Source organism: Enterococcus larvae (assembly GCF_017830045.1).
GTDB lineage: Bacteria > Bacillota > Bacilli > Lactobacillales > Enterococcaceae > Enterococcus_L > Enterococcus_L larvae.
This window is the reverse complement of the sequence record NZ_JAEDXU010000006.1, coordinates 1-57,671: the sequence shown is the minus strand read 5'-3', so window position 1 is coordinate 57,671 and position 57,671 is coordinate 1. Positions and strand designations below refer to the sequence as shown.

Genomic DNA, 57,671 nt, shown 5'->3' with positions numbered 1-57,671 from the left:
TATGAGCAAAAGATTTTGACTTACTAAAAGTAAGTGATATAGTAAAGATAGTTATTCAACTAAGGAGGAATTGACATGAAAACAAAGGTATTTTCCATAAATCCTTCAGCACACACTGGAGCGGTTGGTTTAAAAACAGCAAATTTGGATAAACAAATTGAATTTTATACAGAAGTAATCGGTTTGGAGGTTCTTGCTTCAGACGATGGCCAGGCCGTGTTGGGGATCAAGGAAACGGAGACAGAGCTGTTGATTTTGAGAAAAATCACAGCACCAAGTATCAGACAGCGGAAGGCGGGGTTGTATCATACCGCGTTTTTATTACCAACACGCAAGGATTTAGGGAACACGCTCTTTGCGTTACTCAGCAAGAAGGCACCAATCATAGGCGCCTCTGACCATGGCTACAGTGAGGCGGTTTATCTGGAAGATCCAGAGGGCAATGGCATTGAAATCTATCGAGACAAGCCTCAAAGTGAATGGGATATTCAATCAGATGGAAGAATTGCCGGTATTACAATAGAAATGGATGCAGAAGGCGTTCTTGCCAGTCGAGATGAAGCAACGGATAAGTTTCCTGTAGGAACGACGGTGGGGCATGTTCATTTATCAGTAGCAGATCTAACGAAAACAGAGGACTTCTATAGAGAAGTATTAGGTATGGGCTTAAAGGATCGCTTTGGCAGTCAGGCACGCTTTTTTGCCGCTGGCAACTACCACCATCACATCGGTACGAACGTTTGGGGTGGTAAAGACCTGTCTGCGCCAACTGAAAAGGACTTGGGCTTGGATTTCTTTACGATCCTCGTTCCTGATACAGAATCATTAACAGCGCTGAAAGAAAATCTTGAACGTCAAGGAGTGAATGACATGAAAGTAAAAGACAAATCAATTGTTTTGTTGGACCCCAACGGACTTACAGTAAAAATTGAAATAGAAAAATGAACGCTGTAGCTGGAAGAAAGCTGAGCCAATCATTGTAGTATGGAAAGCCTTTGTGTATTGTCTATTCGATTTAAAGAGAGGCTGAGCCAGAAGTGTTTAGCTACAAGCAATAAGCCGGAATTCACGAAAATTGTTTCACAAATTTTTGTTGAATTCCGGCTTATTGTCGTAGGAGCTACTTCTGACTCGCCGTTTATTCGGATTTAGGGTATGGAAAAGAGTGGCAACAGATTATTGTCCCACTCTCCTTTTTTGTTGGAATAGTGGTGAATGAAAAGTCCTCTGTTTCTTGTTATAATTGATAAGAAACAGGTGCACCAACAAATGCTTTTTTGCTGAGTGCTTAGTGTTGAACTTTGACAGAAACTGCGTTGATCGATAGACAAAAACAAGTGTGAAGGAGAGAGGATCAAATGAAGATGATAAAGCTGCATTTTTCGGACAGCTATGATTTTTTACCCTATATTCAAAAATGTCGGCTGGCGTTTCCTTTCTATAGGGCGCATTCTGAAGCACAGACGGCTCTTTTCGAACACTTGAAGGAGAAATCGGCTGCGGTGTACGTGGCAATAAAGAAAGAACAGCCATTGTTTTTTGTGAGCATACAAGAGGGACAGGTTGTAAATTTGCTGGCAGTGGCTTCATCGGGTGTGACATGGGCACAGATTTTTTCAGGGATCGATATGCTTTACAAGAAGACGTTCAAATCGGAAGTCGTCCTGCGTTTTAGGCACTCCCTTAATGAGACGGAGCACAGCCGATTGATTCAACAGGGCTATCGACTATCTGGAAATGAAGCATACAAAAAGCTTCAATACAACACAGCCTTGGTTTTAGGAGGCGGTGGTGCAAGAGGTGCGTATCAGATTGGTGTATGGCAGGCATTGAAGGAGCTGGACATCCCGATTCAGATCATTACCGGTACATCCGTCGGTGCACTGAATGGTGCATTGATCGTACAGGATGATTTTGAACAGGCGAAGGAAATGTGGGAACAGATCGACACAAAGAAGATCCTCTCTTTTCCTATGAAGGAGACAACAGGAAATACATTGCCGGACATGCTAAGCAAAATGGCTTCCTTTACTGTTGCGGCGATTCAATCAAAGGGTGTCTCAACAAGACCGTTGCAGCAGCTGATTGACGCTACTTTTTCGCCGGAAAAGCTGGAACAAGCAAAACAGCAGTTCTATCTGGTGACAACAGAATTACCAGGGGTCGTTGAAACCGTCATTCATTTCAACATGTGTAAGAATGACCAGTGGAAGCAATGGCTGCTGGCCTCATCCTCCTTTTTCCCTGCAATGGCTGCGGCGCAAATCGATGGAAAATATTATATCGACGGCGGCTATCGAAATAATATCCCGGTCGATACAGCGATAGCGAACGGTGCGACAGAATGCATCATCGTGGATGTCAAAGGTCCTGGTATGACTAAGCATGTCGTTCTTCCAGAGGGGCAGAGTGCCATTTTACTGAAAACCCCTTGGTCATTGGGAACAGTACTATTGTTTGATGGTGCGCGATCAATCGTCAACATCAAGCTGGGGTATCTGGAAATGATGAAAGCACTGGAAAAATACATCGGCTACTGGTACACTTTTGATGAATCCTTCGTTGGGCTGCAAGTACTGCAGCAGCAGTTTTTCCGTTATCTGAAAAAGAACTACCAGCTGTCTTTATGGAAGAATAGAGAGGAACGAAAAAAATTCTACCAAAAACTGCGTAAGTATTATAAAGACAGGGTGTATGAAGAGAATATCAGTTTGGTTTTACTAGAACTGTTGGGTAAGTTTGCAGATGTCCCGGCAGATCAGCTCTATACAGTAGTTGAATTTGTGCAGGCACTGAAAATAGTCTGGACAAACAAAGAAGAAGAAAACACATTTGATGGAATGATTTCGGCTCAGGAATGGCTGGGCAAGTATTATGATGACTTTTTCCTTTTATCCGAGAAAAGACAGCTTCAGCTGGTCACAGACTTATTGGCAGTTGAGGTGAAGGAAAAGAAGAAGCGTTTGTCATGGCTGTTGGATCAGCTGCCGGTGATTACATTACAGGTGTTGATGAAAGAATTTATAAATGAAGGAGTAGATGATGAGTGGCTCAAGAATTTTCATATGAAATCGTAGAAGAAATTGCTGTCCTTTCAGAAAATGCAAAAGGATGGCGTAAAGAATTGAACTTGGTAAGCTGGAATGACCGTCCGCCAAAATTTGATTTACGGGATTGGGCGCCGGAGCATGAAAAAATGGGTAAAGGAATCACTTTAACAAACGAAGAATTTGAAATACTACGTGAAACCCTGAAATCTATGTAGAAAGGACACCCTGTCAATGAGAAGTATGACTGGATTTGGGAAAGAAACACTGCAACAGGACGCCTATCAGATCGATGTAGAAATCAAGACTGTCAATCATCGTTTTTTGGATATGCAGCTGAGAATGCCGAAGGAAGCCAACCCGCATGAGCTGGCGATTCGCCAACTCATCAAGGAGAAGCTGCAGCGAGGGCGAGTAGAGGTATATGTCAATTTACAGAAAAACAGTGACAGCAGCAAAACTGTCCATGTTCATTGGCCATTGATCCACCAACTGCTTCAAAACATGGAAACAGAATTGGTGGATCGTTATGCTGTCGAGCAGTTTGATCCGGCAGCCAGCCTAAATTATTTGCTGAATAACTCGGAATATGTGGAGATCGTCGAAGAAAAAACAGACGATACACAGCTGGAGGAGTTATTGTTGAAGGCTGTAACGTCAGCTGTGGAAAAGGTCGATAACAGCCGCCGCCAAGAAGGCGGGAAAATCAGAGAAGTACTGGTTGAGTACTGTCAAGATTTCTCTGAAAAGACGGCAAAGCTGTCTTCCTTTACCGAGCTGTATGAAGCGGACTACAAGGATAGATTCGAAGCCAAGCTGAGAGATTGGCTAGGGACGCATGTGGACGAAACACGCTTGCTGACAGAGCTGGCGATCCTTCTGGAAAAAGGCGATATTCATGAAGAACTGGATCGTCTGGCAATCCACATCGATCAGCTGGATCAGCTGTTGAAGCGAACGGAGCCAGTTGGGAGAGAACTGGATTTTCTAATACAGGAGATGAATCGTGAAGTAAATACGATCGGCTCGAAGTCCAGCCCAATCGAGATTAAGAATTATGTCGTACAGCTAAAAACGATTTTAGAAAAAATTCGTGAACAGGTTCAGAATGTAGAATAAGGGTTATGCTTTCAAGATTTTCTTTTTTAGGACTATAATGAATCTGTAGACTTATGAAGAGGTGAGAAGGATGGTCAATTATTACGACGTAACATTTCATGAATTAAGTGGAAAATCTGTAGTTAAAAGAGAGATTCCATCTGAAAAAGCACCGTTTGATGTTTGGCAGGATGCCTGCGACTCTTACACAGACGACTATTTGAACATACGGATCAATGAAGACAAGTTCGTGCAGATGAATCGAGCATTCGTTGTTCGTATTGATGTAGAAGAGGTAGAGGGACCAGCGGAAAAACAGATCAAGCGACATGATGAGCTGATGGGCATTGTTAATACCCTATCGAATATGGGAATCTAGATACAAAATAAGAAAGGGACGGCTTCTCTCGAAGTCATTCCTTTCTTATTTTATCAAGTTCAATTGCTTTCACTGTGGCTATTCAACCACAAAGGATACAAGGCTGACAGCCATTCCGATGGCTTGCGCCGTGTTTCGAAGCTGGTATAGCCTGTATAAGAATAAATATGCTCCAGCTTCCATTGATTTTCTTTTACTTGCTTTGACTTCAACAACTCCAATAGCGGCTGGGTATTCTCTGCTTGCAGTCTATGCCCTTTTCCGGCAATGTAAATCAGATCTGTCAAGCTCAAAAAGTAGCTTTGAGGAAAGGCCGATGAGGTAATGTATTTGCTGATGGGTGTATCAGAAGACAAGCGTAAAAAGAAGCGATGCTTCAACATATAAGCAAGTCCTTCTTCAATCAGCTGATCCACTTCGGGGTCAGCTGATTTTTGGTATTCTCGCCAAGTAAGCAAAGCTCGTACTGTTTTTCCAATTCCGATGTAGCAGGGCACTGCATTCAGGCAGCCGCCGTGTTTTCGGATGCCGGACCCTGTCCAAGTGGTTTGCTGATTTCTTTCAAAGAGCTGATAATGCTTGATCCAGTTCAATGCCTGCTGTGCCGAAGAGGAGTGGCTCAATCCTAAGCGAGCATATGCTTCTAGCAGCATGGCATTGTAGCAAGGAACGATTTGATCGCTTTTTCCGGTATACGAAAATCCCTCCGATGTGGCTAATACAGCTTCTGCATAATCGATCAATTTCTTTGTATGGTCTAGTTGTTCAATGTGAGGAATCTCTGCCAGTCCGACCAGGTTGAACAAATTAGCCAACCCGTTTGTTGATAAGGGCTGTGTTGTCAGCTTCTTCACTAAAAGAGACTCCTGCAGGCATTGATCGATTCTCTGGGGAGACAAGGGTTCATTTTTTTCGTGAGCCAGCCGAAGCTTCAATGCTGTATCCAATAGATGCACCTCTTTTCTCAATAATGAATGAGTATTGTTGCCTTAACTATAGCTTGAAGAGGCTGGGATGACAAGCTCTGATCACAGTGTTGAGGAGGAAACGATTTCTTTTAACAAACCTCGGAGCATATCGTTTCTTGAGCATTTTTTTTGATAAATAGTTCATTTGGTTCTAATCTGAATCTAAGGAAAGGGGAGATCATCGATGTCAATAGAAAAAATACCCGTTGTAAGTGCTTCTGATGAACATTATGCACCGTTTTTATGTGTGATGATCACTTCTTTATTGGAGAATACATCTCCAGACACAGAGATTGATTTTTACATACTGGATGATCAGATTTCAAGAAAAAGTAAAGCGTACCTGCGGCAAACCGTGAAAATCCACTCAAATCAAGCGACAATCGATTTCATTCCTGTTGATAGTCACACGTATGAACATTTTTTAGTGAGTGATCACATTACTACCACAGCCTATTTTAGGATTTCTCTACCAACGCTGCTGGAAGCTTATAACTATCGCAAGATTCTCTACATAGATGCGGATACCTTGATCCTTGATGACATTAAGGGGTTGTATGACAGCTCTTTGCAAGGGAAGGTGATCGGCGCAGTGATCGATCCTGGTCAGACCAAAGCGTTGGAACGTTTAGGTATCCAGTCAAAGGACTATTACTTCAATTCGGGGGTAATGGTTGTTGATTTGCAAAAATGGAAGGAACAGAATATAACGGAGAAAACACTGAAGTTTTTAACAGACCATGGCGACCGTATTCTTTATCATGATCAGGATGCCTTGAACGCAGTGCTGTATGAACAGTGGGCGCCGCTTCATCCGAAATGGAATATGCAGACCTCTCTGATCTTTGAGCGACACCCTGCACCAAATAAGGAATACGAACGACTTTATAAGGAAGGGAATGCAGCGCCCTCCATCATTCATTTTACCGGGCATGATAAACCGTGGAATACACTGGAAAATCATCCTTACCAACAGCTTTATATGGAGAAACTAGCTGAGACAGTGTTTAAAAACTCTAAGAAGGAAGTGGTCTCTAATGACTGAAGAAAGAATCACGATTGTTTCCTGCTGTAATGATGCGTTTGTGCCTCATTTGACGACGCTGTTCGTTTCTATATTGGAGAACACCCATACGCCGACCAGCCGATATTCCTTCTATATTATTGAAGACAATATCGGGATAAAGAATAGACAGCTGCTGCTTCAAAGCATGAACAGCTACAATGCGAAGGTAACGTTTTTGACCATCGATAACAGTAATTTTGCTCATGTCGTGGAAAGTGACCGCATTCCTCGTACGGCTTATTTTCGAATCGTTGCACCTGAGCTGTTTCGAGAAATGGGTGTGAAGAAGCTTTTATATCTGGATTGTGACATGGTAGCAGTGACAGATATCGCCCAGTTATGGGCGCTTGATCTATCAGACTATCTATTGGCAGCAGTTGAGGATGCCGGGTTTCATCATCGGCTGGAAAAAATGTCACTGCCTGTGCACTCAGCACTTTACTTCAATTCAGGATTCATGCTTATTAATGTGGAAGCTTGGTTAAGGAAGGAAATCACCTTCAGAGTGCTGAACTTCATTGAGAACCATCCTGAAAAGCTCCGCTTCCATGATCAGGATGCCTTGAATGCCGTGTTAAGCGGTCAATGGCTGCAGCTTCACCCTAGCTGGAATGCACAGAGCTATATTATGGAGGGGGTAAAGGAGCACCCCCTCCCAGAAGGAGAAAAAGAGTACGAAGAAACACGTAAGCAGCCCAAAATCATTCATTATTCTGGGCACGTTAAGCCTTGGCATGGGGAATTTGATTCACCAACATTGAAGGACTACGAAAAGTATTATAACTTGACTGCGTTTCCTCCGTATAAACAATTTCTGGTGAAGGCATATGATTGTCCGGAAATGGTTCGAAAGAAAATAGAATAGTCTATAGAAATCAGCGGTTAGAATGCTTGACCGCTGATTTTCACGTCAGTAAACGTTAAATAAATTACCGTTTATCACTTAAGTGTCGAAGCGATAGACAGACGTATACAGTGGAGTTTAATGAGTCTTCGATTATTTCTATAGAAAAATTTGGTTTTTTGAAAGCAAGCATTGAAAATTTGAGAGTAATCGGTTTGTGGCAGTTCCTCCTGATTTATCTTTTTCTAAGTGGAGGAAACGTTCTATTGGTCTGAGGAAATATATTTTTTAACATAAAAAGTATATTTAATCCGTATAGCAGGCGGTATTTCCAGTATAATAATAGATGAATAGTTAGGGGTTATTAGCTAGGAGGGATTCCAATCGACACAATTTCTGATATTGCTTTCCAGTTGGCTGATTCTGTTAAGAAGCTTTCCTTTCCGAATCGTTTATTTTTGTTGCTGGCTACTTTATTTGGATTCTTGATCATTCAAATAGTACCACCGCTGCAAGCACCGGATGAAGGCGGGCATTTTGTAAAGGCGTATGCATTTTCTGAACTTCAAATCCAACCCCAGCCGCAATCTGAAGATGTTGGGGAAAAGGACCAGTCTACGTGGGGGAAATATGGCTTTAAGGTTCCTTATGCAATCCTAAGCATGAGATCCTACGCAGTTGATAAAAATGGAAAAAAGGAAGAGTATCCTTACAACAATAAGGAAGATGATGAGAAAATCAAAAATGGGGAAAGAGTTTTTTTCGGAACAGGTGGAATTACAAATTATTACTTTGTAAATTACCTGCCTCAAATCATGGGTATTTCCATTGGTAGAGTATTAGGGAAACCGATGGTCAGCCAGTATTATCTTGCTAGATACTGTAACCTGATTGCTTATATCTTGATTGTCTTTTTTGCAATCTTACGCTTTCCGTTTTCAAAATTGGGTGCAGCGGTCTTGGCGTTAAATCCCATGTCATTGTTTTTAGCTGCCTCTGTTTCTGGGGATGCGATGATCATTGCTGTCAGCTTTTTTTTCATTTCTTGGATTTTTGGGCTAACGAAGCAAGAGCACGTATCAGACGCAACATTGTTGATCAGCGGACTGCTCATGGTGAATTTGGTATTAATCAAGCCCAACTTAATTGTTCTTGGTCTGCTCTTTTTCACGATTCCCAACAAAGCTTTCAGTATTCAAAGGAAAGCAATTTGGGGCTTCGCCATTCTGGCAGCCTGTATGTTGTTCTATATGTTGTGGAATCAATTGATGATCGATCAGCAAATCCTTTACCATGATTATGGTAATCCAAGCAAGCAGCTCGCTGCTTTTTTTAAGGACCCATCAATATTTTTTGACAATCTTCGAAAGAATTACTTGTTTGGAGCCGAAGGGGACCATATTCTTTATTCTTCTGTTGGTAAATTCGGAAAGCTGGATACATCGTTAGGCTTGCATTGGATCATCTTATACTTTACAAGTGTGGTCGTTGCCTGCATGGTTCAAGACAAAGGCAATCACTTTCTCATAGCCCGTCAAAAGCTCATTGTGGTACTGACGATGGCTGCATATGTTGTACTTACATTCTTTGCTTTATACCAAATATGGAATGAAGTTGGGCGTACATCTACAATAGAAGGATTACAAGGAAGATACTTTCTACCTGTCGGTTTGTTGATTGCTGCTCCATTCTCCAGTAAGAAAAAGATCTTGAATATCCAAAAAGGGAAAATGAATATGATCCTTTCGGCGTGTATCCTACTCGTCTTGATTGCTTCGATGGTTGTGCTTGCGACTCGTTATCCTAGTGCTGCCTAATTTGTTTCTCGCGATTCCGGCGAAGCTTGATGATTACAACTATTGCTTCGTTGGTGGCGTCTGATGTGACCGGCTGTGAGTGAGTTATCCACTTTCTTCGGTATTTTCCAAAGAATTATCAGCTAGTAGATTGTTTTGTGCTAGAATGGATAGGATGCTGTTTATAGGAGAAGTGATAAATGTTTGGATTTAAAATTGGTCTTAGAACAATAAAAACCGGGATCAGTGTCTTCCTTTGTATTTTGATAAGCTTGCTGTTTCATAGAGAAATGTATGTCGTTTCAGCGATCACAGCAGTTTTTACACTTAGAGAAGATATGATAAATACACTGACCTTTGGGAAGCATCGCGTGGCAGGGAACACGATTGGTGCGTTGACCTCGGTGGTCGTTATTTTCATCTTTGAATTGTTTGGTGATTCAGATATGGTTCAGCTGCTTGCAATTCCTTTAACGATTGTTGTCATGATCGCTGTGCTGGTAAGATTCAATTTTCAAGAAGGTGTTGTCGGCGCTACAGCAACGCTTTTAACGATCGTTTTCATGATTCCGGAGGATTCATCCTATGTTTACGCACTCAATCGAGTGGTGGACAGCTTTATCGGTATGGGCGTTGCCATAGGTGTGAACTACTTGCTTCCTTCGAAAATGGAGACAGTCCTTTCCGCAGTACAGCAACGGTTCAATAAAGAAGATCAACAGGAATTAGATTAGCCGTTGCTTTTTTTCGATCAGGGTGAAGAAGGACAGCTAGTTGCAGTTGCTGGGGAGGGTGCATGGTGTCTGGAAAACTTCTTTCTACGGGAAATTCTTTACTTTCAGTTGGAATGAAAGTAGAATGAGCTAAAAGTACGTTGATTATCTCTATTTTTTGAAACAAGAGATTTTCTTAGGAAAGCTTAATGATAAAGTCTTGAAAATTGCTGAAAAAAAGTGCATTATAGAAATAATGATAAAGAAATAAGGATGCAGCTTGTGTATTTTGCAAGATTTATATAATTGAAAGGAAGTCATCATGGCAGAGCGCGGATTATTAATAGTATTGTCAGGTCCTTCGGGCGTGGGTAAAGGCACCGTTCGAAAAGCGATTTTTGAAAGTGAAGAACACGATTTTCAATATTCTGTTTCTATGACAACCCGGAGCAAGCGTGAAGGGGAAATAGAAGGCGTAGATTATTATTTCCGTACAAGGGAAGAATTTGAAGCGATGATCGAAGCAGGAGAAATGTTGGAGTATGCGGAATATGTCGGCAATTACTATGGCACACCGCTGTCTTATGTGAACCAGACATTAGATGAAGGGAAGGATGTCTTTCTGGAAATCGAAGTACAGGGGGCACAGCAGGTAAAGGAAAAAGTGCCGGATGGGGTATTCATTTTTCTGACACCGCCGGATCTTTCAGAATTAAAATCCCGTATTGTCAATCGGGGAACCGATGACATGTCTGTGATCGATAAACGAATGCAGGTGGCAAGAGAAGAAATCGAAATGATGGCATTATACGATTACGCTGTGGTGAATGACAAGGTTCCTCTAGCAGTAGAGCGAATCAAAAAAATCATAGCTAGTGAGCACTTCCGTGTAGATCGAGTGATCGGAAAATATATTAAAATGTTGAAGGAGATGTAGCCTTATGATGCTGAAACCATCTATTGACTCATTATTGAAAGAAGTTCCGTCAAAATACTCTTTAGTTATTCTGGCGAGTAAACGCGCCCATGAACTGGAAGCCGGCGCACAGCCAATGCTTGAAGGTTTTGAATCTGTAAAAAGCGTAGGACAAGCCTTGGAAGAAATCGATGCGGCATTAGTCATCAACGATCCAAATCCTGAGGACAAGCGCGAACGTCTTCGTATGGCGAAAGAAGAGCAACGAATGATCAAGGATCAGGAAAAGAAAGAACTGGAAGATCGCATTCGTGAAGAAAGTAAGCTTTAATATATAAAAGAGAGTGGGGCAGAAGTCGGTTCGATGGCTGCTCCATTCTCTTTTTGTCTGACTGATTCCTCAGAATCAACAGGGGAACAAGACAAACGAGGGATTCTTTAGTACAATAAGCAAAGAGATTTTCAGTACTCAGTACATAGTAAAGAAAGGATGAAGGATCGATATGAAGAAAGTTGCACAAGTGATTGTAGATGTTCCGGCAATGCAGACTGATCAGCCATTTACATATTTGATTCCTTCTCTATTAACGGATCAGATCGCTGTTGGTATGCGGGTAGAGGTGCCTTTTGGTAATCGCCGTGTCCAAGGCTTTATCACAGCGCTCGATCAATTGGAACAGCAGGACTTCGAAGCTGCTGAATATGAATGGAAAGAAATTATATCAGTGCTGGATTTGAAGCCTGTGCTGAATGAAGAAATGCTGGCATTAGCTGATTATATGAAGGAAAAGACATTTGCCTTTAAAATCACCTGCCTGCAAACAATGCTGCCAAGTGTGATGCGGGCAGCATACCATAAATATATTTTTTTGACAGATGAAATCGAAGAGGAACTTCTAGATGATTTATTTTATGGCTTGGATGAAATCGCTTGGGAGGATGCTGAGGCACGGAATATCCTTCCGCAGCTGATGAAACTGCGAGCACAGCATAAAGTAGACATTCGTTACGAAGTCCAAACGAAAAATAAAGTGAAAATAACACGTTATATCCAGTCTGCATTGGGCTTTGAACGCTTGGAGGAAGAGAAGGACGCATTACGCAAAGGCTCCAAAAAGAAAGAAGAGCTGCTGCAATACCTTCAGACACTAGAGAACGCCCAACAAATTTCTGTGAAGGAAATGAAGGAAAAAGGCTTCAGCACCGCCGTGTTGAATGATGCGGAGAAAAAAGGCTGGCTGCGCTATATAGAAAAAGAAACGTACAGAGATCCGTTTGCAGATCATCATTTTGAAAAGACGGTTCCTTTTGCTCTGAATGAGGAGCAGCAGACAGCCGTTGACCGTATTCTTCATTCTATGGAGACGAAAACGCCAGACACATATTTACTTGAAGGAATTACCGGCAGCGGGAAAACAGAGGTTTATCTACAGACGATTGCAGAAGGTCTGAGACAGAACAAGACAGCGATCATGCTGGTGCCGGAGATCTCGTTGACGCCTCAAATGGTTCAGCGTTTTAAGAGTCGTTTTGGGGATCAGGTTGCTGTTTTGCATAGTGGTTTATCTCATGGAGAGAAGTACGATGAGTGGCGTAAAATCGAGCGTGGTGAGGCACAGGTGGTGGTTGGTGCTCGTTCGGCTATCTTTGCCCCTTTGAACAACCTAGGTGTGATCATCATTGATGAAGAGCATGAAGCCAGCTACAAGCAAGAGGAAACACCACGTTACCATTCCAGAGATTTGGCGATTTGGCGAGGAAACTACCATGGCTGTCCGGTTGTTTTAGGCAGTGCTACCCCATCACTGGAATCCAGAGCGCGAGCACAAAAGAATGTCTATCAGCATTTACTGCTGACACAGCGGGCAAACAGTGCGGCTTCTCTTCCTCAAATCGATGTTGTTGATATGCGTGAGGAAGTCCAGCGGAAAAATGTATCGACCTTCTCTGCTATTCTTCAGGAAAAACTGCGGGAGCGTATGGCACGCAAAGAGCAGAGTGTACTACTGCTGAATCGCAGGGGGTATTCCTCCTTTGTAATGTGTCGGGATTGCGGTTACGTGCTGCCCTGTCCCAACTGTGACATCTCGCTGACTCTCCATATGGATACGAAGACAATGAAGTGTCATTATTGCGGTCATGAGGAAGGAATCCCTCATCGCTGTCCTAATTGCAACAGTGACAAAATCCGTTACTATGGAACAGGCACACAAAAGGTGGAAGAAGAGCTAAAGGCACTATTTCCAGATAGTAAAGTTCTGCGAATGGATGTGGATACGACACGTCGAAAAGGTGCGCATGAACGAATTTTATCCGCTTTTGAAAATCAGGAGGCAGATATTCTTCTAGGCACCCAGATGATTGCGAAAGGCTTGGACTTCCCTAATGTAACCTTAGTGGGAGTGTTGAATGCGGATACGGCGTTGAACTTACCGGACTTCCGATCAAGTGAACGAACCTTCCAGCTGTTGACTCAGGTCAGCGGAAGAGCAGGTAGGGCGGAAAAACCGGGGGAAGTAGTGATCCAGTCCTTCAATCCGGAGCACTATGCCATCCAATTGGCAAAAGGGCAGCATTATGAAGCCTTTTATCAAAAGGAGATGCAGATTCGACATAGAGGAGATTATCCGCCGTTTTATTTTACAGTCCAGATAACCGCGAGCCATCCGGAAGAAAGTGTTGCCGCTAAACAGATGTTTTCAATCATGAAAGAACTACAGCAGGGCTTGTCAGATCAGAGTATTTTACTTGGGCCGACACCGAATGCCATTATGCGGATCAAAAATCGTTACTATTACCAAATGATCATCAAATACAAGAATGAGCCGCAGCTGCAGAGTATGCTGAAGAAAATCCTGTCTGACACACAGGCGGCAACAGCCAAAGGTCTGAAAGTATCGATCGATGCTGAACCAATGAATTTCATTTAGCTGCAGTAGAAAAGCAGATATATTAAGAATAATAGGGAAATAGATATCGAACCATCAAAATAGAGAAACTGTAAAGTTACCTGAGCTGTTTCTTCAAAAAATCAAAGGAGTTCTACATGCGTTATCCAATTGTGCTTTACCCTGATGACAAGTTGACTATCAAAGCGAAAGAGGTCACATTGATCACAGATGAGATTGTCCATTTATTGGACGATATGTATGAAACTATGACTGCCCATGACGGCATCGGTATTGCTGCACCCCAGATTGGGAAGAATCTGCAGCTTGCGGTTGTGGAAATCGATGATGAGACGGGTCTTTTCGAGTTGATCAATCCGGAAATCATCGACCGAAAAGGAACAGATATCGATGTGGAGGGCTGTCTCAGTATTCCGAATCGATATGGAACAGTAGAAAGAGCAGATGAAATAACTGTTCGTTATTTTGATCGAGAGGGCGAGGAAATCGAAGTGACTGCCTATGGTTATTTAGCTCGCGCTTTTCAGCATGAAATCGATCATTTGAATGGGGAGCTGTTCATTGATAAAATCATTGAAGAAATTGCACCGGAAGATTTAGAAACATATATGGAGGGACAACTAGATGACTAAAATCGTTTTTATGGGAACGCCGGCGTTCTCTGTTCCAGTATTAGAAGGGCTGATTGAAGCAGGCTATGAGATACTGGCAGTTGTGACACAGCCGGATCGTCCAGTTGGCAGGAAACGGATATTAACGGCACCTCCTGTAAAGGAAGCAGCCTTAAAACATGATTTAACTGTTTTACAGCCGGAGAAAATTTCCGGATCTGAAGAGATGGAAAAAGTGATCGCTCTAGCGCCGGATCTAATCGTGACAGCAGCCTTTGGCCAGTTTCTGCCGGAACGTCTTTTACAGGCACCAACTATAGGAGCAATCAATGTTCATGCCTCTCTGCTGCCGAAATATCGCGGTGGAGCTCCTGTCCATTACTCAATTATCAATGGCGAGAAGGAAACAGGCGTAACAATCATGGAAATGATCAAAAAAATGGATGCTGGCGGCATCTACTCACAGCGCAGTATTCCAATCACAGCGCAGGACGATGTAGGAACGATGTTTGATAAATTGAGCTTGGTAGGTAAAGAGCTTCTGCTGGATACTCTACCACAGATTGTATCTGGTAAACTACAACCGAAACCGCAGGACGAAGCACAGGCAACCTTCTCTCCAAATATCACTCGAGAACAGGAACGGATCGATTGGCAGAAGACGGCAGTTCAAATCGATTGTCAAGTGAGAGGGATGCGTCCATGGCCGACAGCCTTTACAACCTATCAGGATACAAACTGGAAAATCTGGGAGACAGAACCAGTTGATGAAACAACAGACGCACAGCCGGGAACGATCATTAAACGCAGCAAGAAGGAATTGTGGATTGCTTGTGGAGAAGCTACGGTCCTTTCAGTAAAAAGCCTTCAGCCTTCCGGTAAAGGAAGACTATCTGCTCAGGAATTCTTGAATGGCTCCGGCCAGGCAGTGAAGGAAGCGGAAAAGGTGGAATAATATGGGAAAACGAGTATCAGCAAGAATCAGAAAATCAGTTCGCTATACGGCGATGCAGACAATTGAGCGGATCGATAAGGGTGGTGCCTATTCGAATCTGCTGTTGAGTGAGATGATTGATAAATCGAATTTATCTGATCAGGACAGCCGTTTATTTACAGAGCTGGTCTACGGAACAGTCAGTCGAAAACTGCTTTTGGAATATTTCTTAAAGCCTTTTATCAAAAAGCCGCAGAAGGTCGATAGCTGGGTTAAAACGTTATTGAATCTATCTTTGTATCAATCCCTTTACTTAGATAAAATACCGGATCATGCCATCATCAATGAAGCGGTGGAGATTGCCAAGCAACGAGGGAATATTGGGACAAGTAAGTTCGTTAACGGCGTGTTGAGAAGTATTCAAAGAGAGGGAGTTCCTTCAATTGAAGCCATCAAAGATCCAATGGAGCGCTTATCGATAGAAACCAGTATGCCGTTGTGGCTGACACAAAAGCTGGTGACTCAGATTGGCATGGAGGAAACACAGAAGCTGGGTCTTTCACTGTTTGAACGAAGTCACGCAAGTGCCAGAGTAGATGTCCGCTTTGTCAATCGCTCCGAAGCGATCGAACAGCTGATCGAGGAAGAGATTGATGCTGTACCGAGTATCGTTTCTCCATATGGTGTTATTGCGGAAAAGGGCTTCATAGCGGGAAGCACCTTATTCAAAGAAGGACATATCACAGTTCAGGATGAAAGCTCAATGCTGGTGGCTCCGGCAATGCAGATCGAGAAACAACATAAGGTCTTGGACGCCTGCGCAGCCCCGGGAGGGAAAACAACACATATTGCGACATATCTAGATGCAGAATCAGGCGGTTTAGTCACGGCGTTGGACATTCATCAGCATAAGGTCAAGCTGATTGAAGAAAATGCAAACAGGCTTCGAGTAGAAGAGGTGGTTGCTGCAGAGAAAATGGATGCGCGTGCAGCCAAAGATAATTTCCCGCCGGAGACATTTGACCGTGTATTGGTGGATGCACCATGCTCAGGATTGGGATTAATGAGACGGAAACCAGACATTAAATACCATAAATCTGCGGAAGATTTTAAACAATTACCAAAAATTCAGTTGGAAATCCTTGAAAGTACTGCACAAACGCTAAAACAATGGGGTATAATGGTCTATAGCACATGTACGATCGCAAAAGAAGAGAATCAGGAAGTAGTCGCAGCATTCTTAGCAAAGCATCCGGAATTTAAAAAAATAGACGTGGCAGTCAACGAGATCCTTGATCCTTCGATCGAAGAGCAGATGTTGACGATTTATCCGCATCAGTTTTTAACAGACGGTTTCTTTATTTGCTGTATGCAGAAAGTTTCTTAAATGAGGTGAAACAAGTGGAAATCAATTTTCAAACGGACGTTGGGCGTAAGCGAAATACCAATCAGGATTACGCAGGAGTATTCGAAAATAAGGCAGGGATATCGTTGGCAGTACTAGCCGATGGTATGGGTGGACATCTTGCAGGGGATATTGCCAGTGAAATGGCAGTTAATCATCTGGGAGAGCGCTGGAGCGACAGCGACATCGATACTGCGGATAAAGCGGCGCAATGGCTGATTCAAATGATCCAGTCAGAAAATGAAGTGATTTACGAAAAAGGACAGTCAGTACCTGAGTATGCGGGGATGGGCACGACAATCGTCAGTGCTGTATTGCTGAATGAGTCCTATGTTCTGGCAAATATCGGGGATAGCCGTGCTTATTTAGTTCGGAATAGACAACTGATCCAGCTGACGGAAGATCACTCACTGGTCAATGAATTGGTGAAGTCGGGAGAAATCACGCAGGAAATGGCTGCGAATCATCCGCGTAAGAATGTGCTGACCCGTTCACTGGGCATGCCGAATACTGTAGAAGTTGATGTTGCCAGTCATTTAAGAGTAGATGATGACTATATATTATTGTGCTCAGATGGTTTGACCAATATGGTTTCAGAAGAAACCATTCTTGCGGTTCTTTTGTCTGAGGCAGCACTGGAAGAAAAAGTAAGTACATTGATCTCTCTGGCGAATGAAGCCGGAGGCGTAGATAATATCACTGCTCTTGCTATACATTTTGACACGGATAAGGAGGAGGCCCGATGATAGAGATCGGCAGAAAATTAAATGGTCGCTACCAGATTATTGGCAATATAGGAAGCGGCGGCATGGCCAATGTTTTCTTAGCACGTGATCTGATTTTGGATCGAGATGTCGCGGTAAAAGTACTGCGTTTTGACTTTCAAAATGATCAGGCCGCAATCCGACGCTTCCAAAGAGAAGCGCTGGCAGCGACAGAGCTGGTCCACCCGAATATTGTTAGTGTTTATGATGTAGGCGAGGAAGACGGGCTTCAATATTTAGTTATGGAATATGTGAAAGGGATGGATCTGAAGCGTTATATCCAAACACATTATCCAATTATGTATGCGACAGTTGTTGATATCATGGAGCAAATCCTTTCAGCTGTTTCATTGGCCCATGAACATCGCATCATTCACCGTGATTTGAAGCCTCAAAATGTGTTGATTGATGAAAACGGCGTAGTAAAGATCACCGATTTTGGGATTGCCATTGCGCTATCTGAAACATCGATCACTCAGACAAACACTATGCTGGGATCTGTTCACTATCTTTCTCCTGAACAGGCTAGAGGTAGTATGGCAACTAACCAATCGGATATCTACGCAGTTGGGGTGATCCTGTATGAAATGCTGACAGGGAATGTTCCTTTTGATGGAGAGTCAGCTGTTACGATTGCTCTAAAGCATTTTCAAGAAGAGATCCCGTCTGTGCGTGCATTTGATTCTAATATTCCTCAGTCTTTAGAGAATATTGTTTTGCATGCGACAGCGAAAGATCCGGCTGATCGTTACAAATCTGCAGAAGAGATGTCGGGCGACCTGTATACGGTATTGGCTGCAAATCGCCTGAACGAGCCTAAATGGGAGCCCACTGCTTTGATGGGTGAAACGAGAGTATTGACACCTCTAACAGAGGATACACCCATGCCTGAAGCCTTTGCAGAAATGGACGGACCGAAGGAAGAGCTGACGGAGACGGACGAAGCAGAAGCTGAAACCGGAAAAGAAAAGAAACCAAAGAAGAAAAGAAAACGATTGATCATCATAATTATTGGACTGATTTTAGCTTTGATCATTGGTGCGGCACTTTATTTTGCCGGTTCACCGAAAAAAGAAGTAGCTGTTCCTGATGTTCGTGGGAAAACACAGCAGGAAGCGAAGCAGATGTTGGAAGACGCTAAACTGGAAGTCGCAACAGATGTAAAAGAAATCCCTGATGATGAAATCGAAGAAGGAAAAGTTGCTAAAACTGATCCGGAAGCAAAAACGGAAGTAAAAGAAGGAAAAACGATCGTCCTTTACATCAGTACAGGAAACAAGAAAATCAATATTGACGATTACTCTGGTGATAACTACAAAGATGCGATTGAAGCAATGAAGAAGTTAGGTTTCCCTGAGAGTAATATCAAGATCGAAAAAGAACATAGCCTAGAAGTTTCAGCGGATAAAATCATCAGTCAGACTCCGGAAGGCGGGACTGAGGTCGATCCTAAAAGCGATCAGGTCACGTTGACTGTCAGCATGGGTCCTGAGAATGTCACGCTGGATAACTATGTAGGATATGGCTATGATAATGCCGTTGCAGCATTAGTTGCACTTGGCGTCAGCGAAGGAAACATCAAGTATGCGGAAGAGACAAGCGACTCTGTTGCAGTTGGAGTGGTTATCTCTCAAAATCCGGGTGCCGGTACGTCCTTTGATCCAGTTAATGATACGGTTACTCTGACGGTAAGTAAGGGCTCAGATAAGATCAGTATTGGTAACTATACTGGATACAGCTATGATGAAGCAGTCAATGCACTTGTTTCTGCGGGAATCAGCGAAAGCAATATTTCCAAGAAGGAACAGGAAAGCGATACAGTAGCCGAGGGTGTAGTCATCTCTCAAAGTCCGGCGAATGCAAGCGTCAGTCCTAGTGATAAAATCACTCTGACGGTAAGTAAAGGTTCAGCAATGGTCACTGTTCCGAATGTCACAACGATGACTAGACAAACAGCGAAATCTGAACTGGAGCAGGCAGGCTTCAAAGTAGTTGAAACAGAAGAAACTTCAACACAAATGAAGGATACGGTCGTTCGGACAGATCCCGGGTCTGGGGCAAGTGCGAAAAAAGGAGCCACGATCACAATCTATTATTCCAGTGGTCCTGCGGCGACGCAAAATGACGCAAATGCAGATGATACAACAGTCGAATAAAAGTGAAAAGGAAGTGCCAAAAAGTTTTTATTGAATATAAGTGCGTATTATTTTACATTTTGAGTAATATTGTTTATACTTGTTTCATACTCTAAGAAACTTTTTTAACTCCTTGTCTGCCTCATTTTATGAGGCAGGCCTCTTTTTTTATTTCCAGAGAGATGATTTTGACGATCATCTAAATATCCCCAATGAAAGAAATGACAATGGCGTTTACTTCCGTTTGCTACATACTTTGTATATAGGGCAATTTTCATGGGATGAATCTCTAATAGGATTTATATAGGACAGAATAAGGGCAAACCTTGCATTTTGCCTTGTTTTCTTGTATATTCAGTGTGGTTAGGAGTGATAGATTGAACGGTCAAATCAGAAAAGCATTAAGCGGATTTTATTATGTATACGCAGAGGGGGAGACCTTTCAGACGAGAGCCAGAGGGAATTTTCGGAATCGTAAGATCACACCTTTAGTCGGTGATGACGTGATTTTTGAAAGCGATAACCTGACGGATGGCTATCTTTTGGAAATATTGCCCAGAACAAATGAGCTGGTTCGCCCAGCTGTCGCAAACGTAGACCTTGGTGTCATTGTTATGAGCGTCGTTGAACCAAATTTTTCCTATAATTTACTGGATCGTTTTTTGGTGACCTTGGAACATAAGCAAATTCGTCCGGTGATTTATTTGACAAAGGCGGATCTATTAGAGAAGGAACAGCTCAAATTATTGGATGAAATCAAAGCTGTCTATCAGCCCTCTTACGCAGTGATCATCGGTGATCAGACGGAGGATGACAGGCGTTCGATTCATGAGCTGGAACAATATTTTCCAGAACAGCTGACAGTATTCATGGGGCAATCAGGAGCAGGTAAGTCGACACTGCTGAACAGGATATCCCCTGAACTTCAATTGGCAACAGGCGAAATATCAGAAGCCCTTGGACGAGGAAAGCATACAACACGCCACGTTGAGCTGATTCCTTTATATGATGGACTGGTAGCTGATACACCCGGCTTCAGCTCGATTGAATTTTTGGAAATGGAGGCGGTCGAGTTGCCGAAGCAGTTTCCGGAATTTGTGGAGGCCGCGCATTTATGTAAGTTCAGAGAATGTATGCACAGCAAAGAGCCAGGCTGTGAGGTCAAACGACGAGTAGAAATAGGCGAAATTGCTCAGGTAAGATACGATAACTATCTGCAGTTCTTATCAGAAATAGAAGACCGCAGACCTGTATATAAAAAAAAGAAATAGCTTTATCATCATCAATAATTTAATAGAGGGAAATGCTCTGAGGGGACAGTTTGCGGCATAATTGTTTAACAAATGTCGGTAAAAGCTTTTTAGAGAGTTTTCTCAAAATATTAGGAGGAAGAATTTATGAAAATTGCTCCATCGATTTTAAGTGCAGACTTTGCTAACTTAGCGAGAGATATCCAATTAGTGGAAAAACTGGGTGCAGACTATATCCATGTGGACGTGATGGACGGTCAGTTTGTTCCGAATATCACGTTAGGTCCTAATATTGTTTCCGCAATTCGTCCGGTTACGAAATTACCGTTGGACGTTCATTTGATGATCCAACAGCCAGAGAATTTCATTGAAGACTTTGCGAAAGCCGGAGCAGATATCATCACTGTTCATCAGGAAGCAACACCACACATTCATCGAGCAATGCAGATGATCAAAAATGCCGGTGTAAAGGCTGGTGTTGTAATCAATCCGGGTACGCCGCTTTCAGCAATTGAAGAGGTTTTGGATTTGGCAGATTTGGTTTTGATCATGACGGTTAATCCTGGCTTTGGCGGTCAGAGCTTTATTGAAAGCCAGCTAAGTAAAATCGCTCAGCTCAAGGCATGGAAAGAAGAAAAAGGCTACACCTATGAAATCGAAGTAGACGGCGGAATCGTGCCGGAAACTGCAGAAAAATGTAAAGAAGCCGGAGCAGACGTGTTTGTTGCGGGATCATATATTTATAATGCAGAAGATCCGAAGGAACGGATCGATGCGTTAAGAGCCGTGTTGGGCCAGTGAATATTCTATTAGTTGCCGGAGGTTCCAGAAAAACATGGCCTCAGCTTGATTTCTCCAGCTACAACATTTTTGTTGGTGTGGATCGGGGCAGCCTCTTGTTGTTAGAGGAAGGGCAGTCTGTCGATCTTGCCGTAGGAGATTTTGATTCTCTGTCAAAAGAGGAATACTCAATGGTGGAAAGAAGAGCAAAAAGAATCCACACTTCTCCTACCGAAAAGGATGATACTGATACGCAGTTAGCACTTGAGGAAGCCTTTCGGCTGTTTCCTGAAGGCTTGGTTACAGTTGTCGGAGCAACGGGTGGACGTCTGGATCACTTTTTGGCAAATCTTTGGCTCCCTATGGAGGAACGCTTTCAGCCCTTTATCAGGCAAATCATTTTGAAAGACGAACAGAATACGATCAGCTATTATTTGCCGGGAGAATATACAGTCAAGAGAGAAGCTGATAAAAAATATTTAGCGTACTGCTGTTTGACTCCTGTGGAAAATTTGACGCTCAAAGATAGTAAATATTTGCTGGAACATCAACAAGTACCAGTACCTACTTCGTATGCCAGTAATGAATTTGTCGGTGATACTGCCGCCTTTTCATTTGATTCAGGTATGATTGCTGTGATTCAAAGTAGGGATTGATGTAACTGCAATAACAGAAGAATTTTACTGAAGGTTGATGGATTTCATTACAGGAGTCCATCGGCTTTTTTTGTTTAGGTGATTCAAAATTTTCTGAATTGTCAATTTTGTTCAATACTTTCCTGCTGTCTTCGGTATAATGAGAAGAAAAGGAGGAGCTGACGTGGAAAAGAGAACGGTTATTTTTGATTCAGATCTTTCGATTGAAGCCTATCGTTTCGAGGGAATCAAGCAGAAGTTCCCCAATCACTTCCATGAATTCTATGTTTTAGGATTTATTGAAGGCGGGCGTCGCTATCTTTCTTGTAAACAAAAGGAGTACATCACGGATGTTGGCGATTTATTGTTGATCAATCCTTATGACAATCATTTTTGTGAACAGGTTGGAGTTGAGCCATTGGATTACAGGAGCATCCATATTACACCTGAACGGATGCGGGAATTGACAGAGGCAGTGACAGGACATGGATTTCTTCCTGAGTTTACGCAAAATGTAGTAACGAACTACGAGGAACTTTCTGATTTGAAAGCAATACATACATTGATTAATACAGCTGGAGACAAACTGGAAAAGCAAGAGGCTCTGTATTTGTTTTTAAAGGATGTCTTAGAAAAATATACAAGAAATCAACCTGAAGAGCGGCAGCTGTCTCAAGGTGTTGAGCAAGCTTGCAGGTTTATAGAAGAGCATTTTACTAAACAGGTGACACTTGAGCGGTTGAGCGAAGAGACGGGGATCAATCCATTTACTCTGATACGTCACTTTACAAAGGAAAAAAATGTCACACCTCATCAGTACCTGACAACGATTCGGATTGGGGCTGGGAGGAAATTTCTTGAACAGGGAATGTCTCTCCTTGAAGTAGCCGGACACTGCGGCTTTGCTGATCAGAGCCATTTTTCCAGATGCTTCAAACAGTTGATTGGTGTGACGCCAAAGCAATATATGAACATTTTTATGTGGGAGGAATCAAATGAAAAAAGTGGAGACTAACAAATTATACGGGCATCTTTCAGCATTGTTTACAGTTGGGATCTGGGGGATGACATTTATTTCTACAAAGATTTTGCTAAAGGACTTTACCCCATTTCAAATCCTTTTTTTGAGGTTTTTACTTGGGTATATCCTTCTTTGGCTTGTTTCTCCTAAGCTTTTGAAGGTTAATACGAGAAAGGAAGAGGGCTACTTTGCATTAGCGGGAATCTTGGGGATCGTCTTGTACTATTTTCTTGAAAATTTAGCATTAACACTAACAAATGCCTCAAATGTCGGAATCATTGTCTCAGTTGCTCCGTTTTTTACAGTGCTTTTGGCTAAAGTAGTTACGCCGGCAAAGCAAGTAAATCGCTGGTTTTACATCGGTTTTCTAGTTTCTCTTTCTGGAATCATTTTGATCAGCCTCAGTAGTCTTTCTGTTCTGGAAATCCATCCTACAGGAGATGTTCTAAGTCTTCTGGCAGCGATGATCTGGGCTGCTTACTCATTGGTAACAAAGAAAATAAGCAGCTTCGGCTACAATATATTGTTGGCGACTCGTCGAACATTTTTCTATGGTCTGCTTTTTATGCTGCCGATCCTATTTGTTACAGGTACACCGACTATTGCGCTTGAGGCATTTACAATGACCAACGTGTTGAATCTAGTGTTTCTTGGAGCTGTTGCTTCTGCAGTTTGCTTTGTGACATGGAATTACAGCGTCAGCAAATTAGGCGCTGTTCAAGCCAGCGTTTATATTTACGCAGTGCCTGCAATCACCGTGGTTACTTCGGCCTTGTTTCTTGGAGAAAAATTTACCCCCGTTATTGCAGCAGGCACGGTATTGACAACAATTGGTCTCTTTGTTTCTGAGCGATCCTCTGGAGAACAAAAGGAAAGCGAGCAGGATATCCAGTAACTTCTATATAATCAAAATCAGCAAGAACCATTTCTTATAACCAATAAAAAAACAAGACCGTTATAATCGAGAACCTCACGATTATAACGGTCTTGTTTGTTATTTTATAAGTGCTTGGATATTATTTTATTCGCATAAATAAAGAAAAGTCAGCTGTCTTGAAAGAGCTAACTTTGAGAAATATTCTTATTCACTAGACTTATTCTAATGCAATTATTCCTAGAAGTCTATACAATAATTTATCATTTTTTTATAGAAATTCGGTTAAATTTGAGAGAAAATCAGAAATTTATCTTGTTTATCAGAAAATATCCACCACTTTTTTTGTAAATTGAAAAATATTTATTTGTTGAAGCCCGTCACTTAAGCCGTCAGTTGTCTCTGTTTTTTTCTATAGTTTGACTGTTATATTATCTTATGCAGAAAATAATTTTACTGAATATAGCTTACTGAGCAGTTCGTGTGAGTGAACATACTGTAACGAGGATATCCATTTTAGGCTTCAATCAACAGTACAAGGTTATTCAACTAGATAAAAAGCTCAAGATATACTGCACTGTATGAAAACCGATTTCGAATTGATTTTTGTGGAGCGTTTTGATGAACGAAGTAGTCCTTTCGATAGAAGATATCTATTTTCTCTCAAAAGTTTTTATGACAATTTCAAATTATTTTTCCCACGCACAGGTACTTGTTGCTGCAATGCTCAGAGATTAGTACTTATACATATAGGGCTCTCACTTCATTCTGATTCTCGAAGCATGGAGGATATTTGTCATATCCTCAAGTTACATGACAGTGTTCAATTATCAAGTCGACATTTTGAAGCTAGGCTGTTTAATTGAATGACATTCCTATCTAAAAAAACTGAGTCTATCTTTACAGCCGTACGATCCGTTTTCTATAAACTCAATAAAAAAGAAAATCGACAACTGTACCTTGATTTGAGAGAAGTACATTATATAGTAGCGTTTTTTTCGATTGAGTTATCTATATTACTGAGAAGGCTTCCATAAGAAAATGAGCCGTCTCATAAGCCGTCGTCTCTTCATAAATTGTAGGTTTATTAAGAACTTCTAACCTTTTTCTCAAAGTTAGCTCATTTGAGAAAAAATAGACTCTGAAATGTCACTAGTATGCTTTTACGCTTCGGGGAGGGATTTAGTTATGAATGCAGGAATTATTAATTTATCAGAAAAGTTTGATGAACATTATTCAAAAGAGCTTGAGAAAAATGATATTAGCGTCATTCCGCTGACTGCAGATGATTTTGAACAAGAAATAAAAAATCTTGATGCAGTGATCATTCGGGAAAATGCACTTGAGGATGCAGCCCTAACATGCAAAATTCTGTTGAAGCTTAAGGAAAAATCAGATTTATATGTCTGGGTATTTTCTTCTGGTCATCAAAAGTTTGGACGAACGGTGTATCTGCAGCTTGGTGCATTGGGGATTATACCAGAGGATTGTGACGCCACGGAATTACAGTTGATTGTAACCAACAGCTTGAAAAAAATGAACCGAAAAAGAGAAAACGCTGTGCTGTCAGCTAACGATTATGACTTTGAAAATGACATGGAATATGCGCTGAAATTTAAACTCATTCCCAGAAATCATAGTCTAAAGATATCCGGGAAAAAAGAAATACCACTGACAAATCTTGAATACAAAGCATTGGACATGCTTTTTAGAAATGCGAACAATACGGTTACATATGAAGAACTGTTTGAATCAGTTTGGGATAAAGATTTTAGCTGTCAAGGCTACCGGATTGCAAATCTGATTTTTCATTTGAGAGAAAAATTGAAAAAGAATTCAGAAGATCCGACGTTTATCCGCACGGTTCGCTCCAGAGGATACATGCTAGACCTATCAAGTCTCTAATCGTACTGGAAAACAAGACATTCATTTCTATGGAAAGTCCGACATAGCAGTTTTTTGAAAGGTCAAAGGCTTGGTCATAGAGAAGTATAACCGAGAGCCTCATCGTGTTTGAACCTATCCCCATAGTTGCGTTCAAGCAATAGAGAATAAATAAAATCTTTTGATCATGTTGTCTAATGTATGAAGTGAAATCAGGTTTCTATCATTTTGCCTACCGCTTATCCCGAACTGTAAAATTCCAATGATTAACGGATGTACAAAGATGGAATGTTTTTTCAGCTTAAGAATTGTTTCTATTCAATTTTGAAGGGAGGTGAGGTATGGGGAGAGATGTTGAAACAATAAAAATATTGAAAGAAGGGAGGATTAAACTTGAAAGGAAAGAAAACAAAACTTCTGGTCACCGGAGCTCTGCTGGCAGCATTAGGCAGTTCGTACATCGGTAACGGAGTTCTATTTTATCAGGAAATTGCTTATGCCCAAGAGGCAAATGAAGTGGTTTCTGAAGACAGTTTCAAGATTGGCAACGTGTCTATTGATGATGAAAAGAAGACAGTCACCTGGGAATTGTCGCTCTCCAAGACAGCCAGTGAAGCCGCTGTTCAAAAGCAGCTGCTGCTGGGATTACCAGTAACGATGGATGTACTTTCTATCACTGATAATGATGGTCAGGCTGTTGAACAAGATTCTAAGGGAAGATATGTGATAGGCACGAATACTTCCGAGTCCGCCAGCTATAGTGTTTCTTTAGTCACTTCTCTAACATCTGAAACAAACTATACCTTTGTTCCGGAAATCAGAGAAACCGTTTCTTCTTTGGAAACAGATGTGACTGCAGATGTTTCACTGCAGGATGAAACAGCGAATACCTATGGGATAGGTACAGCTGAGACGAATGCACACACCTTGGCACTTAAGCAGACAAAAAGCGCTGTAGGACTATCTGTATTCAACAATAAAGAAAGCCTGCTGCGATCTGAAACAACTGTTTCAAATTGGGCAGAGCTAAAAAACAGTGTTGAAAATGGAACGGATGATGTCATCTATTTAACTAGCTACTCTAGTGTGACCACAGACTCTGCCATCAATGTTAACCGTGATGTAACAATCATCAGTAGGGTTTCTGACGGATCGACTCTGGCAAGCAATGCCAGAACGAGATTCAATGTTACCGCAGGAAATAGTCTTTCACTGGAAAATTTTGCAATTTCCGGTGCTTACAGCGGCTATTTTATAACGGTCAATGGTGCAGTAGCCGGATCAGTGAAGAATACCCATATTGCTCTGTCTTCATTCAATTCAGGAACTACGTATGTAGCTAACGGAGCCGGCATTGTCAGTGGTGTCAATAACACTTACAACACTACTTCAGTAAGTATTGCTGACAGTCGGATATTCAGTACAAATGCGCGTACAACATTTTCAGGTCTTTCTGAACTGAATTTTAGCGGCAGCAGCCAACTAGATTTCTATGCCAGCAATGCTGTGATGTTTGAAGTTGGGAGTACAGTTAATTTTGCCGATAACAGTGGCGTGACGGTTGCTTCCCAGAGCACAACAAGTGTCGGCAACTCTGTGATCAATATAGCAGACGGCGGTCAAGTTGTCTTCGATGGTGCTTCCAATCTGTCTTTGGACAGAGCCTATATCGGACAGCTGCAGGAATTACGACGTTCTCCGGATTTTACACCTTTTTTTGAAACATCCGGAAAAATAAATTTCTCACAGACAAATAGCACAAACCCAATCAATGTCAATCTGAAAAGCGGGGTTTTTGTTCGGGCGAAGAATTCCCGAGTGGATTTTTCAGCTGTGAACATTCACTTTGATGTGAACACAGACACGACGATCAGTGCCAGTAATGCAACAGCATCCAGCACAGAGCTTTTAGCGAAAGCAATGCCACTGGTACGATTCATTGAAGCGCAAACAGCGAATATCAAGAACAGTACTTTTTCTTCAACAGAAGGCTATGCGTTTTCCTTTTATTTTACTGAGGTTGACTACAGCGAATTGAATATTGCTTCTTCCGACATTCAATTGAATGGTTTGAAGAGTTCAGTAACAGTCGCACAAAGTTCAATCCCCAGTATGATCCATTTTTATGGAAATGAAGACAGCGGCGGCAATAATAGTTACCCGTACAGACATCGTTCTTCTAATTTAGTGATCAACAATTCATCTGTTGATTTACGAAGTGTTTCATATAATAACCAGATGGACGGCTCAACAAATCTCTACCGAACAGGTGTGATTTTGCATGAGCATAGTGAAAGAAGAAAGAGCCCGGGAGAATCAGGCGAAAGCAGTGATCCGACTCCGGAAGCTTCAAAAATCGATATCAGCGGAAATTCACAGGTAACAGTCTATAATCCTGAAACCAGTGGTATAGCCACTCGGGGAACAGGGACACAATTCAATCTAAGTGGTGGTTCGACATTAGAAGTGACCGGGGGATCGAAAATTGCAGATGGAATGAACGCAACGGATGCCAATCGCTACATGGCAGCAATCCGAATGTTCGGACACAGTACGCAATATGGGATTGCCAAGGGTGAATACCAATTCAATATTACAGAAGCCAGTACCTTCAGAGCAGTTAAGCTAGCTGGTGCACGCCAGTCAGCTGCAATGAGGATCGGTGGTTCTGCCAATACAGTCAATGTGACAGGAGATTCAATCTTCCAGTTGATCAATGAAGGTGATGGCAATAGAACGCCAACTGATCCAGCAGGTACAGGAGACTATATTGCACTGCAGTATGACAACATCCCGAATGGCGATACTTCGGCTGCTGTATTTAATGTCGGAACAGACGGAACCAAGGACAATAGTAAAGTGGAAATCTTGGCACAAAGCGGTATGGGTGTATACGGCGGCGGATTGTCAACAACACCGACGCTTCGAGTATATGCGTATGAAGATGCTGAATTTATTGTTCGAGGAAATACAACTACTAGTGGTACAAGCGGTACGAAATATGGTGTATTTGGCTTGAGCGGTACCAGTCCTAAGTTCAACTTGTATATGGATCAGGCACGTTATTATGAGTTTGAAAATTACAACAAGAACGGGATTTTGGTTAATGCGAATAATTCCGGTAATACATTTGAAGTGAAAAATGCCTACACTATGCTGTGGTCAAATTCGTTGACTAGTGCTCCGGACCATGATGATTCACCGACCTATACAATCGGGCGACTGGATTATAAGCTGACAGGTACGAACTTTACTACTACGTCAGGTTCATCAGGGCATGAATATTTCAGCAGCGGGATCAATCAATACTCTTATGTGAAAGCACAAGGGATGATTGGTGGACAGGTCAATGCCTTTTACCAAGCATCGAATGCTGATGACAAAATCTATGGACAACTGGTCATTGCTAAGCGAGATCAAAACGGCGATGCTGAGATCATTAACGATCAAGTTCAGTATGAGACGCTGGAGGCTTCCAGTAATGCTGCAGCCGGCGTGTTCATTGAATACACAAACAGTTCAGGCACACTGGTCAGAAAATTCGTGCCGGTCTCAGCGGCTGAAGCAGCGTGGGGCGATACAAACAGTCAGGCCAATTTTGTTTTAGATTTAGGCAGCATGGGTATTCCTGTAGGAAGTGAAATAAGGATCATTGGTAGTTGGGATCGAAATAACTATCAATCAGGTGATCCCGAATACGCGACACCATCAGATGATGATTTCGGCAGCTTCGGAACAGTCGGACAAGCCGGCGGAGTTTCCTTTAAACAAGAAGTGATTGATGTTTTGGCACCTAATGTGACTGAAGCAACCGTTACAAACGGTTCCAATGGTCTAGCCAATGCGACAGTTTCCGGTAAGACAGAACCCGGAGCTAAGGTCTATCTGCTGCAAAAGACGATAAATCTGGCAATTGTCTATCCAACAAATGTCGATACGTTATTGACCGCTACGGCTGATGCTTCTGGTGTATGGTCGATTACAGGAGACTTCACAAGTACAACGAAGATCTACGTTTATGCTGCTGATCAAAGCACATTTACTGCGGCTCAAGCTGCAAATGTTCCGGGTGGGACACCTAAAGGATTACTTCTAGGTGTTGCTGGTGCAACAGCACACGGAACGTGGAATGGTCTTGAAGGAAATATGACAGTAGACAGCTTTATTGATCAAAACCTGGAAGACCCAACGCTAGATGCAAATAAGAATAGCATTTCTTATCATGCAGTAGCAGAAATTCCAAAGGCGTTTTATCTAAACGTTCAATCTGAGAATCAATTACCTGAGCTGAAAATTAAAGCTGAGACGACCGATCCATATGCAGATACTGCAGTTAAAACAGTGGATTACTATTCTAATGTCAGCTTTTATCTGAATGGTACAGATTCTAATAGCGGGGACTATGTTCGTCAATTAGTGATTATGTACGGCAGTAAAACAGTTCTGACAAGGAATTACAGTCAGGGACAATGGATCGAAAACGACCATCAGATAACAATCACAGCAGAAGAATTGGCAACGGCCGGAATCTATAACGATTATGCGGCTGGAGAAAATGTTCTGACTGCGTATGTCTATTCCACAAACGGCAGCGGATCAGGTGAGCTGCACAGCCAGAAATCTAATGAAGTGACGTTGACGCTAACTGTTAACGGCGTATTGATGCTGGCTTCAGCACCAGCGACGGTTGATTTCGGCAGCTTGACTTACAATGCGAAGGTACAACGAGTTGATAATCCGACAACGGATGCAGATTTAGTGGTCACAGATACTCGATCTGGAATAACAGACGGTTGGACTTTATCAGCAGCTTTAACGACAAACATGACAAATGTTTCTACAGGTTCTGTGATGAATGAAGCGCTATGGTATGTGGACGGCTCTGGAAATGAGATTCCGCTGACCTTGGATTACGGCGATCAAATCATCTATACAAGTACTTCCGGCGGCAGCTTTGACGTGACGAGTACATGGGGTGACACCTCAGATGAACCTGGGTTGAAATTGATTGCTGATCCGACGAAAACGACTGTTTCAAGTATCGGTACGTATTCCGGTGTTGTCACATGGACGATCATGGCTGGACAACCTTAGAAGGGAAGGGGAAAAAATGAAAATAAAAAATGCTTTCCTCCTGAGTCTTGCGATGTTCCTGATTGGCATGGTTGGGTTCTCAGCAGCAGCTTCGGCAACGACTGGTGCTGGAGGACAGGTCAGCAGTAAAGGTCAAATCACTTTTTATGAGAAAACAACGGAGTCTTCGACGACTGATTCTTCCTCCGAGGTACCTGCTGATTCCAGCAGTACCGCTATCTCTACAGGGAAACCGCAAGGGGGAGAAAACAAGCTTCCAAGTACAGGTGAAATGATTCAGAAATACAGCCTTATGGGGACAGGAATTGTTCTGTTGATTGCGCTGATACTTTTCTATCGAAGAAAAAAGGAGGAGAAACAAGGATGAAAATGAATGCATGTTTCAACGTTTCTCTACTCACTCTTCTTTTATTCGGTACAGCAGTCATTAGCAATACAGCGGTACATGCCTCAGAACATGGCGGTAACGGTACTGTAAGTGTGGAAGGAAATGAATCAAGTAAACCGGTGGACCCGGAAAATCCCGGGGTGGAAGTTGACCCAGGGGAAGGCCCGTCCACCAAGGGAGATCTCAGAATCGATTTCGTATCCAGCTTGAATTTTGGTTCTGCCGAAATCACAGCGGCTGACCGAAAAATTGATTCACTAGCCCAATTGTTCCACAGCGATACAACAGCTCGAGGCTACTATATCCAAGTGAGCGATTATCGCTCGGAGGCTTCCGGTTGGACCCTGACATTGTCCCAGGATGCCCAATTCAGCAGTTCAATCATTCAGGATTTGGAAAACCAAAGTTTAGAAGGAGCAGTATTGTCCTTTGGCAATGGTTGGGCAAATTCTGATGGAAACAGCGGGACACCAACAGTTAGCCGAGATACCTTGGGAATCAATGAGATGGGAACTGCCTATACGGTAGCTACCGCTGGGGATCAGCAAGGGAAAGGGATTTGGACGATTGCCTTCGGCGCTTCCGGAGAAAACTCCTCGAATCAGGAAAATACATTATCTGCATTAACTGATTCTAACGGCAACGAAGTGACCGACGCAACCTTCAACAAACCGGCTTACAACAATGGAGCAGTTTTTCTGACGATACCTGATGCAGTAAAGATTTACCCTGTTCAATATACAACTGCATTAACATGGACGCTGGAAGCCGGTCCTACTGAATAAACTGCAACATCTTAAGCAAGACAAACTGGGTAATACCCATTTGTAAATAAAACACAGAAAATTTAGGAGGAACAAAGAAATGAAATTAAGTAAATTATGTGCAGCTGCTTTAATAGCAGTTATCGGAGCAACAGCAGCATTACCAGTAGCGGTAAGTGCAAATCAAACATCATTAGATTCTACAGGTACTGTAACTGTAGGTAAAGGGACTATCGATCCTGAAGACCCTAACAGCATCGTTGACCCGGAAGATCCGGACGGACCAGGGATCGATCCAGAAACACCAGGTGTTAAACCAAATCCGGATATCGACGATAAAGGAATCATCGCTGTATCAGATTTAAACTTCGGTAATATCGCCATTGGAACAACAACAGCGAATGCTGCATCAGTTGCGTTGGTTGACGACGCTGGTGTTGCCACTGGAGAAACTCGTGGGAACATCGTTTCCTTCGGTGACGTAACTGGTACGTATACTGGCTATACAATTTACGGTGAGTTGACAAGCCAATTCACTAATGGAACAACAACTTTAGATGCATCAACAATCACTTACACAAATCCATTACTGGCAACTTCAGGTACTGGAACAATTGCAGCAGCTCCTGAAGCAGTTGTTGTATTGAGTAAAGATGGTGGTACGAAATCATTTGTTAAAGCTGCAAATACAGAAGGTAGCGGTCTGTGGACACTGGAATTTGGACAAAGTTCTACTTACACAGGAAGTGCAGCTACTGCAACTGACAACAAATCAGTTACTTTAGACATCCCTACAAGCGTTGCTTCTGCAATGACAACTGGAACATACACTGCAACAGTTACTTGGACAATGGGTGCAACTGCATAAGCAGTCTCCTTCTTTAAGTATCACTGGTAAGCTGGTGAGTTTCTCACCAGCTTACTTCATTGTCTGCTGCAGAAAATCTATACATAGAACAAGCTTTATCTTTTAGCTATTCTGCCTATAAATAAGAATGATGAGGTCAATCCTATGAAAAAACAAACTGGAATCAACTGCTTGAAGATATTCTTGGCAGTGCTGTTTTTACTATCAGTAACTACCTTCACTGCTGACGAAATTGCTTGGGGAACAGCAGAAACAGAAAGCACCGAAAATTCAGGAGCATCGACTCTTTCAGCATCTGGCTTTACATATACCCTGAACTACCCTGAAAATCAAAAGGACACCAATCTGGGGTACTACCATTTAAAAATGACGCCAGGCCAGCAGCAAACGATTGTTATCATTCTCAGCAACCCCGGCTCTGAGGCTATCACAGTCGATTTGGCTCTAAATGGAGCAAAAACGAATAAAAATGGCGTGATCGAATACGCGAATAGCGAAATTAAGAACGATGCTTCTCTAGCGTTTGCCTTTGAAGATTTGGTTACTGGACCTTCTGAAGTTGAGTTGGCTGCGGGAGAGACAAAACAGGTGGAACTCAATATCCAAATGCCGGAGACCGGCTATGAGGGTGTGATTGCCGGCGGTATTCAGCTGATGAAGGCTGGTCAAACAGAGGACGTCGATACTAGTGGGGGCTCGACAGTCATCAATCAGTATGCATATGTGGTTTCGATTTTACTGCAGGAAGGCGATGCTGAACTCACACCTGATTTGCAGTTCAACAGCGCCTATGCCGGGCAGTTGAACTACCGCAACTCTGTATATGTGGATCTTTCCAATATCGTTGCCGCCTACCTGAATGATTTGACGATTGAAGCACAGGTCATGAAAAAGGACAGCAGTACCGTATTATATGAATCGAAAAACACGTCTATGCGTATGGCACCGAACTCGTTTATGGAATTCCCTATCAGTATGAATGGGGAGCAAATGGAGGCGGGAAATTACACGGTTCATTTATTGGCTACTTCCGGAGAGCTGAGCTGGGAGTGGACGGAGGATTTTGAAATCACTGAAGAAGAAGCACAGAAGTATAACGAACGAGATGTCGGCCTGACTCAGGAGACAGGAATCAATTGGCAGTTGATCGTAATCATTGTTGTTGGATTTATTACCTCTGTAGCGGTGATTTTCCTGATCGTTACGATTCTTCGAAAAAGAAAGAAAGGGAAACAAAAGGCTGGAAAGTCCGGTAAAAAAAGAAAATCCTCAAAAGGGAATGAAGCGAAAAAGAGACTTTAAAGAAGATGAGGAGCAGTACACATGACAATACTTGCTTGGATTATTATGGGCGCGACAGCAGGAGCAATACTCTGCGTTCTTTTTGCAATATACTTTTTTGTGAAAATCATTCTTCAAAGCAGGAAATTAAAAAAAATTGCCAAGCGTCCACCAAAAAATAAGAAAAAAAGGAGAAGGTGGGAGAATACTAGAAGTAAACTGCAGAAAAAGCGAAAAAAATCGATTGTTTTCAGCCTTTTCCTGATTTTTCTAGCGGCAGGTTTAGGTGGTGCTTCCGTGTATACCAACTACTACCAATCGATCAACTTGTCATCGGATGATTCTACGCTGATTGTCCGGTCCTATTATTTGTTGAGGGATTTTCAAGAGGAGCTGCAGAAAGCTGCTGATGAAACAGAGGATAAAGCTGCTTCGCAGCAAAATATCCGTTATTTGGCAACCACCATGGCTGCCTATTCCACTAAGCAAGCGAGCACGTTGAATACAAAAGAAGGTCAGTCTGCGTTGAATCGGTATTATGCTGCGTTGTCGGAGCTCGGGGTAAATGCAACCCGTGAGAGTAATAATTTTTATGGGAACAGCAGTCTGGTCGAAGCGTTTCAGATGGATATTGAAAAAACGATTGCTCGTGAAACATCCGCATTTGACTATTTCAAGGTCAATCAATCAGGGCTCGAGGAAGAAGGAGCAAGTGATGATGAATGACAAAAAAGAAGAGTACAAATACCAAGCCGAGAAGAAAAAAAACGCAGCAGAAACCGTTGACAGAGAGCAGGCGACCACGTAGTAAAACAAAAGAACAGAAAACAAAAACAAATCAGATTGCTCGTAAGAAAAGAAAGCGGACTGTTGATAGGGACAAAGCCGGCAATCAAGTCGAGAGAATTAAGAAGAAAAAGAAAAGAAAGTCGCTGAAAACAAAACCGCAAAAATCTTCTTTTTTGGAAAAAACAGGTTTTGCTACAAGGAAGTTTGGTTCTAAAAAAGTAAAAAAGAAGTCTCTTTATTCCAAAAAGAGACAAAAAAAACGTAGGAGCTCTGGCAAGAGCATTCGCGATTTTCTGATCATAACAGTAGTCACTGCACTGCTTTTCATAACCGTCAGTTTCTTTTTTATTGGAATAACGAAGGTTCAGGGGTACAGCATGATGCCGACGATGAAGAATGGAGATACTGTATTGGTTCAAAAATCAAAAAAAGTAAAGCGTATGGATATCGTCCTTTTTCAAAGAGGGAAGGTACAGCAGATCAGACGTGTGATCGGGCTTCCGGGGGAACGGATCAGTTATAGTGATGATGTTCTTTATGTAGATGGAAACGTCATTGATGAAAAATTCATCATCAATGAAATCAATGAGGCGCAAAAAAACGGCGGGCAATACACGGAAGATTTTCAATTACAGGATATCAGCGAGGAACAATTCATACCGGAGAATTGTTATCTGGTTCTCGGTGATAATCGGGAATATGGCTCTGATAGTCGCGAGTATGGGCTGATTACCAGTGAGCAAATTATCGGTGTTGTAAAAGCACAGCTATTGCCGCTGAACGATTTTTCTTCGTTTTAGTCCTAGTATCATCAAAGCGGGATGAAAAAAGAGGGAGGGCTACAATTCCTTGGACAATAATAAAAGATCGTCAAAGACCAGATTGTTTATCTGGCTTTGGCGGTCTTTCTTTTTGCATCACTTCACAGCGCCTCGTCAAGAATATGAGCTGCTTTTTTTAGTTTTTTCAGTAAATATGGGGATAAAGAGAGCACGGTGTTATTACTGAATTTTACGTATGAGGTACTGGACTGAATTTCATGCAATAGGGTCAAGTTGATGATCAGGGATTGAGCATCTAAAAAGAATGTATCTTTGTCAAACTGCTCTCTGACTGCTCCAAGATAGGTGTTGATAAAAAAGGATTCCTCTGTTGTAACAACCTTGATCTTCTTTTCTCTGGAAAAATTTTCCACGTACATGACCTTGGAGCGCTCGACTCGTTTTTTCAGCTGCCCGTCTTGAAAGTGGAGATAATCTTTCTCATGACTTCTCTTGATGGCAGCAAAGATTGTTTCGATGGTTTCCACTAAGTAGTTTTCAAATAGTTCATGGGAGATTTGCTGGTTTTTACAGAAATAAGAAAAGGGCTCTACGTAGGCATTTAGCAAGGATAAGGCAAATTCTTCATTTGGGACAAAGTAAACGATTTTTCCGGAAGGATCTATTTCTCTTAGCTGCTTGGCTTTGGAAATGATTGATGAAACGGAATCAGTGAATTTTATGTCTATAAAATAGGCATTGTGAGTGCTGTCAATTGACTCAAGCAGTAATTGATAATCTATAAACGATTTTACAACAAAGCGATTTTCGTCAAGGTTCGTCACAATTGTTTGAGCATGCTTTAAAAAAACGACATCTTGGTTGAAAAGATAGATGGTTACCATAGTTTCCTCCTCTAAAATATTTTCTTTTAGCTTGAGTTTGAGTATGTACAAAGTAAAAATTGCGAATGAAAATGGTAAGATTGCGAAAATATATTTTTTTTATTTCTGATTATTATAATATAAATATGAGTAATCTATGAAATCTACTCTGTTCATTTCAATTTTATTATACGAAAAAAATAATAAAAAGTGGGTTTTGGCCTGTTTGGCAATAAAAGTGAACAGGGACCCTGAACGAGCATAGATAAAGGAATTGAAGGATTGTTGAATCTAAATAAAGTCATCTTCACTTGTTTATTGAGAGGAGCAGTGTTGAAGTTTTTCTTATTATTAGAAAAAAATTCTCTATATTCAGAGAGTTTTTATAGCAGCAATCATAATTGACAGGTTGTTTTCTTAGCTGCCACAACATTTATATTGGAGGTGAATCGGTAATTGTGAGGGGGAGCAACCGCAACCAAGGAGGAAAATAGGATGAAAAAAAGTAGTCTAATTTTATTCGCTTCAATTATTGGCTGTATGGCTCTTGGTGTGATGAGTCCGTTAGCGGCTTCAGCAGTAGATGAAACGACGGGACATATCGAGTTGGAAGAGAATGATGAGAAAACGAAGCCTGTAGATCCGGAAGATCCGAGTAAAGAGTTGGTACCAGAAGATCCGTATAACCCAGGTCAAGATGTTGCTGGGCCGCTGTCTCTGGATGTTGTTCCAACAAGCTTTGAATTCGGTACACAAAAAATGTATTCTGCAGCACATACGTATGCTGGGCAGAAGCAAGCTGTGGACCATGTCCGTCAATACGTTCAAGTCAGTGATAACCGTGATAGCGGCACATATGGCTGGGCACTGTCTGTCAAACAGGACGACTATTTGAAAAATCTGTCTCATACGTTGACAGGGGCAACCATTTCAATACCGGCTGGAACAGCTCGTAATAGCTTGAATACACCGGCAACAGACGTTGATGCCAGACTGACAACGACAGCTGTAGACATTACAAATGCTGATAAAACAGTATTTGCAACGACAAAAGATGATGCAGATCCGTCTGTAGGGAAAGGCCAGTCAACGAGTGTTTGGACGCCTGATCAGGTGGAATTGATGATTCCGGCAAATACTGCAAAGACCGGAGATTATACAAATACCCTGACATGGACATTAACAGCTGTTGTACATTCATAGGATTGGAGTGGTTGAAATGAGAAAGCTCATTATCAGCTGTACCATTCTTGTCTCAGCGAGTGTTGTTTTCTTGCTGCCCAGTGATGCAGCGGCAGTGGACAGAACAGCTAGCGATATTTCTTTTACAGAGGATCGGGACCAAACATCTCCTAAAGATCCGACTGATCCTTCGAAAGCAGGTCCAGCGGGAGATACAGACAATCAGGCAACAGGAAATGCTGGACCATTATCCCTTGATGTTGTACCGACAGCTTTTGATTTTGGACAGGCCAAGGTAGCTGTAAAGGAGCAGATTTATCAAGCTGAAGCAACGACAAACCTGCAATATCTGCAGGTAACAGACAAGCGGACAGACAAGAATGGCTGGACACTAACTGTGGAGCGAGATGAATTTCATACGCAGGGAGATACAGCACGCTTGACGGGCTCAACATTGATTCTCCCATCCGGCACAGTCAAAAACGAATTGACAGAGGGCGGTGATCCAGATGGATTAGTGACTAGTCCAGTCGAAATGATTGCTGATACATCTTATACGGTGTTTTCTACGGCGAGTAATAGCGCCGCGGTTGGGAAGCTATCCTCGACAAAGTATTGGGCAGGATCAGCGATTCAATTGAAGGTGCCGGCTATGACAGCTAAAGCGGGAGGCTATACAGCGACAATCAACTGGACGCTTGCTGCAACAACATCAAGATAAATAGGAGCAGGGATTGAATATGAAGAAAAATACAGTGCTTTTTATACTTATGCTTTGCATGGCATTGGTCGTTCTTTTTTCAGGAATCAAGGGATACGGAGAAGAGTCCGGCCAGCAGGAAATTGCGTATAGCGTTCAGAAAATCAGTCCGGAGGGAGAAGTCGATCCAGCCAGCTCTTTTTACGATCTGGCTGTCCAGCCGGGGGATAAGAGAGAGATAGAGGCGAGGATCATCAATACTTCTTCTGAAACGATTACTGTGAAATCAGAGCTTTTTACAGCTTATACGAATGAAAACGGTGAGATCTCCTACACCTCTCAGGCGGAAGAATACGATCGTTCGCTGCAGTATAAATTCAACGAGATTGCAGATATCCAAGCCTCTGATATCAAAGTGGAAATCCCGGCTAATGAAGAGAGAACGGTCAAAACGATCATTGAGGTACCGGAGACGATTGAAGACGGTGCCATTCTGGGTTCGTGGTATTTCGAAAAAGAGGGGCAGGTGCAAGAGCAGGAAGACGGTAGCGGGATTCAGATAAACAATAAATATAGTTATGCTTTGGCTGTCAAGTTAACGGTCAATCAAGAAATCCCTGCACCAAATCTGAATCTGACTGGAATTACAAAGGGATTGAGCAACTATAAAAAAGCATATTTTGCCCAGCTGCAAAATGATCAACCTGCCATCGTATCTGAACTGACTTTTGCTGCTCAGGTTTTTAAGAAGGGCAGCTATGAGGTGCTTTACGAGAATACTGGTGAGGGGCTAATCATGGCACCGAATTCGCAGTTTGCTTTCCCAGTGTTTTTAGGACAGGAGACAATGAAGGCCGGAGATTACACGATGAAGCTCAAGGCAATGACCGAGGATGCCAAATGGGACACTCAAGTCTGGGAATGGACAGAAGATTTCACCGTCACAGCAGATGAAGCACGAAAACATAATAAGGAGGCTATCAACGATCCCGAAGCAGGAAATAATTATCTTTGGCTGTTTATAGCAGCTATAGCTGTATTTTTCATTTTATCCCTATTACTCGGTTATGTCCTGATCAAACGAAGAAGGCTTAAACAACAGCAGGAACAAACAAAGAAAAAAGCAAAGAGACGGAAAAAATCAACATCTTAAAAGTAATTAATTTTCAAGATACAGAATGACACTAAAATGTAGGAGGGTACATGTTATGAAACGAAGTATCAAGTTTCTTCTCCTTCTATCTATGGTCTGTATCAGCTTTTTCGCTCCAATCAACGAACTGAATGCTGAAGCAAGTCCCAACAGTCGTACGACGATTACATTTGACGGCTGGGGGGATGCGCCAAAGCCTGAGCCAGGTGAAAAAGGACCACAGGGGAGTGGGACGGTTGCACCGCCGGAAGAAAAATCGTCCGGCAGTTTCCTGAAAACCGGTGAAACCATTAACACAAGCCTGAGTATTTTAGGCATAGTGAATGTTCTTTCGTCCGTGTTCCTTTTCTGGGCTATCAGGAGATACCAAAAAACAGCGAGAGCAGGAGGTGAAGCTGAATGAAAAATCGATTGAATCGAATTTTCACAATTGTTTTGAGCTTGCTGATGCTTTTGTCGCTGCAGCCTTTTCAACTGATGCAGGCACAGGCAGAAGAAGCTTCTAAGGGATTTGTTCTAACAACAGCAGATGGAACTTCCAGCATAGAGCTAACAGAGGATCGTTTGGTTTGGCTCACCCTTTCAGATATCTCTTCTGAAAAACAAGAAGCTGGAGGCGGCAAGGCAGAATATGTTCTTGATTTACCTGAAGATGTTACCTTTATTACTTATGATGAGGAGCAGTCTACAGGAAAAGTTGATTACGATGCAGCAAAGAGACAGGTGCGTTTTCATTTTGAGGCAGTGGATATAAACGCTGTTTTTCAATTGAAGGTTATGGCTGAGGAACCAGCAGATATCTTTTTGAGTGGGAAAAAGCTGCAGGATAACACTGAAGCGATCTCTACGGCGGTTCGGGTGATGACTCCTCAAATCCCTACAGGGCAGTACACGATGGGAAGTACAGACAAAAGAGAGAAGACGGGTGAGGCGACAGCGCAGGTAGTGGAAGATGAAAAAAGGCAAACGGACTTCGCAGCATCTGCCGGCGAATCGGCAGATGTCTCGAATCTTGCGCTTGACAGTGTTGTAGATGTCAGTGACTGGGAAGGCTTGATTCTGGCTTTAGCCAATGTCTCTGTGTCAAAAATAAATATTGTACAAAGCTTCGCAGTTCCAGATAATCCTCTTCTCAGCTCGTTTGCCGACATTGCATTAGGAGAAGGTTCGAATGTCAGCGGCGGCGTTTATTATTTTAGCTTTATCGCCTCGAAAACTTCTCGACCTGTCGTCATTGAAGGGAAAAATATTGATGGGAAAAAACCTGTTATTGATTTTGGCGCCCTCACGATTCGATTTTATGATGCCTCGGTGAATACGAGTTCACATTGGGATTTAACTTGGGAGAATCTGACTACTTATCATGGAAACTGGTATGGCTTTATGACCTATGAATGGTTGGCCGATGCCTATGAAGTGAATTCCATCCTAACCTACAAGGATTTGGCTGATACTGGAAATCAGATGCTTCATTCTGTGTATGGACAAGTATTCATGGAGGGAGAGGTAGTAACCCTTCAGGAATCACCTTATACTAGCGGTCTTCGAACAAATTGGGCCATCAATGATATTTATCAATGTAATTTGCATATCAGTAATTTGACACTTCGGTCAGGTGCGACCTTCACAGGTACAACCTTGAATTCTGGAAATGTTTACCTTATGAACAATGGTTCATTGATACTTGAAGAAGGGGCAGTCATGACGCTGAATGCGCCGCCCAATGCTGCTGTAGGGGAAGCGATAGGTGATATTCTATATATTGTTTCCGGAAATGTAGAGCTTAGAGAAAACGCGATTTTAAATCTGAACTCTCAAACTGGACGGTCAAATGAAGCCAGCCTTTACTTAGCGACAAACTCTTCTAAAGTTGAGGTTGGCGACCATGCCCAGCTGAATATCAATTCTGCAGGGCATACAGGAGCGGTAGCGATTGTTTACCTCAATGGAGCAGAATTGATTGTGAATCCCGGAGGCAGTCTGGATATTCAATGTGAGGGAATGGGCAGCTCCGGTTCTTCGATTATTTATGGTTACGGGGTTTCAACCTTTATTGTTCATAAAAAAGGCAGTTTTAATGTAGTCAGTGACAGTACCAGCCTGACAAATCACCTTATTTATTTTACTGACCAACGATCGATCTTTCAATTTGAAGATGCCCAAAAAGTAAATTTACAAAAAACGAAGCAGATTGCGACAGGAACTGCTAACGGGCTGATCTATATGGCAGGGACATTAGGCTTGTTGGATATTGATGTGCAATCGGTCAAAATGTGGGCGAGAGATAATATGACAGACGTACCAACAGAAAGCTGGACGCCGATATTTAAACTAAAAGTCAAATACAATACTGTCACTCCTACAGTCAATGAGGTCTCATCGTTGACTCAAAATACTGTAACTGATTTTAAATCTAAATTTACAACTAGGAATGTTCAGCGTGTTCTCTTCGAATACATTCCCGATGTGGAATTGACACTGGATTCAACAGCCACAGATGATCGAAGTGCTGCCGGTTCAAGGACAGTCAGCGGTACAGCTTCACCGGGCGCCTATATTCGGCTATCAGATACACCTTATCTTACAACTGATGATCCGGCGATCGATCCACAATTGAACAGTGTCCAGAGTCCGGTGACCAATCCAGATGAAACAGATCCAAAATTGACCGACAATTTCACTATACAAGCTGGGTTGGATGGACGCTTTAGCTTTACCTTGCCAGCTGGTAGCTACTTTACTGCGGCAAGCCGGTTAAAGGTGTACGCCTTTTTGAACGGAAAAGATGTGGAAGTAGAACAAACTGTAGTGGACGAAACTGCTCCAATTGGAACAGGCGTGCTCGTCCATGCAGCGGTCAATGAAGTCGTTCCGACAGCAGCTTTATTTGTCACCAATCCCCAGGATACGAACCCAGCGAATACAGGGTTTACCTACGACTATCAAGACCCCGGTCTAGTTGCTGGCTATATGAACACGGCAGGTGACTATTCAGTTGTGATTCTTCTTAAAGATGATGCACAGAATGTTCGCGAAGTCACCGCTGATTTGAAAGTTCATGCAGCGAATGAAGCAATTAACGGAGAGGATATCGTACTATATACATCGGAGATTGAGCATTTGACTGAAGCCCAGTTAAAGAGTTATGTGCTATTACGGAGTGGCCCCACCGCACAGCGGCTTGATCAGGGACAATTGATTGATTTGACCAATAAAATCATTGTAGCTAATCTGGGAGGGCTGACATCAGCAGCAACGAACGGTGTTTATCAGGTGAAGCTGCAGGTGCCTAAATCAGCTGTTCCTGAACTATCACAGGATCTTGAGGTAATGATTTCAGTAAGGATCGTTGACGAAGGCCCCACCAAACCTGTTGATCCGGAAAATCCGGCAGAAGGAAGCGAACCGCCAAATGGTGCGGAGAATAATGGTACAGGAAATACAGGACTGCTTCGCTTGGACTACATCCCGGAAGTCTTCAGCTTCGGTACAGCGAAAGCTGCGGTCAAAGATCAGGTATATCAAGCAAAAAAGCCTAAAAATACTGATGATGCGGAGCTGAATAAACAGTGGGTGCAGGTTTCAGATGATCGAATGACTGTCGACGGCTGGTCGCTGACAGCGAAAATGACTGCTGAATTTTCTTCTGATACTTCTACCCTGATCGGCGGGTATATCACATTGCCGGAAGGGAAGATGTACAACACGCATACTGGTGCAACACCAGTCGTTGACGGAAGTTTGAAGACGGGCGCTGTCGATCTTACTACAACAGAAAAGATTATTTTTGCCGCACAGAGTGCTTCTGATGCCGGAAAACTGATTTCGACAAAGGTCTGGGACCCGGAAGCAGTAAGCCTCAAAGTGAATGGTGGAACAGCCAAGCCGAATCAAATCTATAAAACAACCATCAATTGGACAATCACGAATACCCCAGCATCATAACTGGGAACAGCCTATATAGTGAACAGCGTACTTTTCGTAAAATACAGAGAAGTGCTGAACTATACAGGCTGTTTTTGTGCAAAGAAAAAAACCTGCTTCCTCTAAGGGAACAGGTTTTGGATTATTGTCTATTAAACACGCTCGATCTTACCAGATTTCAAAGCACGAGTTGACACCCAAACTTTTTTAGGTTTACCATCTATTAAAACACGAACTTTTTGTAGATTTGGTTTAACAGTACGTTTTGTTGCGTTCATAGCGTGAGAACGGTTGTTTCCGCTACTTGTTTTACGACCTGTGAAATAACATACTTTTGCCATTGTTTATTTCCTCCTTTGCTTTGATCTTGGAGCGATAATTTTCAGCTCATACCAGACTAATTTATCATATTTGATGGGATTTGGCAAGAAGATTTTCGGCGTTTACAGAAATTTATTCAGCTCTTGAAAATAATGGGACAGCGGGAAGCAAGTGTCGAATAATAGTAAAAGTTTCTCTTAATCTATCGCCTTCTTTGATTTCCTTTCTTTTCATTAATCCTCAGCTATGTTAGAATGTTAAGGAAGAAAATAGGGCAAGTATGCTCTTTAAGGAGGCTTTCATCAATGGCTGTAAAAATCAAAACCTCAGCAGGTACCATTGAGATTACCAATGAAGTTATTGCCACTGTAGTCGGCGGTGCCGCTACGGATATTTACGGAATCGTCGGAATGGCTAGTAAAAATCAAATTAAAGATAATCTGAATGAGATTTTACGTAGAGAGAATTACTCAAAAGGTGTTGTCGTACGCCAAGAGGAAAACGGTGTGGCTGTGGATGTCTATACAATTGTCAGCTACGGTACAAAAATTTCTGAAGTTTCTCGAAATGTACAGGAAAAAGTCATGTACAATCTTGAAACATTATTGGGCGTTACTGCAAACTCTGTCAATGTATTTGTACAGGGTGTTCGTGTGCTGCCTGACTAGAGCAGCCTGCTGTTAGAAAAGGAGCAGGGCTCTGAATGGACTAGCAGTGATCTAAAGGAGGATATTTTAGGTGAATGTAACAGAAATCAGCGCAAGTCAGTTCCAGGAAATGGTACAGGCAGGTGCGTCACGTCTGCACGTGAATGCAGAATATGTCAACTCATTAAACGTTTTCCCTGTACCGGATGGCGATACAGGAACTAATATGAATCTATCAATGACCAGCGGTGCGAAGGCAGTTGCAGATTCTACTTCTGAAAAAGTAGGAGAGCTTGCTACAGCATTATCAAAAGGTTTATTGATGGGTGCCAGAGGAAATTCAGGTGTTATCTTATCTCAATTGTTCAGAGGATTCTCAAAACAGATTCCAGATGTGACAACATTGAATGCCAAGGATTTGGCAGCGGCTTTCACACATGGTGTGGAAACTGCTTATAAAGCGGTAATGAAGCCAGTTGAGGGAACAATTTTAACTGTTTCCCGTGAAGCGGCTCGTACCGGTGAACGCAAAGCAAAAGAAACCGATGACTGTGTCGAAGTAATGGAAGCTGTGGTCAAGGGAGCGAAACGTGCTCTTGCGAAAACACCGGATCTATTACCGGTATTAAAAGAAGTCGGTGTTGTTGATAGTGGTGGTCAGGGGCTATTATTCATTTATGAAGGATTTTTGGATGTTCTATCCGGCAACTACAATCCAGATGAAATCTATGAGCCATCACCAGCTGAAATGGATGAAATGGTGAACGCAGAGCATCATCGCAGTGTTCAAGGTCAAATGGCGACAGAAGATATTCATTTTGGCTACTGTACAGAAATCATGGTTCAAATCGGAGAGGGTCCTACTGTGGACAGCAACTTCGACTATGAAACATTTAGAAACTATCTGGATGGCTTAGGTGATTCCTTGCTGGTTGTTAATGATGACGAGATCATCAAAGTACACGTGCATACTGAGCATCCCGGTGAAGTAATGAACTATGGGCAGAAATTCGGTTCATTGGTAAAAATCAAGGTTGATAACATGCGTTTGCAGCATGAAACGATTCTTGAGCATGACCAACAAACACCGGCACCTGTTAAGAAAGAACGTGTTCCATATGCAGTGATTGCAATTGCTGCAGGTAAAGGTGTTCAGGAGCTATTCAGAAGTCTGGGAGCAAGCTATATCATCAGCGGCGGACAGACAATGAACCCAAGTACTGAAGATATTTTAAAAGCAATCAAAGAAGTGAATGCAGATAAAGTAATCATTCTTCCGAATAATAAAAATATCTTTATGGCTGCGGATCAGGCTGCGGAAGTTGCGGAATTACCAGTAGTAGTTGTACCGTCGAAGACAATCTCTCAAGGGATGACAGCAATGTTGGCCTTTAACGATCAGCAAACTCTGGAAGAAAATAAGGATAGTATGACAACAATGTTGGAAAGCGTGATCAGCGGACAGGTAACAACTGCTGTGCGTGATACAACGATTGATAATGTAGAAATCAAAAAGGATGACTATCTGGGAATGGTCGATGGAAAAATCGTTATTTCTGAACCTGACATGTTTCAGGCTTCTCTGGACACCTTGAATCGCATGGTGGACGAAGATACAGAAATCGTAACGATCATCGTCGGCGAAGACGGACAGCTGTCTGAAGCTGAAAAATTGGCAGAAGCATTAACTGCGGAACATGAAGATTTGGAAACAGAGATTCATGAAGGCAATCAGCCGGTCTATCCATACCTGTTTTCTGCTGAATAGATATTCTTTGCTTTTCGAAGCAGATCATAGCTGACTATAAGCTGCTGGATGCGAGACAAAGAGTCTGTGACAGGTTCTGCCTGTCCAAGCTCATTCAGTTATAGAAGTAAGAGTCTGAACAGTATTCTGACAGGAATATTGGTGCAGACTCTTTTCTATAGCGTTGCTTAGAAAAAAATCGAGAGAATGTTCCGTCGGATTTTGCGTATTTAGTTGTGATGGATGGTTCCGCTAGAATAGGAAGAGAAATGAGAGGAGGCACATTGATGAAACTGACAGATCCGTTACACGTACTCTCTGGTGTCGGGCCAAAGCGTGCAGAAGCATTTAGTGAATTGGGCATACATACAGTGAAGGACCTGCTGACTTATTACCCTTTTCGCTATGAAGATATACAGGAAAAAGTGATCGAAGAAATACAGGATCAGGAGAAGGTCACGCTGAAAGGTACAGTTGTTTCTGAGGCTGTTCTCAGCAGGTACGGCTATAAGAAAAGTCGGCTGAACTTTCGCATCATGCAGGATCATGCAGTGATCAATGTTTCTTTTTTCAATCAGCCTTATCTAAAGGATAAGATCATTCTTTCAGAGGAAATCGCTATTTATGGGAAGTGGGATGCGAAACGAAAAGCCTTGAATGGGATGAAAATCCTTGCGGCGAAAAATGACGGCGAAGAGTTTGCGCCAATTTACCATGTGAACAAGCGTGTGCGACAGAGTAGTTTGGTACAGCTGATACGAACAGGCTTTGATGAATACGGACAGCTGGTGGAAGAAAGCCTGCCGCTAGAGCTGATACAGAAATATCGGCTGATGGATCGACGGGAAGCAATGTTTGCTATGCATTTTCCACGTAATCCTGAGGAAAGCCATCAGGCAAAAAGGCGCATGGTATTTGAGGAGTTTCTATTGTTCCAACTGAAGATGCAAGGGTTGAAGAGACAGGAAAAAGCCGAGAAAAACGGCATTGCCATCCAATATGATGTGAAACGCTTGAAGGAATTTACTAAAAGACTCCCCTTTGAGCTGACACAGGCGCAAAAGAAAGTAACTAATGAAATCTGTCGAGATTTGATGAATCCTCATCATATGCAGCGGTTGCTTCAAGGGGATGTTGGGAGCGGTAAGACAGTAGTAGCTGCAATTGCATTATATGCAGTGATGACAGCCGGATTTCAAGGGGCGCTGATGGTGCCGACAGAAATCCTAGCACAGCAGCATATGGAAAGTCTGCAGCAGCTCTTCGACCCTCTGGAAGTTCGCACAGCCCTTTTGACTGGGTCAACACGTGCAAAGGATCGACGAGAAATATTGGCACAGCTTGCATCAGGGGAAATCGATGTGATTATTGGTACACATGCGCTGATACAAGGTGATGTGGCATTTAAGCGCCTTGGACTGGTTATTACCGATGAGCAGCATCGTTTCGGTGTCAATCAGCGGAAGATATTGCGGGAAAAAGGGCAAAAGCCGGATGTTCTATTTATGACAGCGACTCCAATTCCAAGAACCTTGGCCATCACAGCGTATGGCGAGATGGATGTATCAATCATCGACGAGATGCCGGCTGGTCGTATCCCGATAGAAACACGCTGGATTCGTCCGCCGCAGATCGATACTGTTTTGGAATGGATGAAAACAGAATTGGCAGCGGGGCATCAGGCGTATGTTATTTGTCCGCTGATTGAGGAATCAGAGGCGTTGGATGTGAAGAATGCCACTGAAATCTTCGAACATATGACGGCGTTTTTTGCGCCGGACTATCAGGTAGGACTGCTTCATGGGAAAATGAAGAACCAGGAAAAAGACGAGATCATGCAAGAGTTCAAAGAAAACCGGCTGCAGCTTCTGGTATCTACAACAGTGATTGAGGTCGGCGTCAATGTGCCGAATGCGACGATCATGCTGATCATGGATGCTGATCGTTTCGGCTTGGCACAGCTTCATCAACTTCGTGGTCGTGTTGGACGAGGCTCGGATGCTTCTTACTGTATTTTGGTAGCGAATCCGAAGAATGAGATGGGCGTCGAACGGATGAAGATCATGACGGAAACGAATAACGGTTTTGTTTTAAGTGAGAAGGATTTGGAGCTCAGAGGTCCCGGAGAGGTCTTTGGTGCCAGACAATCTGGTTTGCCGGAATTTATTGTCGGAGATATTGTGACTGACTTTAATGTGCTGGAGGTTGCCAGAGAAGAAGCGTCAGCCATTTGGCAGAAAAAGCAGTGGTGGGTCCTACCGGATTATCAGGGATTGGCGGAAGAAATTCAGCCTGAAAATGAACAGCACCAGTACTTCGATTAAGGGAAAAATATGCTATACTAAATGTTGATGAAAAGGAAATAGGAGGAGTCATTTATGAGAATCGCCGTGGATGCCATGGGCGGAGATAACGCACCGAAAGCAATCGTTGAGGGCGTAATGCTGGCAAAAAAAGATTTTCCGGACATAGAATTTCTACTTTATGGTAAAGAAGATGCAATCAGAGAATATGTTACAGATGAAACCAATATTACAATTATTCATACAGATGAAAAAATAGCAAGTGACGACGAGCCTGTGAAGGCAATTCGTCGTAAGAAGGATGCATCGATGGTACTGGCAGCACAAGCGGTCAAATCCGGAGAAGCAGACGCAATCTTTTCCGCAGGAAACACGGGCGCTTTATTGGCAGCCGGCCTGTTTATTGTCGGACGGATCAAAAATGTGGAACGCCCAGGGTTGATGTCTACTCTACCTGTGATTGGACAAAAAAACGGCGGCTTCGATATGTTGGATTTGGGTGCTAATGCTGATAATAAACCAGAGCATTTGGTTCAGTATGCTGTACTGGGATCATTTTATGCGAATCGTGTTCGCGGCATCAACAAGCCAAGAGTCGCTCTGTTGAATAATGGGACAGAGGAAACAAAGGGCAGCGAGCTGACGAAGAAAACCTTTGAGCTATTGTCTGATAATAAAACAATCAATTTTATCGGAAACATCGAAGCACGTGAATTGCTGAATGGTCCGGCAGATGTGGTTGTGACAGATGGCTTCACCGGAAACGCAGTGTTGAAATCAATTGAAGGTACAGCGATGAACATGATGTCCCTACTGAAGACATCAATCATGGCTGAAGGGCTAAAAGGGAAAATGGGCGGTCTGCTGCTCAAAAACGCCTTTAGAGAAATGAAGTCAGAGATGGATTATTCCAAGCATGGTGGAGCGGTATTGTTTGGCTTGAAAGCACCAGTTGTCAAAACACATGGTTCAACTGGTCCTGAAGCAGTTCGCTATACGATTCGTCAGATTCGTACGATGCTGATCACGGATGTAGTTTCTCAGCTTGTGGAATATTACGAAGGAAAATAGAAAGCAGGTCGTGAAGTCTAAGTCAGGTATTTGCTCAGTCTAGAGTAAAGACCAGATTGAGTCGAACTGTTGGAGTAACGACAGCTATCCTGTACTATTTGCAGTTATTTTTTCTTTGTTTCGTGAAAAATTCAAGAGAAATAGACGAGAGAATTGCAAATGAAATGCAACGACTCTGTAACAAATTTGAAAAAAAAGTAGACAAACGACGATTTTCTGAGTAAAATGTACCATAGCGCTTAAGTCTTTCTAAGATTAATGTTTTTTTAAAGCAGTGGAGGTGAAGACAGTTGACTCGTGAAGAAGTTTTACAGAAAGTAGCGAATATTATCTCAAATCACTTTGATATTGATGCTGAGAACGTAACTGATCAACTGAATATTAAAGATGACCTGAATGCAGATTCAATCAGTGTGATGGAATTTGTTTTAGAGTTGGAAGATGAATTTGGAACTGAGATTTCTGATGAAGATGCAGAGAAGATTGAAACCGTGGGTGCCGCTGTAGATTATATTGTAAACAACTTATAATTACATGACAAAAAATAGGTAGAGCAGGAGTATCCGGATCAAATCAGACACAAGATGTCTTGAGGAAGTAGGACGTATATTGTTCAGCCATTTATTCAGGTTTAAAAATTGAAAGAAGAGGTTGGGACTGGTCCTGACTTCTTCTTTTTTGTATGTGGGAGTCTATTGTCTATATGCGGGTATCAGGCGTATGACTCATAAGCTAAGCGACTTAGGTTCAGCTTCATGAACAAGCTCCGTTCAACAATAAGTCAAAACGTGCCTTGTGGGAAAGGGCACCGCATGTCAGTTTCGTCTTATTGTTCGGCAGCTGCCCAAGTTCGTTCAGCTTTTCTAATTGTCCAGCTTCACAGACTAACTTCTTCGACAATAAGATAACTTGCCTTCAATGATAAAGGGCATCATTAAGTCAAGTTCCTTTATTGCTCGGAAGTAGAGCAAGCCTGTTCAGCTTTTCTAATAACATCAGGGGACAACCTTTTAAATTTCCTGTAAAAAAAGTATAATAGAGAAGGTTGCAAATAATTTTAAAGGAATGTGGAGAATGGACAATCAGTTAACAACAGAACTGAAAGAACGTTACGGCATTGTTTTCCATGATGTCAATTTATTGGAACAGGCTTTTACACATTCATCCTATGTGAATGAGCATCGCTATATGAAACTATCTGATAATGAGCGATTGGAGTTTCTTGGAGACGCGGTATTGGAGTTATTAGTCTCTCAATACCTATACCGTCATTTCCCAGAGTTATCAGAAGGAAAGCTGACAAAGATGCGGGCGGCAATCGTTCGTGAGGACAGCTTATCCAAGTTTGCTAAAGAGTGTCATTTTGATCAGTATATTCTTTTGGGTAAAGGAGAAGAAAACTCAAGTGGTCGGGAGCGTCCGGCATTGCTTTGTGATGTATTTGAAGCATTTTTAGGCGCATTATATCTTGATCAACAGCTAGAGGCTGTCAGAGAATTTATCTCAAAAGTAATATTTCCCAAAATCGATGCAGGTGCTTTTTCACATGAGATGGATCACAAAACAAGACTGCAGGAGGTTCTGCAGCGCCAAGGAGACGTGACAATCGAATATCGGTTGATCAAGGAAGAAGGACCGGCTCATGATAGGATTTTTTATATTGAAGTCTTCTTGAATGATGATTTGATTGGGACCGGGCAAGGCAAATCAAAAAAACTGGCGGAGCAAGATGCCGCAGAGCGAGCATTGAAACAGTTCTCAGAACAACATTGAGTTCTCTTTTAGGTATTTCAATAGTTTTAGGTGACCAAGGACAAGAGTTGTGCGAGCAACTCTTGATTCATTCAGTCATGGTTTGATTTGTGAGCTAGCTCAATCAACGATAAGATAAATTGTCTATAGTGATAGAGAGCATTACTATACCAGTTTCCTATATCGCTCGTTCGCTGGCCAGCTCATTCAGCTTTTACAATCGGAAGGAGTATTTATTCTTGTTTTTAAAACGTATTGAGATCGCAGGATTTAAATCCTTTGCGGATCGGACAGTAATAGAATTTGAAAATGGCGTAACGGCTGTTGTAGGGCCTAACGGCAGCGGAAAAAGTAATATTACTGAAGCCGTTCGCTGGGTTTTAGGTGAGCAGTCCGCAAAAAGCTTGCGGGGCGGAAAGATGCCGGATATTATCTTTGCCGGCTCGGAAGGTCGCAAGGCGCTGAATATTGCCGAGGTCACTGTGGTGTTGGACAATAAGGATCACTACCTTCCGTTGGATTTTTCAGAAATCAGTGTGACAAGGCGCTACCGAAGAACTGGGGAAAGTGACTTTTTCATCAACAAACAGGGCTGTCGTTTGAAGGACATTCAGGACTTATTCATGGATTCCGGACTAGGGAAGGAATCCTTCTCGATTATTTCTCAAGGGAAGGTCGAGGCGATTTTCAATAGTAAGCCTGAGGATCGTCGTGGTATTTTTGAGGAAGCCGCTGGGGTTCTTAAGTACAAACAGAGGAAGAAAAAGGCAGAACAGAAATTATTTGAAACAGAAGATAATCTGAATCGTGTACAGGATATCATTTATGAATTGGAAGATCAGTTGACGCCTTTGGCTGCTCAAAGTGAAGCCGCGAAGGAATTTTTATCTCTTAAGAAAAATCTGACGGAGATCGATGTTAGTTTAACTGTATCTGAAATTGAGCAGGCTAAAGCAATCTGGGAGGAAAAGACTCAGGAGCTGGGGACTGTAGAAACACAGCTGGCAGAAATCAGTCAGAAAATTCATCATTCAGAGGACCAACTGCTGCAGTTGAGAAGTCAGAGAAACAAATTAGATGAACAATTGGAGCAGCAGCAGGCACAGTTATTGAAGATAACGGAAGCGTTAAAGCAGACGGAAGGTCAAAAACAGGTGCTTATTGAGCGATCCAAGCATACTATGCAGAGCACAACGGAATATCAGGAAAGTCTGACGGAGACGGCAGAGAAGATTCAACTGTATCGTACAGAGCTGCAGCAGCTGAAAGAAAAGAATGCTCAGAAGCAGCAAGAGCAGACAGAATTATCAACAGCAATCAAAGAAGCAGAGCTGGAAGTGGAAAAATACAGCAAATCTTCAAAAGAATTATTGGAAGAATTACGCAGCGACTATGTGGAAGTGATGCAGGAACAGGCAAATACCGCAAATGAGCTGAAGTATCTAGAGCGCCAATATCAGCAGGAAACAGCGAAGAACCAACAGGCTGTGGAAAAGCATGAGAATTTGGAAGCACAGTTATCCACAGCGCAACAGGAACAAGAGCAGCTGGCTGAACAACTGGAAGCATCAGAAGCTCAGCTGGAGCAGCAGCGGGCAAATTATACGGCGGCGAAACAACGACTTGATCAGCAGCAGCAAGAACAGTCTGTGAAACAAAAGCAAATGTATCAGACGATGAATCAGGTGCAGCAGGTCAAAGCAAGACGAAAGAGTCTGCAGGAGATCCAAGAGAACTATGCTGGGTTTTATCAGGGAGTTCGTGCGGTTCTTAAGCAAAAGAACCAGCTGAACGGTATCGTGGGTGCAGTGGCGGAATTGATTGAGGTGCCTAAAGAATTCACATTGGCTGTGGAAACAGCGTTGGGTGGAGCGGCACAGCATGTAATTGTGGAAAACGAGGCAGATGGACGTGCGGCAATCACTTTCTTGAAGCAGCAGCACAGTGGTCGGGCAACCTTCTTACCTTTGACAACAATCAAACCACGTCAGTTATCCACAGCTGTTAGAGAAAAGATAAAAGCTGTTGAAGGATTTGTGGGGATTGCCAGTGAGCTGATCCAGTATCCTGAAAAAATCAGTCCGGTGGTACAGAACATTTTAGGCGTGACGGTTCTGGCAAGAGACTTATCAAGTGCCAACCGATTGGCGAAGCTGATCAATTATCAGTATAGAGTAGTTTCGTTAGACGGAGACGTGATGAATCCCGGCGGATCAATGACTGGTGGAGCAAACAAAAAGGGCAATCAAGGCAGTCTTTTTTCTCAAACGCAGGAGCTTCAAACGTTGACCGAGCAGTTGGAGCGGTTAGAAGCGCAGCTGACAGAGAGCGAGAATCAAGTACGCCAGCTGACTGAGCAGGTCAAGGAAACGACGGAAGAGTTGGAAGAGCTGCGTTCAAAAGGCGAGCAAAGTCGTCTGCGGCAGCAAGAGCTTGAGAATAAACGAACCAATAAAGAAGAGGCAGTCAATCGATTGACGAAGGAAAAACGTCTGTTTGAATTTGAAAGTCGTGAACTGCATCAATTTTTAGAAGAATATCAAGAAAAGCACAAACTGCTGGAGCAGCAGCAAAGGGATTTAGTTACGGCGAAAGAGCGACTGGATCAGGAGATGCAGCAGATCGATCAGGAAGCCAGCCAGATGGAAACACACAAGGCGAATGCGCAGGAACGCTTGAACAAGCTTCAGGCGGAACGGGCAGTGATCGGAGAGCAGTTGATGCATCTGGAAGGTCAGACGAGGGACAAGCAGTCTCAACTGGATGAAGTACTATTGAAGGAAAGTAGTTTGAAGCAGCAGCTGCAGCAATTGAACGATCATTCCAGTGACCATCAAGTTACCGAAGAAAGTCTAGCGCTTCAATTGGCGCAGTTTTCTGAGAAGCGCGGGGAACTGGAGGAAGCAATCCGACAAGGCAAAGAAAAACGGCAAGGCTTACAGCAGCATGTGGATCAGCTTGATAGCAGCTTGACTGACGAGCATAAGCACCAACAGCAGCTATTGACACAACAGACGCAGCTTGAGGTTGTAAAAAATCGTTCAGAAATCAAACTGGACAATGCCTTACAATATTTGCAGGAAGACTACAATTTAACCTATGAAAAAGCAAGGGCAGATTATCAGCTGACGATAGAGGCTGAGGCGGCGAAAGTCGAGGTCAAGCGTTTGAAGCGTGATATTGAACGACTAGGACCGGTCAATCTAAATGCGATCGAGCAGTATGAACAGGTGAATGAACGGCATGAATTTCTGGTTACTCAGCGAGATGACTTGCTGGAAGCGAAGGATCAGTTGTTTGAAACCATGGAGGAAATGGATCAGGAAGTCAAAATCCGGTTCAGTGAAGTATTTGAAGCGATCCGAGGGCAGTTCAAGGTTGTCTTTCCAAATATGTTCGGCGGCGGTCGAGCAGAGCTGGTACTAACAAATCCAGATGATTTACTGAATACAGGGATCGAAATCGAGGCACAGCCTCCAGGCAAGAAGCTTCAGAATCTAAGCCTGCTTTCTGGTGGAGAGAGAGCTTTGACAGCTATTGCGTTACTGTTCTCTATCATTCGTGTTCGTCCGGTACCGTTCTGTATTTTGGATGAGGTCGAGGCTGCGTTGGACGATGCCAATGTATCCAGATTTGGGCATTACCTTAGTGATTTTGAAGATGAAACACAATTTATTGTTGTTACTCACCGTAAGGGAACGATGGAGGCGGCAGACGTGCTGTATGGTGTGACGATGCAGGAATCAGGCGTTTCTAAGATCGTTTCTGTTCGTTTGGATGATGTCAAAGAGGGCGGAGCAATCTCCACCAGTGCATAGAAAACAGGAGGAGCAAAGATGATAAAATTGGTTGCAATCGATTTGGATGGTACACTATTAAACAGTCAGAAGCAGATCAGCGAAGAAGATAAAAAGACCTTGAAACAGGCAAAGGATCAGGGTGTTAAAATCGTGATTTGTACAGGTCGTCCGTTAGCAGCAATTGTCGGTTATTTGGATGAGCTGGGTTTGAATGAACCAGGCGACTATAGTATCACTTTCAACGGCGGTTTGGTACAAAAAAATGATACAGGCGAGATCATAGAAAAAGCTTTGATGCCTTTGGCGCATATTCATGAGCTTTATGAACTGGCAGTATCGCTGAATATTCCCTTGGATATTCTATCAGAGGGTACCGTTTTACATTTGCCCACATCAGCTGAATATCCATCTATTTATGGTCAATTGAATAATTTACTGACATTTGAGCCAATAATATTGGAAGAAATGGCGACAGATCGCATTTACAATAAGGCAGTCGTTGCAATCGATACAGAATACTTGGATGAACAAATCAAAAAAATTCCGGCTGATTTTTATGAACGCTATGAAGTGATCAAAACCCGCAGTAACCTTCTGGAATTCATGCCGAAGGGAATCACGAAGGCTTATGGTATTTCACTATTAGCAAGAGATTTGGATATCAAGCAAGAAGAGGTCATGACGATCGGTGATGAAGAAAATGATTTACCGATGATCGAATATGCAGGAATCGGTGTTGCGATGGAAAATGCTGTTGAGATGGTCAAAAAAGCAGCGGATGTGATCACTAAAAACAATGATCAGTCCGGTGTGGCTGAAGCAGTAAAAGAATACGTATTGAAACCACTGGAAGGAGTAGACTGATGGGATTTTTTGATCGAATAAAAAAGGCGTTCACAGCCGATAAAGAAGCTGAGCAGGAACAGGATCAGCTGCAAGAAGAAGTCCCGACAGAGCAGCCGGAGGACAGTACTATAGATACTGTTGAACAAGAAACACCTGCTGCAGTGGTTGAGGAAGACAAGCAAGAAAGCGAACCTGAGATAGTGGTTGAGCCGGAAGTTGAATCTGCACCAGAGCTCGAGGTTGCTCCGGAACCTATTATTGAAGAAACTGTTCCAATGATTGAACCGGAAAAGGAAAAACAGAAGAAATACGAAAAAGGTCTGGAAAAGACCAGAAAGACATTCTCTCAGCGTTTTAATGAGCTGATGGCGAATTTCCGTAGTGTAGATGAAGACTTTTTCGAAGAGCTGGAAGAAACGTTGATTGGTGCAGATGTCGGCTTTGAGACCGCAATCAAGATCACAGAAGAGCTGAGACAGGAAGTAAAACTTCGTAATGCGAAGAAGACTGCTGAGGTTCAGAATACAATCATTGAAAAAATGGTCAATCTGTATGAAGCAGAAGGAATCGATGAAAACAATGCACTGAATATCCAGCCAAATGGTTTGACCGTTATGTTGTTCGTTGGTGTAAACGGTGTAGGGAAAACAACGAGTATCGGGAAGCTGGCACATGAGTATAAAGAAAGCGGCAAGAAGGTCATGCTGGCAGCAGCGGATACTTTTCGTGCTGGAGCTATCGATCAGTTAGTTGTTTGGGGCGAACGTGCCGGAGTAGAAGTTGTTCGTGGGAATGCGGGCGGCGATCCTGCTGCAGTAGTGTTTGATGCAGTGGCTCGTGCCAAAGCGGAAGGCGCAGATGTTCTTCTGGTGGATACTGCCGGACGTTTGCAAAATAAAGTGAACTTGATGAACGAGCTGGAAAAAATCAAGCGAGTGATTCAACGTGAACTTCCTGATGCACCACATGAAGTCCTGCTGGTTGTCGATGCAACGACCGGACAAAATGCTATGGCTCAGGCAAAACAGTTCAAGGAAACAACGGATGTTACCGGCTTAGTACTAACTAAGTTGGATGGTACAGCGAAAGGCGGAATCGTCTTAGCAATCCGTAACGAACTGCACCTGCCGGTGAAATTAGTCGGGCTGGGCGAAGGCATCAACGATCTGGAACCATTTGATGCCAATGACTTTGCAATCGGCTTGTTTAAAGGATTGTTGAGGGAAGAATAAAAGAGATAAAAAGAGAGTGGGACAATAGTCAGAAAAAATCTGATCATTGTCCCACTTTTTTTGATTTAGGGGTACATAAAAAGCACACAACCTTGTATGATTAAAGTGCCTAAACCCAATCAAAAGGAGCGTGCT

47 protein-coding genes are annotated in these 57,671 nt (G+C 42.7%); 44 read left to right on the top strand and 3 right to left on the bottom strand.

The window, feature by feature from the left end:
* The first annotated feature begins 75 nt into the window (after positions 1-75).
* From I6N96_RS12100 to I6N96_RS12080, 5 genes are all read left to right on the top strand, one after another.
* Positions 76-945 (top strand): VOC family protein, encoded by an 870-nt coding sequence (locus I6N96_RS12100; protein ID WP_209557805.1) that lies wholly within the window; start codon positions 76-78, stop codon positions 943-945.
* Between the two features lie 413 nt (positions 946-1,358).
* Entirely contained in the window at positions 1,359-3,077 is a 1,719-nt protein-coding gene (locus tag I6N96_RS12095; protein ID WP_209557804.1) for a patatin-like phospholipase family protein, read from the top strand.
* Positions 3,047-3,265: a YdbC family protein gene (locus I6N96_RS12090; protein WP_209557803.1), complete on the top strand. Its 219-nt coding sequence runs from the start codon at positions 3,047-3,049 to the stop codon at positions 3,263-3,265. The genes I6N96_RS12095 and I6N96_RS12090 overlap by 31 nt, the downstream gene beginning before the upstream one ends.
* Positions 3,266-3,281: 16 nt before the next feature.
* Positions 3,282-4,166, top strand: coding sequence for a YicC/YloC family endoribonuclease (locus I6N96_RS12085; RefSeq protein WP_209557802.1), 885 nt, complete (start codon positions 3,282-3,284; stop codon positions 4,164-4,166).
* A 70-nt stretch (positions 4,167-4,236) separates the two neighbouring features.
* Positions 4,237-4,524 (top strand): hypothetical protein, encoded by a 288-nt coding sequence (locus I6N96_RS12080; protein ID WP_209557801.1) that lies wholly within the window; start codon positions 4,237-4,239, stop codon positions 4,522-4,524.
* A 59-nt stretch (positions 4,525-4,583) separates the two neighbouring features.
* Here the strand turns inward: I6N96_RS12080 and I6N96_RS12075 are convergent, their stop codons facing one another.
* The gene (locus I6N96_RS12075) at positions 4,584-5,471 is read right to left on the bottom strand and encodes a hypothetical protein (protein ID WP_209557800.1); all 888 of its coding nucleotides are present in this window, start codon (positions 5,469-5,471) and stop codon (positions 4,584-4,586) included.
* Positions 5,472-5,676: 205 nt separating this feature from the next.
* Between I6N96_RS12075 and I6N96_RS12070 the strand changes: the two genes are divergently transcribed.
* From I6N96_RS12070 to lepB, 25 genes are all read left to right on the top strand, one after another.
* Positions 5,677-6,537: a glycosyltransferase family 8 protein gene (locus tag I6N96_RS12070; protein WP_209557799.1), complete on the top strand. Its 861-nt coding sequence runs from the start codon at positions 5,677-5,679 to the stop codon at positions 6,535-6,537.
* Positions 6,530-7,423, top strand: a complete 894-nt coding sequence (locus tag I6N96_RS12065) for a glycosyltransferase family 8 protein (protein ID WP_209557798.1) — start codon at positions 6,530-6,532, stop codon at positions 7,421-7,423. The genes I6N96_RS12070 and I6N96_RS12065 overlap by 8 nt, the downstream gene beginning before the upstream one ends.
* A gap of 464 nt (positions 7,424-7,887) precedes the next feature.
* Positions 7,888-9,219 (top strand): DUF2142 domain-containing protein, encoded by a 1,332-nt coding sequence (locus I6N96_RS12060; protein ID WP_245186955.1) that lies wholly within the window; start codon positions 7,888-7,890, stop codon positions 9,217-9,219.
* A 179-nt stretch (positions 9,220-9,398) separates the two neighbouring features.
* Positions 9,399-9,932, top strand: coding sequence for an FUSC family protein (locus tag I6N96_RS12055; RefSeq protein WP_209557797.1), 534 nt, complete (start codon positions 9,399-9,401; stop codon positions 9,930-9,932).
* 301 nt (positions 9,933-10,233) lie between these two features.
* Positions 10,234-10,848, top strand: coding sequence for a guanylate kinase (gene gmk / locus I6N96_RS12050; RefSeq protein WP_209557796.1), 615 nt, complete (start codon positions 10,234-10,236; stop codon positions 10,846-10,848).
* A gap of 4 nt (positions 10,849-10,852) precedes the next feature.
* Positions 10,853-11,158, top strand: a complete 306-nt coding sequence (rpoZ, locus tag I6N96_RS12045) for a DNA-directed RNA polymerase subunit omega (RefSeq protein WP_209557795.1) — start codon at positions 10,853-10,855, stop codon at positions 11,156-11,158.
* Positions 11,159-11,330: 172 nt separating this feature from the next.
* Positions 11,331-13,757: a primosomal protein N' gene (gene priA / locus I6N96_RS12040; RefSeq protein ID WP_209557794.1), complete on the top strand. Its 2,427-nt coding sequence runs from the start codon at positions 11,331-11,333 to the stop codon at positions 13,755-13,757.
* A 116-nt stretch (positions 13,758-13,873) separates the two neighbouring features.
* A complete protein-coding gene (def, locus tag I6N96_RS12035; protein WP_209557793.1) occupies positions 13,874-14,368 on the top strand; it encodes a peptide deformylase in 495 nt (164 codons plus the stop codon).
* Complete coding sequence (gene fmt / locus I6N96_RS12030) at positions 14,361-15,302, top strand: methionyl-tRNA formyltransferase (protein WP_209557792.1); 942 nt, start codon at positions 14,361-14,363, stop codon at positions 15,300-15,302. Before def ends, fmt begins: the two co-directional genes overlap by 8 nt.
* A gap of 1 nt (position 15,303) precedes the next feature.
* On the top strand, positions 15,304-16,668 hold the full coding sequence (gene rsmB / locus I6N96_RS12025; RefSeq protein ID WP_209557791.1) for a 16S rRNA (cytosine(967)-C(5))-methyltransferase RsmB: 1,365 nt from the start codon (positions 15,304-15,306) through the stop codon (positions 16,666-16,668).
* Between the two features lie 14 nt (positions 16,669-16,682).
* Positions 16,683-17,432, top strand: a complete 750-nt coding sequence (locus I6N96_RS12020) for a Stp1/IreP family PP2C-type Ser/Thr phosphatase (protein WP_209557790.1) — start codon at positions 16,683-16,685, stop codon at positions 17,430-17,432.
* Positions 17,429-19,606, top strand: a complete 2,178-nt coding sequence (gene pknB / locus I6N96_RS12015; RefSeq protein ID WP_209557789.1) for a Stk1 family PASTA domain-containing Ser/Thr kinase — start codon at positions 17,429-17,431, stop codon at positions 19,604-19,606. The genes I6N96_RS12020 and pknB overlap by 4 nt, the downstream gene beginning before the upstream one ends.
* A gap of 356 nt (positions 19,607-19,962) precedes the next feature.
* Positions 19,963-20,856: a ribosome small subunit-dependent GTPase A gene (rsgA, locus tag I6N96_RS12010; RefSeq protein WP_209557788.1), complete on the top strand. Its 894-nt coding sequence runs from the start codon at positions 19,963-19,965 to the stop codon at positions 20,854-20,856.
* A 126-nt stretch (positions 20,857-20,982) separates the two neighbouring features.
* On the top strand, positions 20,983-21,636 hold the full coding sequence (gene rpe / locus I6N96_RS12005; RefSeq protein WP_209557787.1) for a ribulose-phosphate 3-epimerase: 654 nt from the start codon (positions 20,983-20,985) through the stop codon (positions 21,634-21,636).
* On the top strand, positions 21,633-22,271 hold the full coding sequence (locus tag I6N96_RS12000; protein WP_209557786.1) for a thiamine diphosphokinase: 639 nt from the start codon (positions 21,633-21,635) through the stop codon (positions 22,269-22,271). The genes rpe and I6N96_RS12000 overlap by 4 nt, the downstream gene beginning before the upstream one ends.
* A gap of 163 nt (positions 22,272-22,434) precedes the next feature.
* Positions 22,435-23,265: an AraC family transcriptional regulator gene (locus tag I6N96_RS11995; RefSeq protein ID WP_209557785.1), complete on the top strand. Its 831-nt coding sequence runs from the start codon at positions 22,435-22,437 to the stop codon at positions 23,263-23,265.
* Positions 23,246-24,166, top strand: a complete 921-nt coding sequence (locus tag I6N96_RS11990) for a DMT family transporter (protein ID WP_209557784.1) — start codon at positions 23,246-23,248, stop codon at positions 24,164-24,166. The genes I6N96_RS11995 and I6N96_RS11990 overlap by 20 nt, the downstream gene beginning before the upstream one ends.
* Before the next feature lie 1,167 nt (positions 24,167-25,333).
* Positions 25,334-26,050, top strand: a complete 717-nt coding sequence (locus tag I6N96_RS11985) for a winged helix-turn-helix domain-containing protein (protein WP_209557783.1) — start codon at positions 25,334-25,336, stop codon at positions 26,048-26,050.
* Between the two features lie 372 nt (positions 26,051-26,422).
* Entirely contained in the window at positions 26,423-31,123 is a 4,701-nt protein-coding gene (locus I6N96_RS11980) for a hypothetical protein (protein ID WP_209557782.1), read from the top strand.
* A gap of 16 nt (positions 31,124-31,139) precedes the next feature.
* Positions 31,140-31,490 (top strand): LPXTG cell wall anchor domain-containing protein, encoded by a 351-nt coding sequence (locus I6N96_RS11975; RefSeq protein ID WP_209557781.1) that lies wholly within the window; start codon positions 31,140-31,142, stop codon positions 31,488-31,490.
* On the top strand, positions 31,487-32,296 hold the full coding sequence (locus I6N96_RS11970; protein ID WP_209557780.1) for a WxL domain-containing protein: 810 nt from the start codon (positions 31,487-31,489) through the stop codon (positions 32,294-32,296). The genes I6N96_RS11975 and I6N96_RS11970 overlap by 4 nt, the downstream gene beginning before the upstream one ends.
* A 79-nt stretch (positions 32,297-32,375) precedes the next feature.
* On the top strand, positions 32,376-33,143 hold the full coding sequence (locus I6N96_RS11965) for a WxL domain-containing protein (RefSeq protein WP_209557779.1): 768 nt from the start codon (positions 32,376-32,378) through the stop codon (positions 33,141-33,143).
* A 144-nt stretch (positions 33,144-33,287) separates the two neighbouring features.
* A complete protein-coding gene (locus I6N96_RS11960) occupies positions 33,288-34,445 on the top strand; it encodes a WxLIP family cell surface protein (RefSeq protein WP_209557778.1) in 1,158 nt (385 codons plus the stop codon).
* Positions 34,446-34,466: 21 nt separating this feature from the next.
* Entirely contained in the window at positions 34,467-35,150 is a 684-nt protein-coding gene (locus tag I6N96_RS11955) for a hypothetical protein (RefSeq protein ID WP_209557777.1), read from the top strand.
* A complete protein-coding gene (lepB, locus tag I6N96_RS11950; RefSeq protein WP_209557776.1) occupies positions 35,147-36,013 on the top strand; it encodes a signal peptidase I in 867 nt (288 codons plus the stop codon). The genes I6N96_RS11955 and lepB overlap by 4 nt, the downstream gene beginning before the upstream one ends.
* 122 nt (positions 36,014-36,135) lie before the next feature.
* Here the strand turns inward: lepB and I6N96_RS11945 are convergent, their stop codons facing one another.
* A complete protein-coding gene (locus I6N96_RS11945) occupies positions 36,136-36,879 on the bottom strand; it encodes a LytTR family transcriptional regulator DNA-binding domain-containing protein (protein ID WP_209557775.1) in 744 nt (247 codons plus the stop codon).
* A gap of 474 nt (positions 36,880-37,353) precedes the next feature.
* Here I6N96_RS11945 and I6N96_RS11940 point away from each other — a divergent pair, with 474 nt between their 5' ends.
* From I6N96_RS11940 to I6N96_RS11920, 5 genes are read left to right on the top strand one after another with little or no spacing between them, the layout of a single operon-like run.
* Entirely contained in the window at positions 37,354-38,061 is a 708-nt protein-coding gene (locus tag I6N96_RS11940) for a WxL domain-containing protein (protein WP_209557774.1), read from the top strand.
* 16 nt (positions 38,062-38,077) lie between these two features.
* Complete coding sequence (locus I6N96_RS11935) at positions 38,078-38,761, top strand: WxL domain-containing protein (RefSeq protein WP_209557773.1); 684 nt, start codon at positions 38,078-38,080, stop codon at positions 38,759-38,761.
* A 19-nt stretch (positions 38,762-38,780) separates the two neighbouring features.
* On the top strand, positions 38,781-39,893 hold the full coding sequence (locus I6N96_RS11930) for a WxLIP family cell surface protein (protein WP_209557772.1): 1,113 nt from the start codon (positions 38,781-38,783) through the stop codon (positions 39,891-39,893).
* Positions 39,894-39,948: 55 nt separating this feature from the next.
* Entirely contained in the window at positions 39,949-40,296 is a 348-nt protein-coding gene (locus I6N96_RS11925; RefSeq protein WP_209557771.1) for an EF2685/EF0750 family sortase-dependent surface protein, read from the top strand.
* Positions 40,293-43,838, top strand: a complete 3,546-nt coding sequence (locus I6N96_RS11920) for a WxL domain-containing protein (protein ID WP_209557770.1) — start codon at positions 40,293-40,295, stop codon at positions 43,836-43,838. The genes I6N96_RS11925 and I6N96_RS11920 overlap by 4 nt, the downstream gene beginning before the upstream one ends.
* Before the next feature lie 131 nt (positions 43,839-43,969).
* Here I6N96_RS11920 and rpmB read toward each other — a convergent pair whose 3' ends face one another.
* Positions 43,970-44,158 (bottom strand): 50S ribosomal protein L28, encoded by a 189-nt coding sequence (gene rpmB / locus I6N96_RS11915; protein WP_010761898.1) that lies wholly within the window; start codon positions 44,156-44,158, stop codon positions 43,970-43,972.
* Positions 44,159-44,443: 285 nt separating this feature from the next.
* Here rpmB and I6N96_RS11910 point away from each other — a divergent pair, with 285 nt between their 5' ends.
* The 9 genes from I6N96_RS11910 to ftsY all read left to right on the top strand — a co-directional run bounded on the left by I6N96_RS11910 (position 44,444) and on the right by ftsY (position 57,536).
* Positions 44,444-44,806: an Asp23/Gls24 family envelope stress response protein gene (locus I6N96_RS11910; RefSeq protein WP_086348579.1), complete on the top strand. Its 363-nt coding sequence runs from the start codon at positions 44,444-44,446 to the stop codon at positions 44,804-44,806.
* A gap of 70 nt (positions 44,807-44,876) precedes the next feature.
* A complete protein-coding gene (locus tag I6N96_RS11905) occupies positions 44,877-46,553 on the top strand; it encodes a DAK2 domain-containing protein (protein WP_209557769.1) in 1,677 nt (558 codons plus the stop codon).
* A 263-nt stretch (positions 46,554-46,816) separates the two neighbouring features.
* On the top strand, positions 46,817-48,856 hold the full coding sequence (gene recG, locus I6N96_RS11900; RefSeq protein WP_209557768.1) for an ATP-dependent DNA helicase RecG: 2,040 nt from the start codon (positions 46,817-46,819) through the stop codon (positions 48,854-48,856).
* Positions 48,857-48,910: 54 nt separating this feature from the next.
* Positions 48,911-49,906: a phosphate acyltransferase PlsX gene (gene plsX / locus I6N96_RS11895; RefSeq protein ID WP_209557767.1), complete on the top strand. Its 996-nt coding sequence runs from the start codon at positions 48,911-48,913 to the stop codon at positions 49,904-49,906.
* 290 nt (positions 49,907-50,196) lie between these two features.
* Positions 50,197-50,436, top strand: a complete 240-nt coding sequence (gene acpP / locus I6N96_RS11890; RefSeq protein ID WP_086348583.1) for an acyl carrier protein — start codon at positions 50,197-50,199, stop codon at positions 50,434-50,436.
* A 544-nt stretch (positions 50,437-50,980) separates the two neighbouring features.
* Positions 50,981-51,679: a ribonuclease III gene (gene rnc, locus I6N96_RS11885; protein WP_209557766.1), complete on the top strand. Its 699-nt coding sequence runs from the start codon at positions 50,981-50,983 to the stop codon at positions 51,677-51,679.
* 218 nt (positions 51,680-51,897) lie between these two features.
* On the top strand, positions 51,898-55,476 hold the full coding sequence (gene smc / locus I6N96_RS11880) for a chromosome segregation protein SMC (protein ID WP_209557765.1): 3,579 nt from the start codon (positions 51,898-51,900) through the stop codon (positions 55,474-55,476).
* A gap of 18 nt (positions 55,477-55,494) precedes the next feature.
* Positions 55,495-56,322 carry a Cof-type HAD-IIB family hydrolase gene (locus tag I6N96_RS11875; protein ID WP_209557764.1) on the top strand — a complete coding sequence of 276 codons (828 nt, stop codon included), beginning with the start codon at positions 55,495-55,497 and terminating at the stop codon, positions 56,320-56,322.
* Positions 56,322-57,536: a signal recognition particle-docking protein FtsY gene (gene ftsY / locus I6N96_RS11870; RefSeq protein ID WP_209557763.1), complete on the top strand. Its 1,215-nt coding sequence runs from the start codon at positions 56,322-56,324 to the stop codon at positions 57,534-57,536. Before I6N96_RS11875 ends, ftsY begins: the two co-directional genes overlap by 1 nt.
* The last annotated feature ends 135 nt before the right edge of the window (positions 57,537-57,671 follow it).

Excerpts from the sequence above, each read along its gene's own strand:
- I6N96_RS12100 (WP_209557805.1), top strand. The coding sequence starts at position 76 with ATGAAAACAAAGGTATTTTCCATAAATCCTTCAGCACACACTGGAGCG.
- I6N96_RS12095 (WP_209557804.1), top strand. The coding sequence starts at position 1,359 with ATGAAGATGATAAAGCTGCATTTTTCGGACAGCTATGATTTTTTACCC.
- I6N96_RS12085 (WP_209557802.1), top strand. The coding sequence starts at position 3,282 with ATGAGAAGTATGACTGGATTTGGGAAAGAAACACTGCAACAGGACGCC.
- I6N96_RS12080 (WP_209557801.1), top strand. The coding sequence starts at position 4,237 with ATGGTCAATTATTACGACGTAACATTTCATGAATTAAGTGGAAAATCT.
- I6N96_RS12070 (WP_209557799.1), top strand. The coding sequence starts at position 5,677 with ATGTCAATAGAAAAAATACCCGTTGTAAGTGCTTCTGATGAACATTAT.
- I6N96_RS12065 (WP_209557798.1), top strand. The coding sequence starts at position 6,530 with ATGACTGAAGAAAGAATCACGATTGTTTCCTGCTGTAATGATGCGTTT.
- I6N96_RS12055 (WP_209557797.1), top strand. The coding sequence starts at position 9,399 with ATGTTTGGATTTAAAATTGGTCTTAGAACAATAAAAACCGGGATCAGT.
- gmk (WP_209557796.1), top strand. The coding sequence starts at position 10,234 with ATGGCAGAGCGCGGATTATTAATAGTATTGTCAGGTCCTTCGGGCGTG.
- rpoZ (WP_209557795.1), top strand. The coding sequence starts at position 10,853 with ATGATGCTGAAACCATCTATTGACTCATTATTGAAAGAAGTTCCGTCA.
- priA (WP_209557794.1), top strand. The coding sequence starts at position 11,331 with ATGAAGAAAGTTGCACAAGTGATTGTAGATGTTCCGGCAATGCAGACT.
- def (WP_209557793.1), top strand. The coding sequence starts at position 13,874 with ATGCGTTATCCAATTGTGCTTTACCCTGATGACAAGTTGACTATCAAA.
- fmt (WP_209557792.1), top strand. The coding sequence starts at position 14,361 with ATGACTAAAATCGTTTTTATGGGAACGCCGGCGTTCTCTGTTCCAGTA.
- rsmB (WP_209557791.1), top strand. The coding sequence starts at position 15,304 with ATGGGAAAACGAGTATCAGCAAGAATCAGAAAATCAGTTCGCTATACG.
- pknB (WP_209557789.1), top strand. The coding sequence starts at position 17,429 with ATGATAGAGATCGGCAGAAAATTAAATGGTCGCTACCAGATTATTGGC.
- rpe (WP_209557787.1), top strand. The coding sequence starts at position 20,983 with ATGAAAATTGCTCCATCGATTTTAAGTGCAGACTTTGCTAACTTAGCG.
- I6N96_RS11990 (WP_209557784.1), top strand. The coding sequence starts at position 23,246 with ATGAAAAAAGTGGAGACTAACAAATTATACGGGCATCTTTCAGCATTG.
- I6N96_RS11985 (WP_209557783.1), top strand. The coding sequence starts at position 25,334 with ATGAATGCAGGAATTATTAATTTATCAGAAAAGTTTGATGAACATTAT.
- I6N96_RS11975 (WP_209557781.1), top strand. The coding sequence starts at position 31,140 with ATGAAAATAAAAAATGCTTTCCTCCTGAGTCTTGCGATGTTCCTGATT.
- I6N96_RS11970 (WP_209557780.1), top strand. The coding sequence starts at position 31,487 with ATGAAAATGAATGCATGTTTCAACGTTTCTCTACTCACTCTTCTTTTA.
- I6N96_RS11965 (WP_209557779.1), top strand. The coding sequence starts at position 32,376 with ATGAAATTAAGTAAATTATGTGCAGCTGCTTTAATAGCAGTTATCGGA.
- I6N96_RS11960 (WP_209557778.1), top strand. The coding sequence starts at position 33,288 with ATGAAAAAACAAACTGGAATCAACTGCTTGAAGATATTCTTGGCAGTG.
- I6N96_RS11955 (WP_209557777.1), top strand. The coding sequence starts at position 34,467 with ATGACAATACTTGCTTGGATTATTATGGGCGCGACAGCAGGAGCAATA.
- lepB (WP_209557776.1), top strand. The coding sequence starts at position 35,147 with ATGACAAAAAAGAAGAGTACAAATACCAAGCCGAGAAGAAAAAAAACG.
- I6N96_RS11945 (WP_209557775.1), bottom strand. The coding sequence starts at position 36,879 with ATGGTAACCATCTATCTTTTCAACCAAGATGTCGTTTTTTTAAAGCAT.
- I6N96_RS11940 (WP_209557774.1), top strand. The coding sequence starts at position 37,354 with ATGAAAAAAAGTAGTCTAATTTTATTCGCTTCAATTATTGGCTGTATG.
- I6N96_RS11935 (WP_209557773.1), top strand. The coding sequence starts at position 38,078 with ATGAGAAAGCTCATTATCAGCTGTACCATTCTTGTCTCAGCGAGTGTT.
- I6N96_RS11930 (WP_209557772.1), top strand. The coding sequence starts at position 38,781 with ATGAAGAAAAATACAGTGCTTTTTATACTTATGCTTTGCATGGCATTG.
- I6N96_RS11925 (WP_209557771.1), top strand. The coding sequence starts at position 39,949 with ATGAAACGAAGTATCAAGTTTCTTCTCCTTCTATCTATGGTCTGTATC.
- I6N96_RS11920 (WP_209557770.1), top strand. The coding sequence starts at position 40,293 with ATGAAAAATCGATTGAATCGAATTTTCACAATTGTTTTGAGCTTGCTG.
- rpmB (WP_010761898.1), bottom strand. The coding sequence starts at position 44,158 with ATGGCAAAAGTATGTTATTTCACAGGTCGTAAAACAAGTAGCGGAAAC.
- I6N96_RS11910 (WP_086348579.1), top strand. The coding sequence starts at position 44,444 with ATGGCTGTAAAAATCAAAACCTCAGCAGGTACCATTGAGATTACCAAT.
- plsX (WP_209557767.1), top strand. The coding sequence starts at position 48,911 with ATGAGAATCGCCGTGGATGCCATGGGCGGAGATAACGCACCGAAAGCA.
- rnc (WP_209557766.1), top strand. The coding sequence starts at position 50,981 with ATGGACAATCAGTTAACAACAGAACTGAAAGAACGTTACGGCATTGTT.
- I6N96_RS11875 (WP_209557764.1), top strand. The coding sequence starts at position 55,495 with ATGATAAAATTGGTTGCAATCGATTTGGATGGTACACTATTAAACAGT.
- ftsY (WP_209557763.1), top strand. The coding sequence starts at position 56,322 with ATGGGATTTTTTGATCGAATAAAAAAGGCGTTCACAGCCGATAAAGAA.